Source organism: Kitasatospora sp. NPDC092039 (assembly GCF_044756065.1).
In the GTDB taxonomy this organism is placed as follows: Bacteria; Actinomycetota; Actinomycetes; order Streptomycetales; family Streptomycetaceae; genus Kitasatospora.
On record NZ_JBIVSD010000007.1, the window covers coordinates 276882 to 334552 of the forward strand.

Sequence of the window (57671 nt, forward strand, 5' to 3'; positions counted from 1 at the left end):
CGGGGGGGGGGGGGGGGGGGCCGGGGGGGCCCCGCCCCCCCGCCCCCGGGGGGGGGCGGGGGGCGGCCCCCCCCCCCCGCCGCCCCCCCCGGGGGGGGGGGCCCCCCCGCTCGGTGGGGGCCACCGTCAACCGCCGTCCGCCCCGGGGTCGTTCCGCAGGGCCCCGTCGTGGGCCTGCGGCCCGCTACTGGCGCGCCGCGCCCAGGACCACCGGCCGGGTCCGCAGCAGTGCCCGGACCGGCATCCCGGTCGCCGCGAGGCAGAGCAGCACGGCTCCGGCGGCCAGCGGCAGGGCGAGCATCGGCGGCACGTACGGGGCGGCGTTGGCCACGCCCCGGGCGACCGGCACCAGGGTGAGCCCGGCGATCACCGCGCCGACCGCAAGCCCGGTCGAGGCCACCAGCAGCGCCTCCCAGCGCATCATGCCGCGCACCTGGCCGCGGGTGGTGCCGGCCAGGCGCAGCAGCGCGACCTCGCGGCGCCGGTCCAGCACGGTCATCACCAGGGTGTTGGCGGCGCTGACGGCGGCGAACCCACCGAGCACCGCGGCCATCACGGTGTTGGCCCAGCCGCTGATCTCCAGGTCCTTGTCGGACCGGGCGACGAACCCGGCCCGGTCGGTCACGGCGGCCCCGGCCTGGGCGCCGAGTGCGGCGGCCACCGCCGCGGGGTCGGCGCCCGGCGCGTCGGCGACCAGCACCTGGCTGTCGAACCCGGCGGTGACGTGCGCGGCCACCGCGGCCCGGGGCAGCAGCGCCTGTGCGACGCCCAGGCCCCGGTCGTACACCGCGACCACGGCGGGGCGCGCCGCGGTGCCGTCGCCGAGCCAGAGCGGGACCCGGTCGCCGACCCGGGCGCCGAGCGCGTCGGCCAGGGTGGTGCTCAGGGCGATGGTGTCGGGGGCGCGGCCGAGGTCGGCGAGCGCGCCACCGCGCACGCCCAGGTCGAGCACCTTCGGCAGCCGGGCCGGGTCGCCGTCGACGCCTAGCACGGGGGCGGTGCCCAGCTGGCCGGCGGTCTCGTAGACGACGCCGGTGCGCAGCACGCCCACGGCGGTGTCCACGCCGGGCACCCGGGCGGCCCGTTCGGCCGTCCCGGCGGGCAGGCCGGGGCCGGTGGCGCCGATCACGTGGTCGGCGGTGACGCCGGCCCGGACGTTCTCGCCGCTGGTGTGGCGGATGGTGCTCTGGAGGACCAGCAGGGTGCCGCAGAACGCGGTGACCAGGACGATCGGGGTGATCGCGGAGGCCAGTCGGCGGGCGTTGGCGCGGGCGTTGTCGGCGGCCAGCGAGCCGGGCGCGCCGCCGGCCCGCAGCGGGACGCCGAGCACGGCGGCGGCGGCCCGGGCCAGCCAGGGGCCGAGCAGGGCGACGGCCAGCATGAAGCACATCACCACGCCCATCGCGATCTGGGCGGCCTTGGTGCCGTCCAGGGAGCTGGCGACGGCGGCGGCCGTGACGCCTCCGGCGGCGAAGACCAGCCCGAGGACGGTGCGGACCTTGCCCGGGCGGGGCGGTTCGACGGCGGCCTCGCCGAGCGCCTGGGCGGCCCGCATCCGGGACGGCCGGCGGGCGGCCAGGAAGCCGGCGGTCAGCGCGGCCAGGGTGCAGGCGAGGACGGCGGCGAGCATCGGCAGCGGGCCGACGTCCAGGCGGATGTCCGCGGGGACGGCGCCGCGCTCGACCAGCTGGCCGAACCACCAGCGGGCGAGGGCGAGTCCGGGCAGGATGCCGAGCGCCGCGGCGACCGGCGCGACCAGCATCGCCTCGGCGGCGATGGTGCGGCGGATCTGGCGCGGGGTGGCCCCGATGGCGCGCAGCAGGGCGAACTCGCGGGCGCGCTGGCCGGTGGCGAGGGCGACGGTGCTCATCACCACGAAGATCGCGGTCATGGTGGCGTAGCCGCCGAAGGTGCCGCCGAGGCCCATCAGGACGGTGCGGGCCTCGCCCAGGGCGGGGTGTTCGACGGTGGCCCGGCCGTCCCCGGTGTACGTCCTGGCGTCGTTGCCGACGGCCTGGCGGACCTGGGCGGCGAGCGCGGCGGTGCTGACGCCCTCGCGGGGCTGCACGGCGACGGCGTCGATCCGGCCGGGGTGGCCGGAGAGGCGGTCGGCGGTGGCATCGGCGAACCAGGCGGTGGGGCCGGTCCGCTGGGCGGCGGCCAGACCGGAGATCCGGTAGTCCGCGGTGCCGCCGGGCGCGGTGAGCTTGATGCTCGCGCCGGGCGCGAGACGGGCGGCGTGCGCCGTGTCGGCGTCCAGCACCACCTCGTTCGCCCCGGGGGCGCGGCCCTCGACCAGCTTGTCGCCCGGCCCCGCGATGCCGAGCGCGGCGAAGCCCCGGCCGGTCAGGGCCGGCGCCCGGTCGCCGGCCGGCAACGGGAAGGCGGTGTCCGGGCGGGCGGCCGCGACCCCGGGCAGCCCGGCCAGCCGGCCGACCAGCGCGGCGTCGGTCCGCGCCCGCTCCGGGGTGGCCTGCTCCTGGGTCTCGGTGTCGTCGGCGACCTTCTGCTCGATCTTCACCGCCTGCTCGGCCGCGACCACCACGGGGGCGTGGGCGTAGCGGGTGGGTTCGAGGCTCGCGGTCAGGCCGGTCTGCAGCAGCACGCCGCAGGCCACCACCACGGCGGCGCCCAGCAGCAGGGCGACCAGGGTGCCCACGAAGGACGCGGGCCGGAAGCGCACCGAGGAGCGCGCGAGTCCGTTCGTCATGCCGCCACTCCCACCGGGCGGGCGGTCAGCGCGACCATCCGGTCCGCGACGGTCTGCGGGGTCGGGTGCGGCAGGTCGTCCACGATCGCGCCGCCGGCCAGGAACAGCACCCGGTCGGCGAAGGAGGCCGCCACCGGGTCGTGGGTCACCATCACCACGGTCGCGCCGAGCGAGTCCACGGCGTGCCGCAGCAGGGCCAGCACCTCGTGCGCGGTCCGGGTGTCCAGCGCGCCGGTCGGCTCGTCGGCGAACACCACGTCCGGGCGGGTGATCAGCGCGCGGGCGATCGCCACCCGCTGCTGCTGGCCGCCGGAGAGCTGGCCGGGCCGCCGCTTGGCGTGCTCGCCGAGGCCCACCCGCTCCAGCAGCTCCCGGGCCCGGGCGCGGTCCTGGCGCTCCCCGGCGAGGCGCTGCGGGAGCAGCACGTTCTGCTCGACGGTCAGCGAGGGCAGCAGGTTGAAGGACTGGAAGACGAAGCCGATCCGGCTGCGGCGCAGCTTGGTCAGCCGGTTCTCGCTCAGCTGGGTGATGTCCTCGCCGCCGAGCCGGACCTGTCCGGAGTCCGGGCGGTCCAGGCCCGCCGCGCACTGGAGGAAGGTGGACTTGCCGGAGCCCGACGGGCCCATCACCGCGGTGAAGCTGCCGTGGGCGAGCGCCAGGTCGACCCCGCGCAGCGCCTGCACCTCCGCCTCGCCGCGCCCGTAGGTGCGGCGCACTCCGCGCAGCTCGATCGCGGGGGCCGGCTGCGGGGCGGCGGCGTACGGCGCGGCGGCGTACCCGTCGGTGCCGGGTGCGCCGGAGCCGTACGCCTCGGGGCCGTACGCCTCGGGGCCGTACGCGTCGGTCCTGCGGCGGTCTTGGCGGCGTGCCATGGGGGCCTTCCTTCGGTTCTGCGTCGCTCGTCGTCAACGTGTTCAAACCTAGGAAGGACGGGCTCCGCGGACCATGCAGGCCACCGGCGGACCGGGGGTGGGGTTATCCCCCCACCGCCTCGGCGGGGATCCCCCGGTAGGCGGCGCGCAGCTCGCCGAGCACCGGGTGCGCGGGGTCGAAGGCGGTGCCGTCCACGGCCGCCAGCGGGCGCACCCCGACGCCCGCGTTCACCGCGAAGGCGGCGGTGAAGCGGTCCAGGCCGTCGACGGGCAGCCGCTCGCGGGACTGCGGGCCCCGGTAGGCGCCGGACAGCAGGGCCTCGGTGACGCCGGGCAGGCTGGGGCCCTGTGGCCAGACCAGCGCGTCCCCGGCCAGGAAGCCGACGTTCCAGGTCGCGCCCTCGACCACCATACCGTCCTCGTCGACCAGCAACACGTCGTCGTAGTCGCTCAGTTGGGCCTGCCGACGGTGGTGCACCAGGCCGAACAGGCCGACGTGCTTCACCTCCGGCAGCTCCCGCCGGTACGCCGTGCTGCGGACCCGCAGCGGGGCGGGCGCGGCCGCCGCGGCCGGACGGGTGGTCACCAGCAGGGCGGGTGCGGCCGGGGCCGAGGGGCGTTCCAGGCCGAGCGCCGGGTCGTACACGGTGACCCGGACGGTCACCGGCGCGCCGTCGGCGGGCAGCACCGCGCCGATCCGCTCCCGCACCGCCGCCCGGTCCAACTCGGCGCCGAACAGCGCCCGGCAGTCCCGGACCAGCCGGTCCAGGTGCAGCGACAGGCCGCGCACCCGGCCCGCCTCGGCGCGCAGGGTGGTGAAGTGCCCGTAGTTGAGCAGACCCAGTGCGGCCAGCCGCGCCGGGTCGGCCGGGGCGCCGTCGATCTCGATCTCAGCCATCCCCCGAGTCTGCCAGCTGCGGGGACGCCGGCGGCGCGGGCTCCGGCCGGGCGGGCTCGGGCAGCGGGGACGACGGCGGCACGGGCAGCGCGGGAAGCGGGGACGACGACGCGGGCTCCGGCAGCATGGGCTCCGGCAGCGGCACCGGCCGGTACGGGCCGGCCATCCGCCGGCCCGCCGCCCGGGCCGCCCGCTCGAACTCCTCGATCCGGTACGCCAGGCCCTCCGGCTCGCCGGCCTCCGACCAGCGCCACGCCTCCGCCCACCACTGCGGCCCGCGCACCATCGGCCGGCCGGCCAGCGCCAGGCACAGCGCCAGGGTGGAACGGGCGTACTCGTGCACCCAGCCGTCGCAGCCCCGGTAGTCCGCCGTCTCGTCCAGCCGCAGCCAGCGGCCCTCCTGCCCGGCGGCCAGTATCGGCACCCAGCCGCGCAGCCGGTCGGCGACCAGCAGGAGCAGCCGCCCGTCCTCCTCCCGCACCCGGTGCACGGGGAGTTGGGGCATCCGGGCGAAGGACAGCGAGCGTTTCCAGCCCACCACCCACAGGCCCCGGCGCAGGTAGTAGCGGACCGCCGGCTGCCAGGTCCAGTGCGCCTCCAGCCGGAAGCCCGGCAGGCCCTCGGCGGTGGCCGCCGCGTACACCGCGTCCAGCGCGGCGGCGGCCAGGCCCCGCCCGCGCGCGGCCGGGGTCACGTAGAGGGAGGAGACGGCGAGCTGGCTCGGGCCCCTGGTCCAGTTGTCCACGGCGACGGTGCCCACCACGGCGCCGGCGTCGTCCTGGATCCAGTAGCGCCGCCGGTACAGCTCCCCGCCCGGCCACTCCCGCCCGCTCTCCCCCAGCCGCTCCCGCCAGCCGCGCTCCGCGTGCGGCGCCAGCCCGTCCGGGTCCACCCGCTCGCCCAGCTCGCCCTCCACCAGGGACGCCAAGTCCCAGAGCGCGAACCGCCGTTCCTCCCCCGGCCCGGCCGCCCGCAGCCGCGGCCCCGCCGCCAGCCGGTCCTGCGCCCGCTCCACCGCCGCATCCCACGACCTCACCACAGGGCGAGGATAGCGGGGAGGCCCGGACGATCAGTAATCCGCCGGACACCGAACGTCAGCGCGGACCCGGCGGGCCACGCGCCGCGGGCAGGGGCCGGGCGTAGGCCGCCGCGGGCCGGGCGAAGACCGTCACGGGCCGGGTGGAGGCCGCCGCGGGCCGGGCAGGGGCCGGGCGGGGGCCGCCGCGGGCCGGGCAGGGGCCGGGCGGGGGCCGCCGCGGGCCGGGCAGGGGCCGGGCGGAGGTAGGGAAAACCCGACCACAGGACTCGACTTGACCGTGATGCCCCCGCCGGCCTGCGCCGATGCAATGAAGGGGTGACGAAACGGGCGTGGTGGTGGTGCGGCGGATGGCTGGTCGCGGCGGGGTGGGCGGGGGCGTTCCCGGTGCTGTCCGGGCTGGGGCCGCACCGGAGTTGGGGGCTCTGGGCGGCCGGCGGGTACCTGCTCGCGGCGCCGGCCGCCGTGCTGGTGCGGCGGCGCGGACGTGAGCTGTCGGTGGCGGTCGCGGCCGTCGGCGCGGTGCTGGTGCCGCTGCTCCTCCTGGTGCTGGACGGGCAGGGGCAGAGCGAGGTCGGGGTGATCGAGCGCTCCGGGTCGCTGCTGCTGCACACCGGCTCCCCGTACCTGGCCGACCCCCGGTCCGTCGCGGAGTACACCCCGTACCTCCCCGGCATGGCCCTGCTGGGCCTGCCCCGCGCACTGCTGGGCGGTTCGCCGCTGGGCGACGCCCGGCTCTGGTGCGCGGCGGTGTTCCTGGTCTGCGTGCTCCGGACGGTGCCCGCCGGGCGCCGGCTCGGCGCCGCCGCGCTCACCGCCTCACCGGTGGTGGCGCTGCCGCTCTGCGTCAGCGGGGTCGACCTGCCGCTCACCGGACTGTGCTGGCTCGCCCTGGTCCGCGCCGCCCAACGGCGGCCGGTGGCAGCCGGGTTGGCGCTGGCCGCCGCCTGCTCGCTGAAGTGGACGGCCTGGCCGGCGCTCGCCGTGGTGACGGCCCTGCTGGCGGCCGCCGCCGGACGGCGCGCGGCGCTGCGCGGGGCGGCCGTCGCGGTGGGGGCGGCGGCGGTGGCGGTGCTGCCGGTGGCGCTGCGCGCGCCGGGGCCGCTGGTGGAGCAGGTGCTCGCCTTCCCCACCGGGCGCGGCCGGCTGCCGACCCCGGCCGCCAGCCCGCTGCCCGGGCGGCTGCTCGCCGACCTCGGCCCGCCCGGCTGGTACGCCGCCGTCGGCCTGCTGCTGCTCGCCGGGCTCACCGTCGGGGCCTCGCTGCTCACCCGTCCGCCCCGCACCGCGGCCGCGGCGGCGCACCGGCTGGCCATGGGGCTGGCGGCGGCCTTCCTGCTGGCGCCGGCCGGGCGGTTCGGCTACCTCGCGCTGCCGCTCGTCCTCGTCCTGCTCTCCTTCTCGTTCCCCGCGGACCCGCTCCCGGCGAACCCGCTCCCCGCGATCCCCGCGATCCCTGCACTCCCTTCGCGTCCTGTGCGTCCTGTGCGTCCTGCGCTCCACGCGAACCCGATTCCCACGAGCCCGCTCCCCGCGGACTCCGTTCCGAAAGGCCTGCCATGGGCACCACCCTCGTCGTCACCAACGACTTCCCGCCGCGCCAGGGCGGCATCGAAACCTTCGTCAAGGCCCTGGCCGACCGAGTCCCCGGCCACGACGTCGTCGTCTACACCTCGGCCGAACCGGGCGCGGAGCGCCACGACGCCACTCTCCCCTACCCGGTGATCCGCGACCGGGCCCGCACCCTGCTGCCGACCCCGCGGGCCACCCGCCGGGCCGCGGCGATAGCCCGGGCGCACGGCTGCGACCGGGTCTGGTTCGGCGCGGCCGCGCCGCTCGCCGCGATGGCGCCCGGCCTGCGGCGGCTGGCGCCCGGCATCCGCCGCACCGTGGCCACCACGCACGGCCACGAGATCTGGTGGGCCCGTACTCCGGGCGCCCGCGCCCTGCTGCGCCGGATCGGCCGCGGAACGGACGTGGTGACCTACCTGGGCGACTACACCCGCACCCGGATCGCCCCGGCGCTCGGGCCTGACGCCCGGCTGGCCCGGCTCGTCCCGGGGGTCGACCCGTCGGTCTTCCGGCCGGCCGGCGCCCCGGACCGGACCGGTCCGGGGACCGCCGGCACAGGGAACGCCGGTACGGGGAACGCGGGTGCGGGGACCGCCGGTACGGAGGTGCCGTCCGCCGCCCCGGTGGTCCTCTGCGTGGCGCGGCTGGTCCCGCGCAAGGGCCAGGACGTGCTGATCCGCGCGCTGCCCGCGATCCGCCGGGCCGTGCCCGGGACCACCCTGGTGCTGGTCGGCCGGGGCCCGGACGAGGACCGGCTGCGGGGCCTCGCCCGCCGGGTGACCGAGCCGGGCAGCGTGGTGTTCACCGGAGGCCTGGACCACGCCGGGACGGCCGTCCACTACGCCGGGGCGGACGTCTTCGCGATGCCGTGCCGCACCCGCCGGCTGGGGCTGGAGGCGGAGGGCCTCGGCATCGTCTTCCTGGAGGCTGCCGCGGCCGGCCTCCCGGTGGTGGCCGGCCGCTCGGGCGGCGCCCCGGACACCGTGCTCGACGGCGTCACCGGCACGGTCGTCGACGGGCGCTCCCCCGCCGAGGTGGCCGCCGCCCTGACCCGGATCCTGCTCGCCCCGCCCGCCGAGCGCGCCCGGATGGGGGCGGCGGGGCGGCGCTGGGCCGAGGAGCACTGGTCCTGGGAGGCCTCGGCGCGGCGGCTCACGGAGCTCCTCGACCCCGCCGTACCGCTGCCCGGCTCCACCGCGCCGGTCATGCCGAACGCCCAGGCCGCGCCGGTCATTCCGGCTGCCCCCGCAGGCGCCTGACCAGCCGGGCGATCGCGGGCGCGCCGCCGTTGGCGCGGACCGCCGTCACCCAGTTCCGCGCCTGGCCCGGCAGGTCGTCCCGGCCCGGGCAGGAGAAGCTGAACAGCCAGACGTGGGCGGACAGATCGCGCTCCGGCAGCGCCCGCCACTCCTCGCCCCCGGCCTCGGTCAGCACGTCCAGGCAGGACGCCAACGCCCGGTCGCCGTCCCCGCCCCACTCCTGCCGCAGCCAGAGCAGGAAGTTCGCCTGGGCCGTCGTGCTGTCGTCCTTGGTGGCCTCGCCCTTGAGCAGTCGGTTGACGATCGCGCTCTGCGGTTCCCGTGTCCTCGCCATGACGCCATCGCTCCGGCACCGCAACCGCCGTGACAAGGGGGTGACTTGCGACCCGCCCGACCGCGGAGTCACTCCCCCCGCAGGTGCGCCAGCACCGCGAGCACCCGCCGGTTGCCCTCCGTCGGGTCCAGGTCCAGCTTCATGAAGATGTTCCCGCAGTGCTTCACCACCGACGCCTCGGTGATGCTCAACCGGCCTGCCACGGCCTGGTTGTTGAGGCCCTCGGCCATCAGCGCGAGCACCTCGCGCTCACGCGGGGTGAGCCGGGCCAGCGGGCGGTCCGCGGACCGGCCGCGCAGCAGCACCCGGACCACCTCGGGGTCGATCACCGTCTCCCCGTCGGCGACCCGCCGCAGCGCGTCCAGGAAGTCCGCGACGTCGCCGACCCGGTCCTTCAACAGGTATCCCAGGCCGGCCGGTTGGGCGCCGGCGGCGGCGAGCAGCCGGGTGGCGTACGGGGTGGCCACGTACTGGGACAGGACCAGCACGGGCAGGCCCGGGTGGCGCTCGCGCAGGGCGAGGGCGGCGCGCAGGCCCTCGTCGCTGTGGTCGGGGGGCATCCGGACGTCGGTGACCACGATGTCCGGCCGGTCGGCGTCGACGGCCGCGGCCAGCGCCCCGGCGTCGCCGACGGCGGCGGTCACCCGGTGGCCGCCGAGGGCGAGGAGTTCGACCAGGCCGGCGCGCAGCAGCACCGCGTCCTCGGCGATCACGACCCGGAGCACGGGACCTCCAGCCGCAGCGTCGTCGGGCCGCCCGTCGGGCTCGTCACCATCAGCCGTCCTCTCAGCAGTGCCACCCGGTCGGCGAGTCCGGCCAGTCCGGCCCCGGCGGCCGGGTCCGCCCCGCCGCGGCCGTCGTCGGTCACCTGGACGACCAGCCGACCGCCCGCGACCCGCCCGTGGACGGTGATCGCGGTGGCCCCGCTGTGCTTGGCGGCGTTGGTGAGCGCCTCGGTGACGGTGAAGTACGCGGTGGTCTCCACGGGGGCGGGCAACCGCTCCGGGAGGTCGATGTCGGTGGTTACCGGGATCGGGTGGCGCTGCGCGACCTCGTCGACGGCGGCGGCGAGCCCGTGGTCGGTGAGCACCTGGGGGTGGATGCCGCGCACCAGCCCGCGCAGTTGCTCCAGCGCCTGCCGGGCCTCACCGCGCGCCCGGGTGACGAGCTCGGCCGCCCGGCCCTCCTGGCCGCGCAGCTCGTACTCGGCGAGGCCCAGCGTCATGCTGAGCGCGACCAGCTGCTGCTGCGCGCCGTCGTGCAGGTCGCGTTCGATCCGGCGCCGCTCGGCCTCGAAGGCGTCGGCCAACCGGGCCCGGGAGCGGGTGAGTTCGAGCACCTGGTGGCCGAGGTCGTCCTCCCGGGGCACGAGCAGGAAGCGGGCCAGCGCGACCTCGGCCGAGGCCAGCAGCGCCCCGGCGTACGCGCAGAGCAGCAGGCCGGCCAGCCCGGCGGCGGTGAACGGCAGGGCGGTGAGCGGCCCGGCGGCGGCGTGCCCGGGGATCAGCATCACGGTCTCCGGGGCGAGCGCCCAGACCACCAGCGGGGAGATCACGTAGAGGCCGGAGAACACCAGCAGCGCGGTGAAGCCGAGCGAGGCGGCGGCCAGCACCGTCGAGGTGAGCACGGCGTGGGCGAGTTCGCGCCAGGTGGCCCGCTCGCGCAGCCGGGTGCGGACGCGGGCCCGGCGGCCCGCCCCGGGCAGGCTGCGGTGCGGGTCGGGCAGCGGGATCGGCTCGACCAGCCGCAGCCGCCACCGGGCCACACCGGCGGCGGGGATGCCCGCGAGCGCCAGGGCCAGCAGCACCGGCAGCCCGACCCCGACCACCGACAGGCCCGCGCCGAGCACCAGCAGCACCACGAGGACCACCAGCAGTACCGGCCCGAGCAGGGCGCCGCTCAGCAGGTACGCCCAGCAGCGCGGCACCCAGCGGCTGAACGGGAAGCGCAGCGGGCCCGCCCGCAGCGCCTGGCGCACGGACGTCGGCTGCTGCTCCCGCTCGCGGCTCCCCTCGCTCATCCGGTCCACCCTAGCCGACCGGCTGACGGCCCTTCGGGGCCCCGCCCGAGGACCCGGGCGGGACCGTGTCCGGGACCGTGTCCGGGGCCCGGCGCGCAGTCGCGTCCGCCGGCCCGCGCGAAGCCGCGTCCGGAGCCGCGGCCCGGGACGGCCTCGTCAGGACGACGGCCGCGACCACCAGCGCGCCGCCGGCCAGCGCGTTCCAGCCCACCGGCTCGTGCAGGAAGGCCGCGCCGAGCGCCGTCGACCAGAGCGGCATCACGTACGTGACGGCGGAGGCGACCGTCGCCCCCGCGCCGCGGACCAGCGCCAGGTTGAGCAGGTACGCCAGGCCGGTGCCGACCGCGCCGAGCGCCAGCAGGGCGAGCGCCGGGCCGCCCCCGGGCCAGTGCGGGGCACCCGCGGCGAACGGCGCGACCAGCGCCAACTCGACGACGGCACAGGTGATCTGGAGTGCGGAGAGGGAGACCACCGACTCCGGGCGGCCGGACAGGAAGCGGCGCAGGTAGGCGAAGCCCGCGCCGTAGCAGCAGGCGGCCGCCAGGCAGGCCAGGGCACCGGCGGTCGCCCCGGCGCCGAGGCCGCGCCACACCCCGAGCACGGTCAGCACACCGAGGAAGCCGAGCCCGAGCCCGGCCAGCCGGCGGGCGCCCGGGCGGCGCTCCTCGGGGACGGTCAGCACCGAGAACAGCAGGGTGAACAGCGGGGTGGTCGCGTTCATCACGCCGGCGAGCACCGAGCTGACCCTGGTCTCGCCGAACGGGAAGAGGGTGAACGGCACGGCGTTGAGCAGCACCGCCACCACGGCCGAGTGGCCCCACAGCGCCCGGTCGCGCGGGGCCCGTTCGCCGCGCACCGCGAGGACCGCCCACAGCGTGGCCGCGCCCAGCAGGCAGCGCCACAGCGCCACCCAGAGCGGCGGCACCCCCGCGTCGACCGCCACCTTGATCAGGGCGAAGCTCGCGCCCCAGATCGCCGACAGGGCCACGAAGCCCGGCAGCCAGCGCCGCACTCCCACCACCTCCACGTCCGTGCCATCAGCTGGACAGAGCGTGGCCCGGCACCGGAGCATGAGTCCAACAAGTGACAGTTCACCTGTGATGAGGAAGTCTCATGGCCCCGGACGTCAACCTGGCCCAGCTCAGGGCGCTGGTCGCGGTCGCCGACACCGGCGGCTTCGGCGCGGCCGCCGACGAACTGGGCATCAGCCAGTCCGCGGTCTCGCACGCCGTCGCCGCGCTGGAGCGCACTCTCGGCGCGCCCGTGCTGCGGCGCGGCAGCCCGTGCCGCCCCACCCCGCTGGGCGAGCAGGTCCTGCCGCACGCCCGGACGGCCGTCGCCTCGGCCATCGCCGTCCGCGCGATCGCCGACCGGCACTCCGGCGGACCGAGCGGCACGGTACGGCTGGCGGCGCCGACCACCGTCTGCCAGGCGCTGCTGCCCGGGCTGCTGAAGGACTGGCGGGCGGCCTACCCGCAGGTGACCGTCCGGGTCTTCGAGGGTGAGGACGAGGAGCTGGCGACCTGGCTGGAGGCGGGCACGGTGGACGCCGCCGTCCTGGTGGACGCCGGGCCGCTGCCGCCCGGGGCGGTCCCGCTCGGCGCCGACTCGATGCACGCGCTGCTGCGCCGCGACCACCCGCTCGCCGGCCAACCGGCCGTCCACGTGGCCGAGTTGGAGGACGACGACTTCCTGCTCTCGGAGGGCGGCTGCGAGCGCCACATCCGCGAGGCCTACCGGCGGGCCGGTGCCCGCTTCATGCCCCGGCACCGCATCCGCGACCTGAACACCCTGATCGGCATGGTGCACGCGGGCGTGGGGGTCTCGGTGATGCCCGCGCTGGCGCTGACCATGCTCCCGGCCGACTGCGTGCTGGTCCCGATCCGCCCCGCCGTCCACCGGACGCTGACGCTTACCGGGCCGACCGGCCGCCCGTGGTCACCGGCGGTCAGCGGACTGCTGGCGGGAGTGGGCGCGGAGGTCCTCGGCCGGACGGCGGCCGGGCCTTCCGCCTGACCTTCGACGGGCCCTGCCGACAGAGCCTCCGCCGGTACGGGCGGGGGCGCGGGGGCGTTCCACCCCCGGGGGCCTGCCCGTAGCGGGGTGGGCCGCCGCCCGAACCGGGTGGGCGCGGCCCGCCCCCGGGGGCACCCACCCGCCACCGGCTGGGCGCGCCCCCGGGTCAGCGGGGCCCGGTGCGGCTCACTCCCCGGCGAACCGTTCCCGCAGCTCCGCCAGCACCTCCGCCGCCTCCGGCAGCCCCGCGGCCTCGCAGCGCGCGATGCCGGCGGTCAGCCGGGCCACCGCCGCCTCGGTGCGGCCGAGGTCGCTGCCCTCGATCAGCGCGGCCAGCCGGACGGACTCCGCCCGCGGCGACTCGGCCCGCTCACCGCCCGCCTCGTACTCCGGGATGGCCCGCTCGACCTCGGCCAGCGCCTCCTCGTGCCGCCCGGCGACGGCCAGCGAGCGCGCCCGCTCGTAGTGCGAACCACCGCGCAGGTACCAGGAGTTGTAGTCCGCCCCGGACCGCTCGGCCGCCTCGCCGACCTCGTCCGCCTCGGCGAGCCGGGCGAGCGCGGCGGCCAGCCCCTCCGCGCCCCGCGCCCGCATCGTCAGCCGGGCCAGCTCCCGCAGGGTGGCGGCCAGCTGGTCCACCTGCGGGGCCTTGCCGTGCGCCTCGCGGGCGCGGGCCAGCGCCGCCTCGGCGGCGTCCCAGCGGTCGGCCCGGGCGAGCGCCAGGGCGGCCTCGCAGGCGACCATGGTGTGGGTCTCCTGGTCCTCCCAGCCGGCCACCGCGTCGGCCAGTCGGAGGAACTCCTCGGCGGCGTCCCGGTACTCCTCCAGCTCGGCCAGGCCCCGGGCGAGGTCCAGCCGGGCCTGGGCGAGCATCCGGACGTCCAGCCGGGCCGCCGACGCGTCCAGCAGCACCGACTCCAGCACGGCCACCGCGTCCGCCGCGCGGCCGGTGTCCCGCAGCACGTCGGCCAGCTGCAGCCGCACCTGGGCGGCCTCCTCCACCGCCTCCGCGCCGTTGCGGTCGTAGCGGGCGGCCGCCTCCGACAGCGCGCGCACCGCGCCGCCGAGATCGCCCACCCGGAGGCAGGCGTGGCCGAGCATCATGTACGTCGGCGCGTACGGGTAGGAGTCGTCGCCCCAGCGCACGGACTCGGCCAGCGCCCGGTGGAACACCTCGACCGCCTGGCCCGGCTCGCCGCTCTGCAGCAGGACCTGGCCCAGCAGTCCGAGCACCCGCGGGGTGTGCCAGGGCAGCTCGGCGGCGTCCAACCGGGCGAGCGCCTCGCGCAGTTCGGCCTCCGCCTCGGCCATCCGGCCCTGCCGGGCGGCGGCGTCGGCGGTGTACTGCCGGGAGGTGGCGGCCCGCCGCTCGGAGCCGAGCTCCACGGCCGTCCGCCGGTAGGCGCCGACCGCCGCCTCGAAGCGCGCGGCCACCTCGGCGGCGGGCTCGGGCAGCGCCTCGACCAGGTCGTGGTGGGCGGCGTAGGCGCGGGTCTGCAGCACGATCAGGTAGTCGTCGTCGGTCAGTTCGCCGGCGGCGCGCAGCTCCTCGGCCCGGGCGAGCGCGGCGTCGAGCGCCGGCCAGTCGGCCTGTCGGCCGCCGCGGTCGGCGCGGTCGGCGCGGTCGGCGTGCTCGGCGTGCTCGGCGTGCTCTGCGTGCTCTGCGGCAGCCGAGCCGCCCGGGGAGCCCCCGTCGCCCTCGTCCAGGTCCGCGATCAGCGTCCGGGTGCGGCACATCAGCGCCGACCCGGCCAGCCCCGCCTGCTCGAACAGCTCGGCGGCGGCCAGCAGCCCGGCCTTGCCCTCGGCGTACGCGTCCCGCTGGAGCGCCTCGTGGGCGCGCTGCTCGGCGAGTTCGGCGCGCAGCCGCTCGGGGCCGCCCAGCTCGGCACTCTCCGGGTGGACGAAGTCCGCCGCCCCGGCCCGCTCGGCGACCCGCTGCCACAACCGGTCGGAGTCCGGGTGCCCGAGCACCTCCAGTTCGCGGGCCCGCAGCACCAGGGCCGTGAAGTCCTCCGGCTCCGGCTCGACCGTCCAACGGGGCGCGGGCGCGACGGCCGGGGCGGCGGACAGCTCGGGCGCGGCGGCGGCCCGCACGCCCAGTGCCAGCGGCTCGGCGAGCGGCGGCTCCACGGCCAGCCGGGCCCGCCGCGCGGCGCCGACCGCGTCGGTGCCGTTGCGGGCGTCGAAGCGGGCGGCCAGCGCGTCGGCCTCGGTACGCACGTGGGCGAGCAGGGAGCCGACCGTCCAGGCCGTTCCGGCCGGGCCGGTGACCGCGAGTTCGCCGTGCCCGGCCCGGGCGAGCCGGCCGACCAGCACCTCGACGCCGGTCAGGAAGGCCAGCCGGGAGGCGGGTTCGCCGGTGACCGCGAACAGGTCGCGGTTCTCGGCGAGCAGTTCCAGACCGCGCGGCTCGTTGCCGGAGAGCGCGCAGAACTCGATGTGCAGGCCGACGGCGTCCAGCATCGCCGCCTTGCCGCGGGCGTAGCGGTAGCCGGTGAGGTGGCCGGAGCGGGCCTCGTCCAGCCGGCCCTGGCGCAGCTGCGCCAGCAGCGCGGTGGCCTGGCTGAGGTACGGCTCCTGCTCGCAGCCGCTGCGCCCGTCCAGCACCGGGGCGAGCACCTCCAGCGCCCGGGCGTCGTCCCCGGCGGCGAGGAAGTGCTCGGCGCGGGCGCGGGTCTCGCAGGCGTGGCAGTCGCTCAGTTCGGAGCGCGGACGGGCCGCCCACAGCTCGTAGGCGTCCTGCACGTCGATGCCGGTCTGCGCGGCCAGGTGGTAGCGCTGGGCGTAGTACGGCTGGAGGTCGTGGCCGGCCGCGCGGTAGCGGTCGCGCAGCTCGGTGTGCCAGCGCCTGATCGCCGCGAGCGGGACGTCCGGGTTGTCCTTGAGCGCGTCGGCGACCCACTTGAAGCGCCAGAGCACCTGGTGCCGGGCCCAGTCCCCGAAGCCGTCCGGGTCGGTGTCCCAGAGCTTGAGGACGCGGGCGAAGACGACCGGGCTCTTGCTGCGCTCGCCGTCGTACTCGTAGGCCTCCATCAGCTCCAGCAGGGCCATCGCGCGGACCGCGGTGTCCTCGAACTGCTCGGCGGCGTCGACGAGTTCCTCGGCGGTGACGGTCCTGGTGCGGCCGTACGGGCGGGCGTCGTTCTCGCGCAGCGCGGCCATCACCGCGTCGGGGGTGTCCGGCATCACGCCTCCTTCGAAACGTCGTGGCCCGGGCCGGCCGCCTCGTGCCCGAGCATCGCGTGGTCGAGCAGGCTGATGAACGAGCGGTTGAGCAGGGCGGACTCGCTGGCCTTGAGCGGTCGGCGGGTCATCAGCACGGCCTGCCCGTAGAGCGCCTCGACGGCGGTCACGGCCAGCTCGCGGTCGGCGATCCCGGCGGCGCGCCGCACCAGCGGGTTGAGGTGGTTGAGCACCAGCTGGGCGCGGGGCACCTCGGCGCGCAGCGAGCCGAGGATGTCCGCCCACAACCCATCGGCCTCGTCGGCGAGTTGGGCCCGGGTGCGCTCATGCCGGGCCTCCCGGTTGTCGAGCAGCAGGGCGGGCGCGTTGGTCGGGTGGAAGCTGCGCAGCGCGACGTCGCAGTCGAACCGGCCGACCACCTCGCGGGCGATCGCCAGGAAGGCGTTGGCGGCCAGTTCGGCGGCCGGGTCGACGGTGTCCAGGTGCGCGGTGACGGTGCCCGGGTCGAGGTCGGAGACCGAGACGCCGGGGCGGATCTCGGGCAGCCGGTGCACCAGGTCGCGGTCGTAGGTGTAGCCGCCGTTGACCACGCCGAGCCCGGCGGCGCCGGCGATCGGGGCGACCTGGCGGAACTCCTCGACCGTCCGGGTCACCAGCACGACCGGGTGGCTGCGGGCGAACTCGTCCAGGGTGACGTTGCCGTCGGTGGTCTCGAACGGCAGCCAGGGCAGCATCATCCGCAGCAACTCGTCGTCGTAGCGGGCGAGTTCCTTGACGGCCAGGTGGTGGACGGACAGGAAGCGGTGCAGCAGCGCCGGGTCGCTCGCGGACAGGCCGGTCAGCCAGTCGCGGATCCGGACGCCGAGCGCGTCCCGGACGGCGGCCAGCGTCTCGTCGGCGTACAGGCCCTCGCGGGAGGCGGTGGGGCGCAGCCCGTCGGTGTCGACCACGCAGCGGACGAAGAACGCCCAGTCCGGCAGCAGTTCGTCGGCCTGGTCGGAGAGCAGCATGCCCTTGAGGTGCACCCGGTGGCCGTTGCGGCGCGACGGCGGGGCGGCGTCCGGCAGGACGTACGCGACGCCGCGCAGGCCGACCAGCGGCAGGTCCAGCTCGATGGTGTCGAGCGGGGTGAAGTCGAAGGCGGCGCGGCAGTACTCGGCGAGCGCGTCGCACCTGGCCAGCGGGGAGGCGTGGCGCTCGGCCCACGGCGGGGTGCGGTTGACCCGGTGCTCGGTGCCGCTCGCGTCGACCACGGTGACGTCGTGGCGCAGCAGGCTGCCGAAGTCCCGGGCGAGGGTGAGCACCCGGCCGGGGCCGGTCCACTCGGCGGCGTCGGCGCGCGGGGCCAGTGTGACGGTGGTGCCCGGCTCGGGCTTGGCCGAGGCGGGCAGGGTGCGGATGGTGTAGCTGCCGTCGGAGCTGCCGCGCCACTCGATCACCGGGGCGTCCGGGGTGGCGGCGGAGCGGGTGACCACGGTGATCTCGTCGGCGACCACGAAGCAGGCGAGCAGGCCGATGCCGAACTGGCCGATGAAGTCGCCGCGGGCCCGGGCCAGCCCGGCGCCGTCCAGCCGGCCGTCGGCGTCGCGCTTGGAACTGCGGCCGATGGTGGCGAGGAAGGTGTGGACGTCCTTCTCGGTCAGGCCGATGCCGGTGTCGGTGACGGACAGCTCGTCGCCGGCCCGGACGGTGATGGTGGCCGGCGCCCCGGGGTCGAGGCCGCGGCGGGCGGAGATCGCGTCCACGGCGTTCTGCAGCAGCTCGCGCAGGTAGACGCGCGGGCTGGAGTAGAGGTGGTGGGAGAGCAGGTCCACCAGGCCGCGCAGGTCCACCTGGAAGGTGTGCGCACTCGTCGGGTTGTCGGTAGGGGACACCGGAGGCTCTTTCGGTCGCGGGTGGATGGCGGTGGCGGGGGTTGTGCGCTGCCGGGCCGGTACGGCTCAGCGCCAGGGGTGGGCGCAGCGGTCGCGGTGGGAGCGGAAGGCCTTGACCGGGCCGCCCGCCAGGTAGTTCCAGGGCGCCTCGGTCACGAAGCCGTCCAACGCGTCGAAGAGCAGGCGGGCCGTCTTCGGCTGGTCGGCGAGGGAGAAGGCCATCGCGAAGGCGTTGAAGGAGTCCTGCCAGCCGCGCACCGGCGTGAAGTCCGGGTGCAGGACGGACCGGAAGGCCGCCTCCTGGAGCCCGCCCACCACGGCCGGGCTGGTCAGGTACGCGCGGTCCTCGCCGTCCGGGAGGGCCAGCCAGTGTTCCAGGTGCGCGACCGCGACCAGCTCGCCGAGGCGGCTGCCCTCCGGGGCGGCGAGCATCACCGAGCGGGCGAACGCGTGCATCTCCTCGTGCGAACCGCCCCACTTCGCGCTCAGCTGCTGCAGCCGGTCCCAGTGCGAGCCGGCGTTCCCGGGAGCCCGGCGCACCGCGGCCTCGAAGCGGCAGGTGGCGACGTCCGGGGCGAGCGAGGCCCCGCGGGCGCTGGTCTGCAGGAACCGCCAAGGGGCGTGCCAGGACGGCTCGCGCTCGGCCACCTCCAGCAGTTGTTCCTCGGCGACCTCCAGCCGCTCGTGGAACACCTTCCACCGCTCCTCGGTGACGTCCTTGGCCCGGGCGCCCGTCCTGGCCTCCCAGGCCCAGGCGACGTGCCGGGCGCCGGACAGCAACAGCAGCAGCGTGTCCTCCGGGGTGTCGGCCAGCGCCCGGGACGTCCACTGCTCGACCCGGGGCACGTGGGAGAGCGTCCCGACGAGGAAGGTCAGGTCCTCGCCCTCGGCCGCGGCCAGCGCGGGCCGCAGCGCGGCCCAGTCCCCGTCGGCGGCGTGCCGGAGCGCCAGGCGCACCGACTCGTCCCCGTACGCCGGGTCGAGCCGCGGCTCACCACCACCGGGAGCCGCGGGCGATCCGGTACCCCGCCGGCCGAAGCCGAACCCGAACCCGCGCCGCCCGGCCCGGTCCTGCTCGCCCTCCCCGCCGGAGCGGCGTCGGAACAGCGGCATGTCTGGCCCCCTCGAACGTCATCGGCATCTTCCGCATGGCCGCACGGCGGCCATGCGATAGGTACATATCACGGTCGACTGACATCCGTTTGCGCAGCCCAGCGCCCTGGGCGCCCGGGAAGGCGGCGGTGGCGGGGCGGCGAACCGGGCCGGCCCCGGTCGGCCCGGTTCGAACACCGGGGAGGAGGCCCGCCCCGCCGCCCGGCGCCCGGCGCTGGACCCTCAGGCCCCACCGTCCCGCCGATGGACCCTCAGCCCACGCCGCCCCGCCGCCGTCCGTCAGCCCACACCGAGCCCGGAGTCCGGCGTCTTGCCCGCCTGCGCCTGCTCGATCCGCTTGACCAGCATCACCGCGAACCTCCGCGCCGCCGGCAGGTCCACCGGGCCGCCCTCGCTGGTCACGCTCGCCACCACGGTGCCAGAGCGCACCACGATGCCGACGCCCTCCCCCTCGGCCAGCGGTCCCTGGAAGGCCTGGCTCTCGCTGCCCAGCGCCGGGATGTCGACCTTCTTGAACGGCCCGGCGGAGTACGAGGCGTAGCTCTCCTTCAGCCGCTGCGCCGCCGCGTCCCGGCTGGGCAGGGTGTCCACCAGGAAGCGGACGACCACGTCCCCCGAGGAGAACCGGACCGAGCCGCTGAGCGGCTTGCCGGCGCAGGAGGCAGCGGCGGCACCGGTGCAGGTGACCTTGTGGTCGGCCGTGTCGACCCGGCGCTTCTCCTCCTCCCACCCGGCCATGACCTTGGCGTCCGGCAGCACCTGCCCGACCACCTTGTCGTCCAGCAGCGCCGCCTCCAGGTCCCCGCGCGGCGCCTCCGCGGCGGCCGGGGCCGACGCCTGCGCGGGCGCGGAGCCGGTCGCCGCACCCGCCCCGGGGGCGTCGGCCGCCGCCGGGGCGGTCGCGGGGGCCGCGGCCGTCCCCGCGGCCGTCGGCGCCGCGGCCGCCGGACTCGCCGCGGACGAGGCGGGAGCAGCCGGCCCGCCGGCGTTCTTCGACCCCCCGGAGGAGCACCCGGCCAGCACGCCCGTCAGTACCCCGGCCGCCGCCACCGCGGCGAGCACCCGCCGACCACCCATCCCCGTCGCCTTCCCCAGTCCTGTCAGTGACCCCTCAAGATAGCCGCAGCTCCGCCCCCACCCACCGCCGGGCCCCGGGCCCCCGTCCAGTACCGTCCCCCGGGGGGCGAGGACCGCCGACGGGGGGCGACAGCGACATGACGGGCGCGGACGGACGAGGACCGGATCTGGGCGCGTTGGTCCGCGCCGCGCAGCGGGGCGACGCGCTGGCCCTGGACGAGGTGCTCGGTCTGCTGATGCCGTACGTCGGCCGCGTCTGCGCCCCGATCGCGCTGCAGGACGCACCCGACGCCGCCCAGGAGGCGATGATCGCGATCGTCCGGAACCTGCACCAGCTCCTCGCCCCCGAGGCCCTGTTCGGCTGGGCCCGGGCGATCGCCGCCCGCGAGGCCGTCCGGTTCGCCACCCGGCGGCGCCCCCGGCCGGAGGCCGTCGACGACCGGCCCGACGACCGCGACCCGGAGCTGGCGACCGACATCCGGGACGTGCTGGAGCGCCTCCCGCCCGGTCACCGCGCCGTCCTGACCCTGCGCCACGTCGAGGGTCTGGACGAGAGGTCCGTGGCCGAGATCCTCGACCTCCCGCTGGGGACCGTCCGTTCACGACTCTTCCGCGCCCGGCACGGCTTCCGCGCCGCCTGGGGCGCCGAGCCGCACTGAGCCGGGAAAGCCGAGCCGCACTGAGCCGGGAAAAAAGTCCGCCGCCCCGGGGATTGCGGGGCCCTCCCCCGCCCTCTCCTCTCCTGAGACCACGCCCAGGAGAGGACGACCCCGATGCCCCGCCCCCATCCCCACCCTCGCCCCCGCCCGCTGCCCGAGCTGCCCGGCGTGCGCCACCACCACGTCGACGCGGACGGCGTCCGCCTCCACCTCGCCGAGGCCGGCGCCCCGGACGGCGTCCCGCTGCTGCTCCTGCACGGCTTCCCCCAGCACTGGTACGCCTGGCGGCAGGTGATCCCGCTGCTCGACGGCGAGTACCGGCTGCTCTGCCTGGACCTGCCCGGCTTCGGCTGGTCCGAGGCGCCCCGCCGCGGCCACACCACCGACGACCGCGCCCGCCTGGTGCTCGCCGCCCTCGACCGGCTCGGCCTGCCGCGGGTGGGCCTGGTCGGCCACGACTGGGGCGCCTGGACGGCCTTCGAGCTGACCCTGCGCGCACCCGGGCGGTTCACCGGGCTCCTCGCGCTCAACATGACCCACCCCTGGCCGCGGCAGCGTGCCCTGATCGGTACGGCCTGGCGGTTCTGGTACACCGCCCTGCTGGAGTACCCGGGCATCGGCCGCCGCGTCGTCCGCCACCGACCCGGGCTGCTCGGCCACCTGCTGCGGCGCGCCACCACCGCCGAACACCCCTGGCCTGCCGAGGAGTTGGCCGAGTACGTGAGTGCCGGCAGCACCCCCGAGGCGGCCCGCGCCGCCGAGCGGCTGCACTGGGGGTTCGTCGTCCGGGACATCCCGCGCCTGGCACTCGGCCGGTACCGCGGCCGCCGCCTCACCGTCCCCACCCTGCTGCTCGGCGGCGACCGGGACCCGGTGATCCGCCCGTCCCTGCTCTCCCCGACCGGCGCCCCCGCCGACGACCTGCGCGCCGAGGTCCTGCCCGGCTGCGGCCACTACCTGCCGCACGAGCGGCCCGAGGCAGTCGCCGAAGCCGTACGGCGGCTACTGCCCCGCCCGTGACCGCTCCGCGACCCGCCGCTCCAGCCGGTCCAGTAGCACCTCGCCGCGCCGCTCGGCGAGCCCGCCGAGGAGGTGCTGCACCGACGCGGCACCGGGCACCCGCAGGCTGCCGAGCAGCGCGAAGCGCGTCCCGTCCCCGTCCCGCACGGCGGCCATCCCGCCCAGCAGCACCCGGCTCTGCATCAGGCACCAGCCGCTGCGCAGCACGATCTCGAACCGCTCCCGGTGACCGACCACGCTCACCGCGACCCCCGTCAGCCGGCCGTCCCGGCCGTGCGCACCGCCCTCGCCGTCCTCCTCCGTCGCCGGCCCGACCTCGAAGGAGCGCAACCCGCTGATCAGCCCGGGCAGTTCACCGGACAGGTCACCGGCGACCGACCACACCGCGTCGAACCCGGCCGCGAGCCGCCGCTCGGCGAACAGCGGACGCCCGGCCCCGGACGCCGCCAGCACCCGCAGCCGCCGCACCGGGTCCAGCTCGACCGTCGGCCACCCGTCCACCGCCCCACCCCTCCCACCGCGCGCTGCCCGCTCCGCGCATCCCGCTCGGCGCATCCCACTCGGCGCATCCCACCGCACGGTACCGCGCCCGGGAACCGTCGGAACCCGGGACGCCGACGGGGCGGTGACCAACCGGTCACCGCCCCGCCGTACTGCTCGATCGTCCCGCCCCCTCGGGCAGGCCCTACCGGTGGATCAGACCGCCGGGACCGGGAAGGTCGGGTACTCGACGCCCGAGATGTACTGGACGACCCGGATCACCTGGCACGAGTAGCCGAACTCGTTGTCGTACCACAGGTAGAGGATCGCGTTGTCGCCGTCGACCTTGGTCGCGCCGGCGTCCACGATCGAGGCGTGGCGCGAGCCGATGAAGTCGCTGGAGACGGCGTCGGGCGAGTCGATGAAGTCGATCTGGCGCTTCAGCGGCGAGGTCAGCGAGACGTTCCGCAGGTACTCCAGGACGTCCTCGCGGTTGGTCTCCCGCTTCAGCTGGAGGTTGAGGATCGCGATGGAGACGTCCGGCACCGGGACGCGGATCGAGCTGCCGGTGATCTTCGCCTCGAGGTCCGGCAGGGCCTTGGCGACGGCCGAGGCGGCACCGGTCTCGGTGATCACCATGTTCAGCGGCGCCGAGCGGCCGCGGCGGTCGGCCTTGTGGTAGTTGTCCAGCAGGTTCTGGTCGTTGGTGAACGAGTGGACGGTCTCCACGTGGCCGCGGATCACGCCGTACTCGTCCTCCATCGCCTTCAGCGGCGGGACGATGGCGTTGGTGGTGCAGGAGGCGCAGGACAGGATCTGCTCGTCCGGCTTGATCGTGTCGTGGTTCACACCGTGCACGATGTTCGGGACGTCGCCCTTGCCCGGCGCGGTCAGCACGACCTTGGCGATGCCGGGGCGCAGGTGCTTCGACAGGCCCTCGCGGTCGCGCCAGCGGCCGGTGTTGTCGATCAGGATCGCGTCCTTGATCCCGTACTCCGTGTAGTCGACCTTGGTCGGGTCGTCGGAGTAGATCACCTTGATCTCGTTGCCGTTGGCGATGATCTTGTTGTTCGCCTCGTCGACGGTGATCGTGCCCTGGAACTGGCCGTGGATGGAGTCACGGCGCAGCAGCGAGGCGCGCTTGACCAGGTCGTCGCCGCCGCTGTTGCGCACGACGATGGCCTTCAGCCGCAGGCCGTTGGCCGAGGCCTTCTCGACCAGCAGCCGGGCGACCAGCCGGCCGATGCGGCCGAACCCGTACAGCACGACGTCCTGCCCGGACCGGCGCTCCAGCTTGTTCTCGCCGGTGGCGCCGACGACGGCCTGGGCGGTGAACTCCGCCACCGACAGGCCGTGGTCGTCCGCCTTGTACGTCGCGGCGAGCATGCCGAGGTCGATCTGCGAGGGGCCGAGGTCCAGGGCGGTCAGGGCCTCCAGGAACGGCATCGTCTCGGTGACCGAGAGCTCCTCGCCGGCTATCTGCCGGGCGAAGCGGTGCGTCTTGAGGATGCTGACCACCGACTTGTTCACCAGGGAACGGCTGTGGCACAGGACGGTGACGTCCCGCTCCCGGTGCAGCCGCCCGATGATCGGGATCATCGACTCCGCGATCTCCTCGCGGTTCTTCCAGTCCGTGAACACGTCGTCGTTGACAGTCACAAGTCCATCTTTCGAGCTGAGGGTGTTGCCCACATGGTAGCTTCGCCCGCTCGCGCCCCGACCGCCGGTCCCTCCCCCGCCCTCCCCGCCCGAGCCCCCGACCTGCCCTTTCACCCCCGGCCCCGCCCCCGAAGGTGATCACCGCCACCCTCGGAAGCCGCCCGCGGGCCCCGCCACAGCAGCACGGGCCCGGGTCGGCAAACCGGGTGCCGCGGCCGCAGCCGCCGCAACAGGTCAGCCGTCCGCTCCCGACAACACGGCCAGGACCGCCCTCTTCTCGTGCTCGGGTGCCTTCTTGTCCCGAAGGTTGTTCGTGATGATCGTGGGAATCATCGACGTATCGAGCTCGAGCGACCTCAGGGTGTAGACATCGTTCCCACCCTCGCGGCCCGTGACGATGTCGAGACCCAACTCTCGGAGTTCGCGCGTCCGACGCTCGGTGTGGACGGAGTCCCTGGTCACCACGCGCAGGAAGGCCGCGCTTACGGGCTTCGTGAACCGCCCAAGGAGAATCGCGAACAGCTCCTCATGCGTGCGGCTGCCATAGGGCACCGTCAGGTAGCGCGCAGGAACCCGTTCCCCGTACTCCGCGGCCATGCGGTCGGCGAGCTGTGCGCGAAGGTCCGCGAAGGTGTCGCACTCCGCAGGCAGGTTGGTCCGCACGAGGGCTTGCATGGATTCCGCCAACAGGCGCTTCGCGTACAGGTAGGCGTCCAGGAGGTCCTGCGGATCGGCCTGGTCGTCCCTCAGTTGTTTGAGGACCTCCTCCACCGCGTATTCGGTGTCCGGCTTGAGCCGGTGCCAGTCGCTGACGGGGCTGGTGTCGTGGTCGGGCACAGTCTCACGTCCTATCGTTTCGCCGCAGCCGTGATCGAGCTGTCGGGTGGGTATCGGAGGATGTGCACATCCTCACCGGCGTCCTCGACCGCCTCGAGGTCGTCGAGCCATTCACGGAGGAACTGCTCGCCCTCCTGGTCCGCACGGTTGGCCCGCATGAACCTGACCTGGCTGCCAATCTTCACCCGCGGGTCGCGGGCGACGGCGCCCCGGTTAGCAAGCGAGTCCTGAAGGCTCAATCCAGCGGCGAAGCGACGGATGTCGGACACGAAGTCGAGTACGACCACCTTCTCCTTGCCCGCGGCCAGACGGAGTCCACGGCCGAGCTGCTGGACGAAGATCCGGCGGCTGTGGGTGACCCGTTGGAAAACGACGATGTTGACGTCCGGGACGTCCACACCCTCGTTCAGGACGTCCACGGCGCACAGGATGCCTGTACGGCCGTCCGCGAAGTCCCAGAGGATGCGGTTCCGGGTGGCTGCGTCCACGGCCTTGCCCTGCGCCGTCCGGGAGGCGATCACCTCGGCGCTGGTGAAACCGAGCGCGTTGATCCTCCCCGCCATCCGCTCGGCGTGGTCGATGGTTCCGCAGAAGACGATGCCTCGCGGGTTCTTCTGATCGCCCCAGGCCTCGGCGAGTCGGTCGACGACCGCGTCGTCCCACTCGTCGATGAAGACGGTGCGGTTGATCCCCCGGGGAGTAAGCGCGGGGGCGGTCTCGGCGAGCCCGGCTGCCAGCGCGTCCCAGTCGATGTTGTCGGTGAACATCCGGTAGTCGACGTTAGCGAGGTACCCCTCGCGGAGCCCGCGCACCATGTCGATGTCCACGACCGGGAAGTCGAACCACGTACCCAGGGACTTCCCGTCGGGCCGCCAGGGCGTCGCGGTCATCCCCAAGAGGAACGCTCCGCCGTCAGCGGCTGACAGCTCTCCGAGCACCGCATCGTAGGCCGTGGTCCCGAGATGGTGGCACTCGTCGACGACGACCAGGCCGAACTCGGGGAGTTCGCGCCCCGCCTTGACAGCGGTTGCGACACTGTCCACGCAGGCGAACACAACGTCCAGGTCGTTGAGCGCATCCTTGTCCGGACGCTCGTAGCCGTTCCACACCCCGGTGGCCGCCGATGCGGGGAGCAACGGCCAGAACGCGCGCTCGAGTTGGTAGACGAGCTCGTTTCGGTGCGCGAGGACCAGCGTCCTCGCCCGGGGACGCAGGGCCCGGGCGCGCCGGTGGAACTCAGCCGCCACGAAGGTCTTGCCGAGCCCCGTGGCGAGAACGATGAGTGCGCTTCGCGCACCGTTCACCAACTCGTCCATGAGTCCGTCGACGGCCCGCTCCTGGTACGGGCGGAGCTGGAACCGGTCCGGGTCCTGCAGCGCCGGCGGAGCCTCCAGAACACGCTCCGCCTGTTTCTGCAAGGTGCGCCGGTCCCACAGCTGCAGGGGGATGCCTCTAGCCGCGAGCTGTTCCTGCTGGGCTCTGACCGAAGCCTCGAATCCGTTCAAGCTGACGACGACCGGGATATCCGCGTCGTAGCGCCGACAGGCGTCGACGGTCTGCGCAATGACTTCGGGGCCGACGGGCGAGCGCCAGCGCTTCATCTGGAACAGCCAGCGCCGCCCGTTGAGGCTGCCGATTACGTCGGCTCCGCCGTCGCCGGAGGCCCCGGCGAGCTGGACGCCCGAATAGCCGCGGGCCATGATGAGGCGTTGCACAGTCCGTTCGAAGGACTGCCAGCCGGTCCCGGCGAGGTTGAGGTCGGTGACGATGCGCTGGGTCATGCGAGCTTTCCGACCAGGAAGTCGACGGCCGCCCGCGCGCGGACGACGATGAGCCGCTCCGGCTGGTCGTAGCGGAGGTATGAAGCACAGTCCTCAAGGCAGCGCAGGTACTTGACGCGGAGGTCCTCCTGCAGCTTCCGGGCGATCACCGGGCCGGCCACGCTCTCACTGGGCCACGGGTCCTCCCAGACCAGGCCGCCGAACCAGCCCTCAGCGTGCCGGGCGAAAAAGGCGGTGACCGTCTCGCGGTCACAGTAGCGGAGGTAGCCGCCGGTAGCCTTGAGCCGACCGAGCTCAGTGAGTTCAGCCCCGGACTTGATCATGGAATCAGCGAGCGCCAGCTGCTGGGAGTCGTCGAGCTCGTCATAGAAGCGGTCTGCGTGCGGTGCCAGGAGGATCCGCTCGGTGATCTGGTCGAACAGCGACTTGATGTCGCTCCTGACACTGTCAGCGCTGTCCGTCACCGCGTCACCCCACCCCTTCTTAAGGACCTCTGCCGTGAGCACGGCGGCAGTGTGCCCGGGACGGCTCTGGAGGTTGCGGTGGAGGGAGTGAAGGAACTGGGCCACCTCAGTCGCGATCAGGTACTCCGGCCGCAACCCCATCTCCGTGAACACCGCGTGGGTCGGGTCGATGTAGAGGGTGATCTGCCGGGTGTCCGCGCTGGTGACGAGCGGGACGGCAGCCTGTCCGAAAGCGGGGAGGATCGGACGGTGGGTGGTCCGCACCCGGACGTCCAACGGGCTGCTCGCCTTGCCATCCGCCAGCACGACGGCCAGCTGGTCCGCGCTGAGCTCCTCGGCATCCGCGGACGCTCCGGCCAGCGCCTCAGGGCTGGCGGGGTGGGGTGCGTCCTTGACGTGTCCGCACACCTCGCAGCGCTCCGCCCCTGCCTTGTTCTCCTGGGCACAGAAGGTGCACTTCCACGGCAGCTGCACCTTGAGCACCTGGGACGTGCCGCAGTGCGGGCACGCCGTCGCGGATCGAAGGATCTTCTTGCCACACCCGGCATCCAGGCACGGCTTGCCGTCGAGTACCTCGCCGCAGCCCCCGCACTCCTCAGCTGAGGGGGTGTTCTGGAAGCCGCACTCCGGGCATTCGGGAAGCACCTGGATCGGCGGCTCCCCGGCCGTTTCGACGAGCTCCCACCACCTCGCATCGTCGAAGTAGCCGGGCTCGCGGTTGAGGAAGCGCTGGTAGTAGTCCTCTTCGACGCTCCGGGGGATCCGGTCGGCCTTGCCCTTGGCCGGGTTGTACTTGCCCATGTACATGTCGCCACGACCAAAGTTTCGCACCTTGCGATAGCCCTGGAAGAGCAGCGATACAGGCGAGCTGTTCACCTCGCCGTCGGTCCAGTTGTTCGGTAGCAGCGAACCCCCGCGAAGGAACCGGATGGCCTCCTGCCACTCGTCTGAGGCCTGCTGGAAGTGCTGTTTCTGGAAGTCCACCGGAACCTGGTCGAGGTGGACCTCGCCGACGATGCGGCCGTACTGCTGGTCCACCGGGTACTCGCGCTCGGCACGCCCGGTGGTCTCGTCGGAGAACTCGAAGAACGCCGCCTTCTCCGCCTGGCGGATAGCCCGCCCATTGCGGATCAGGTCGATACCGAAGTCGTTCTGGTCGTCGTAGCGCTGGATGCCCACCCAGCCGTGCACCCGGTGGTTTATCTCCCGGCTCTCCGTCCCGCCGCACCGCGGGCAGGCGCCGTCCTCGCCGAAGTCGGTGCCGTCGTGAAGGCAGCGCCGCGCGCGGCTGATCACCTGGTCGAAGCCGATCCTCGCGGGAATCTTGCCGTGGGCCTTCCGCTCGACGAAGCGCTCCTGCGACCACACGCAGTGCTCGAAGGCCTGGCAGCGCTCGTTGTTCACAGTGATCACCACCGGATTGGCCGCATCCGGCCGCAGCAGAGTGGCATACCGTCGTCCGAGCCGACTGCGCAGCGTCTTCTTCGGCATTTTCGCGAGTTCCCGGATGAAGCCGCTGTTGGCGTCCCCATCGGGCCACCAGCCCCGGATCTCGACGACGGTCCCGTGGCGCAGGCCCTCCGGCTTCTCGATCTGCTCGGCTGCCGCAGAAAATTTCTGGGACTGCATGAGCTCGGGCAGGTCGAGAGTGACCTGGATCGCGTGGTCATCCTCTTCGCGCGCGGAGACCACCCGGGTGATACGGCCGAGCTTCCCAGTGGCGATGTTGAAGCCCATCCCGAACAGGCCGAGGGTGTCGAAATGGTTCTTCGACGTATAACCGGCCCGCATGGAGTCAGCGATCTGCTCCTCGGTAAGGCCCGGTCCGGTATCGCGGACACGGATCATCCCTTCGCCCCGGGCGACCTCGGCCGGCCCCGGGACTTCGATGATCACTTGGCGAACCGCTGAAGGGACGCCTGCGGTGGCTGCGGCCCGGAACGAGTCGATGGCGTTGTCGATGAGCTCGCTGAGCGCGTCGATCGGAAGGATCGGGGTGCGCGTGAGCGCCACGAGCACCTTGGGGTTGGGGGTGATGTCGAGCAGCTTGTGCGCCATCTTCTGGTCGGCTCCGTGTCCAAGTTCAAATGGTGGGCTCGCACCGTCAGCGTAGTGATCTGCAGCGGACGGTCCGGGCGGGTACGCGTGGTCAGGCCTTCGGCTGGACCTGGCGCGCAGCCAGCCGCTGCAGCGGGAGCCGGTCGGTCTCGCCGACGTCACGCACAAGCTGGATGAACCAGGGAGCGACCCAGGTGTCGCTCCGGAACGGCCACTCGCCCTGTGCCAGCGCCGTCCCCGGGTACCACTCCGGAGCGGGCCTGACCTCGGACCGGACCGCTGCGTAGAGGTCCACAGGGGGCTCGTCATCGGCAGGATCGCGGTAACCGAGTTCAGCGGTCACACCGATCAGCCACCACTGGAAGTGACGGCGCCGGTCCGACTCCGCGAGCTGCCGAGCCGTGCGCGTCGTGAGCCCGGCGGCCCGGTACGCCTCCAGGGCCAGGCCGTCCGGCGGCGTAACGATGTGGGCATTGTCATCCGTCACTGCGGGACGTTCCTCCGCACTCCGCTGCGCCACCGCCTCAGCCGCGCGGTCGATCTCGTCGTACGTGGCATTGCTGAGCTCCAGTTTCGGCGCAAGGAACTCCTCAATGCCCTGGAAGAACTGCCGCGGCTGCTCAATGAGCAGTTCCGCGCCCGTACGCTGGCGCAATTCGTCGAAGAGCTGCGGCCACGGCCGCTTGCCACCGTCGTCGAGCTTCTGGTACCAGTCGTCTTTCGTGTCAGCCGACACGAACAGGACCCGTTCCACCTCGGGCGCAGCTGCCTTTTCCAGGATCTCCGCCCAGATGAAGTAGTCGCCGACCTGGTCCAGCGGCGTCCCCTTTCCTTGGTCGGCGAATCCCGGCGGAATCCGGTTCGGGAAACGGAAGGAAAGCGCCTCGTCAAGCCACTGCTGCACCGTCCGGTATTCCGTGGGCGGAGCAATGCGGTCACCGAACAGGGCGGCTACCTTCGGCAGGACGGGATCGTCCGACTTGATGGCAGCCGGCTTGAGGTCATGACCGGACTTCAGCTGCTTGACGTGCTCCTTCAGCAGGTTCTGCCAGTCGCTCAGCAGGCCCTTCACCGCCGCCTCGTTGATCGCCTCGTCCAGGCCCGTCTGGGAGGCATCGTCGTTGGCGTACTTCATCAGCAGGCTCTTCACGTGCTCGCTGGCGTTGAGAACCGCCTGATAGGCCTGCTGGAGGTGGCGGTCGATGGCCGCAGACGCTCCGCTGAGCTCCTTTGCGCGCTCGACGATCACGCGGCGCCGGCCCCTGACGAACTCCTGCCCGACGCGGTACGGGAGCCAGAGGCGGTCGGAAATCTGTTCCAGTGCTGCAATGACCTGGTTCCGCACGCCAGGGTTGTACTCGTACAGGCTGAGCAGCACATTGGTGTCGAGCACGACAAGGGAATCCGAGAAGAAAGCCCTCCGGTCCGCTGTCCCCGAGCCGCTATCGGGGAGGATCCAGCACCTGAACTGCTCCACCATCGGTAGATCGGCCTGGCCCACGCTTCCTCATTCCCTCCCTGCTGCGGGCCCCCATCCTGTCGACGCCGACGGAAACCGTCAAGGCTCGATCACGCTCTGCAGTCTCCGTGATAGTTCCGGCCCGCACCGCCCGGGCTCGGACTCTGCTCACCGGCACGCTGACGAGCCCCCAAGCGTCGCCAGCACGCATCCGGTACGGCTCCCAGGCATGTCCCTCGATGCCCCAGCGCCACCCGAGTACGGCGTTTTGGGCTGTGTCAGTGGTGTCGCCTACGCTTCTGGTTCTGCTGGTGACATCCGTGCAGAGCGGCCTTCAAGCACAATGGATAGCTTCTGGCCCCTGTCGTCAGCAGTAGCAGCGGGTAGTCGGCTGCGAACGGCAGAGGAACACGTCGGCGTCCGCCCAGGTGCGGCGCCACCGAGAGGAGGTCTCATGGCACCTGAGCGCCTTGAGGTGGTCGAGATCTGCGCCGGCGCGGGCGGTCAGTCCCTGGGCCTGCACAACGCCGGATTCACGCACAAGCTCGCCCTCGAGCTCGACCAGAACGCTGCAACGACCCTCCGGCACAACCTCGCCCGGCTCCTCGTGGCCGAGGGCACCAGCCTTGAGGATGCCGATCAGGAGGCCGCATCCATCGTCAAGGTCGGCGACGTCGCCGACAAGGCGCTGTGGGACCCGTACGCGTACAAGGGTGTCGACCTCCTCGCAGGGGGTGTCCCCTGCCCGCCCTTCAGCATCGCCGGCAACCAGCTCGGGGCGACCGACGAGCGGGACCTGTTCGCCTGGGCTGTGCACCTGTGCAAGGACATCCAGCCGAAGGCGCTGCTCCTGGAGAACGTCAAGGGTCTGAGCGGCAACCGGTTCTCCGCCTACCGCCAGCACATCCTCGAGCTTCTCCACGACGCCGGTTACGTCGGCGAGTGGCGCTTGCTCGAGGCCCACCAGTTCGGCGTCTCCCAGCTGCGGCCTCGGTTCGTGCTGGTCGCTCTGCAGAAGGAGTACGCCGCGTACTTCCACTGGCCTGAGCCCTCTGAGGACGCGGCACCCACTGTTGGCGAGCTGCTCAAGGACCTCATGGGAGCCAACGGCTGGGCTCCCGAGCACGTGGCTGCCTGGGTCGAGAAAGCCTCCTCCATCGCGCCCACCATCGTCGGCGGCTCCAAGAAGCACGGCGGCGCCGACCTCGGCCCGACCCGGGCCAAGGCCGCCTGGCGGCAGCTGGGAGTCGACGCGATGGGCGTCGCCAACGCCGCTCCGGACGCCAGCATGGATGGGGACCACCTTCCGAAGCTGACCACCGCCATGGTCGCCCGCATCCAGGGCTGGTACGGCAAGGACTATCACTGGGAGTTCCAGGGCCGTAAGACCACCGTCTACCGCCAGATCGGCAACGCCTTTCCCCCACCCGTCGCCAAGGCCCTCGGCGAGGCGATCGCGAGCGCCCTGCGCAAGGAGGTGAAGCGCGCTGACTCGGTCGAGTCGACGCGCCCCGACCTCGACCCGGTGTACCTGCTGCTCCGCCACCATCCGGACAAGAAGCCCCTCACCGCTCAGAAGCTGGCCGACCTCATTGCGAAGTCCGGCGGCAAGAAGCTCCCCGTGCCGGAGATCGAACGGCGCATCGCCCACATCGAGCGCGATTTCCACGTGGAGAAGACCATCCGCAACAACGGCGAGCTGGCGTACGAACTCGGCGAGTTCAAGGCCTTCATCGGCCAGCAGGACCATGCCCGCCACGACTACTTCGCCCAGCACCGGGGGAAGGTCAGCTGACGGTACCGCCTGTGCGCCGCTGCCGGACGTTCGCGACCACCATCGGTGCACAGGTCTCAGCCGCCTCATGCTCCCAGAACCGCAGGACGAGCCAGCCCTCGGCGGCAAGCCGGGCATCGGTGTCCCGGTCCCGCTGGACGTTACGGCCGATCTTCTCCCGCCAGTAGTCCGGGTTCGTCTTGGGAGGGACGAAGTGCTCGGGGCACCCGTGCCAGAAGCAGCCATCGACAAAAACAGCGACCCTTGCAGGGCGGAACAGCAGGTCTGCGCTGCGCCTCATGCCCTGCAGCGGCTTCGCCGCCACCCGGTAGCGCAGCCCCGCAGCATGGACCAGCCGACGCAGCGCGAGTTCCGGCTGGGTGTCCCGGCTTCGGTTGCCCACCATGCTCCGGCGGTTGGCGGCCGATGACGCCCAGGACCCGGGCGGCGGGGCCCACTGCTGCGGCGGCTTTTCTGGTGTGCCACTGGCCAAGGTATCGGCTCCTGCTGCTCGGAGGACCAGGCGTAGGGCACCACCGCGATCCTCAACTGCTCCAACTATCAGGCGCTACCAGCCTAGTGCTCCCCCTCCCGGCCTCCGCTACCTCCTCGCGCGCCCTCGTTGTTCAGGCGCGGTCGGTCTGCCGGGATCCCAGGTGGATAGGCTGCCGCACGTGATGCTGCCGATGTTCGAGCTCGATGACCCCGCTGCGGACGCGGAGATCCAGGCGGTCAAAGCCGCCCTCTACGTCCTGGACCCAACCGGCCAGACGATGGGCCGCGTGATCCGCGAAACGATCGACCAGTTGCTCGACGGCCAGCGGATGGGCCGCTGGGACTACGAACAGTTGCACAAGACCGAGAAGACTCATCTGGGGACGCTCGTCGAGATCAACATCTACAAGGAGTTCAAACTCGCAGAAGGCAAGAAGGCGGATTACCTCATCTCCGGGATCGAAGTCGACTGCAAATACGCGAAGGGCATCGGCAAATGGGAGATCGGACCGGAGCTGGTGGGCTGCATCTGCCTGGTGATAACAGCCGACGACAAGGCCGGCACATGGCGGGCCGGGCTGGTACGGGCTTCTGAGGAGCACCTCAGGTCCACGGAGAACCGGGATAGGAAGCGACGGCTCAATACCGTCGGAGTTGCGGCTGTGTCCTGGCTCTGGGGAGGCGAGAACAGGCTCGCACCCAACCAGCTGCTACGGATGGACACGGAGAAGCGCACTCGGATCATGTCCGCGAAGAGCAAGGCCAAAGATCAGCACGGACAGGCCCGGATCAATCAGCTCTTCATAGAATGCCAGCGCGAAGTCATCCGCCGGGTGACCCTCGAGACCGTCGGCCACGGACTCAAGGATCCTCTGAAGCGCGCACGCAGCAACGGAGGAGCACGCGACTACCTCCGGCGCCTCGGGATCCTCGTCCTCGGCCACCAGGAGGGCGACCCAGTGGTAGCGCGGATGCTCGGTCTCGAAATACCGGACAAAGGCGAGTTCATCTCCGTACAGGTCATTCCTGCGCCCGAACCGCGTGACAAGCGGCCCGCAGCGCTGATCCAGGGCTCGTACTGGGTCGCCGCCGACGGCGACTACGAACCCGGCACGTGGGCCCCCGAGGTACGCCCGCGGAAGGCGCCGACCGGCGAGGCCTAGAAGTCGCCTTCAGTGCCGCCTCACCCGCGGGTCACACAACGACCGGCCACCCGGAGTCGACCGACGACATGTCCACCGACTGGCAACATCACCGAACGCTGCTTCAACCGGCTCAAACAATGGTGTGGCCTGGCCTCGGCTACGACAAGTCCCGCACGTCCAATCTGCCGCCTCGCCATCGCCTCGGCCCGGTCTGGGCCTGGCCTCTGAAGACACCTCTAGCAGCTAGCCCGGTGGAGTTGCCCGGGGCTCCGCGCGGTGGGGTAATGGGAGGCGGCCGGTGTTCGAGCGGGTGACGAGCAGCCCCGGGAGCTTGGGATGAGCGGTGGGCCGGAACCGATCAGTGCCGAGGGCCTGCGTGCGGTGCAGGAGGAGCTGGCGCAACTGCGGGCGGAGCGGGGGAAGGTGGCCGCGACGCTGCGCGGGGTGGAGCCGGTGGGGGACCGGGCGGATGCGGCGGACGAGTTGCAGCGGGCGTCGGAGGTGACCCGGCTGGACCGGCGGATCACCGAGCTGGAGGCCCGGCTGCGCGAGGCCGAGGTGGCCGGGGAGCCGTCCGCGCGGGTGGTCGGGGTGGGATCGACGGTGACCGTGCGGTTCGGCGACGGCACGGAGGAGACCGTGGAGATCTCGGAGTTGGCGGAGGAGCGGGACCTCACCCTGGTGACCTTCGACAGCCCGCTCGGGAAGGCGCTGCTCGGGCGGCACGCCGGGGAGACGGTGAACTACGAGACACCGGCCGGCGCCGCCAGCGCGATGGTGCTGTCGGTGGGCGGGACGGAATAGCCGAAGCGGAATCGCCGTAGCGGAATAGCCGGGACGGAATCGCGGGAACGGAACAAGCCGAGCGGAACAGCCGGATCGGTAGAGGCCGGAGCGGAATCCCCGATCGCGCTTTCCGAGACGAGCATCCCCCGGGAACACCGGGCCGGGCCATCTGCGGAATTCCCGGGACGGGAACGCTCCTCGGTCCGGCGCGACGGGCGGCCATAGGCGCCGCCTATCAGCTCACAGGAATCACCTCTTTGACGCCCCACCGCGGCGGACCGCACACTGGGACCGCGGAAATCCAGGAATGGCCGAAAAGGCCGGAGAACGGGGCAGGAAAGCGCATGGGCAGCACTGACGAAATGCCCGTGCCCCGCACCGCCCGCTGGCTCCCGGCGGCGGCCGCCGTCGCCGTCGCCGCCTGGGGCGCCAACCAGTTCACCGCGCTGGCCACCGTGTACCGGGCGCGCACCGACTGGTCGGCGCTCTCGTTGGCGGCGATGTTCTCGGTCTACCTGGTCGGCCTGGTGCCCGGTCTGCTGCTGGGCGGCCCCGCGGCCGACCGGTACGGCCGGCGGCGGACGGTGCGCGGCGCGCTGGGCCTGTCCGCCGCCGCCAGCGTCCTGCTGGCGCTGCCGGACGAGCCGTCGGTGTACGCCGCCCGGCTGGCCACCGGCTTCGCGGCCGGACTGGTCTTCCTGGCCGGGACGACCTGGCTGCGCGAGCTCTCCGGGCCCGCCGTCCCGCCCGAGCAGGCGGCCCGCCGGGCGGTGTACGCCACCGGGACGGGCTTCGCGGCGGGCGCGCTGGCCTCCGGGGTGATCGCCGAGTGGCTGCCCGGCCCGACGGTGCTGCCCGAGCTCGCCCACGCGCTGGGCTGCCTGCTGGTCCTACGGGCCACCCGGGGACTCCCGGAGACCGCCCGGAGCCGCCGCCACGCCCCGCCGCCGCACCGCACGGCGGCCGTCCGCCATCCCCGGTTCCGCTACGTCGTCCTGCCCGCCAGTCCGGCCGTGCTCGGCGCCGCCACCGTGGCGTACGTGGTGCTGCCGCCGCTGGTCGCCGACCGGGTGCCCGGCTACGCGCCGCTGTTCAGCGGCCTGGTCGCGGCGCTGACCCTGGCCACCGGTGTGGTCGCCCAGCCCTTCGCCGCCCGGCTGGACGACGCGGACAGCGCCCGGGCCACCCTCACCGCGATGGCCACCGTGATCGCCGGGCTGCTGCTCGGCGCGCTCGCCGCGGCCCGCGACTCGGTGGGCCTGGTGCTGCTGGCCGCCCTCGTCCTCGGCACCGGGTACGGGCTGACGCTCGGCGCGGGGCTGCACGAGGTGGAGCGGCTGACCCCGCGGTCGTCCGGGCCCACCTCCGCCTCGCTCTACCAGAGCACCACCTCCAGCGGCTTCCTCACCCCGCTGCTGCTCGCCGGCACCGCCGGCCACGCGTCCTACCCGGCGCTACTGGCGGGCATGGCGGCCGTCGGCCTGCTCTGCCTGGCGGTCACCGCCGCGCACAGCCGCCGCCACCTGCCCGCCGGAGGGCACGGGGAGGGAGGGACCATGGGGCGCAGGGAGCACGCCGGGAGCGCAGGGAGCCCGGGGAGCCCCGGACGCGCGAGGATGCATCCGTAGAGTCCACACCGACGGAATCCGCACCGACGGAGTCCGCACCGACGGAATCCGCACCGACCGGACCGACACCACCGAGGAGCCGACGACCATGGGCCGAGTGACCGTACCGCGCAGGGTGCTGCGTCTGCGCCAGGGCGCGCCCTCGTACCGTCCCGACACCCTGGCCGCCGAGGAGCCGATGGAGATCCGGGTCGGGGGGCGCCCGCTGACGGTGACCATGCGCACCCCCGGCAACGACTTCGACCTGGCGGCCGGCTTCCTGGTCAGCGAGGGCGTGGTGCACGCCGCCGGGCAGGTGGCCGGCATCCGCTACTGCGCCGGCGCCACCGCCGACGGCGGCAACACCTACAACGTGGTGGACGTGCTGCTCGCCCCCGGCGTGCCCGCCCCCGACGCCTCGCTGGAACGCAACTTCTACACCACCTCCTCCTGCGGCCTGTGCGGCAAGGCCAGCCTGGACGCGGTGCGCACCACCGCGCCGTGGAGCGTCGCCGAGGACGGGCTGCGCGTCACCCCGGCGCTGCTGTCCGCGCTGCCCGAACGGCTGCGCGCCGCCCAGAAGGTCTTCGACAGCACCGGCGGCCTGCACGCCGCCGGGCTGTTCGACGCCGACGGGCGGCTGCTCTGCCTGCGCGAGGACGTGGGCCGGCACAACGCCGTGGACAAGGTGGTCGGCCACGCGCTGCGCGAGGGCCTGCTGCCGGCCCGCGGCACGGTGCTGATGGTCAGCGGCCGGGCCTCCTTCGAGCTGGTGCAGAAGGCCGTGATGGCGGGCATCCCGGTGCTCGCGGCGGTCTCCGCGCCGTCCTCGCTGGCCGTGGACCTCGCCGAGGAGAGCGGACTGAGCCTGGTCGGCTTCCTGCGCGGCGACTCGATGAACGTCTACACCCGCACCGACCGCGTCGACACCACCGGCACCACCGGCACCACCGACATCGGTACCGGGACCGGTACCGACCGCGTCGGCACCGCCCGGGAAGACGGCTAGATGCTCTTCCGCCAGCTCGAGTACCTCGTCGCGCTCGCCCGCGAACGCCACTTCGCCCGCGCCGCCCAGGCCTGCCACGTCTCCCAGCCCGCCCTCTCCGAGGCCCTGCGCAAGCTGGAGGACGAACTGAAGGTGCTGCTGGTGCGGCGCGGCCGCAGCTACCAGGGGCTGACCGCCGAGGGCGAGCGGATCGTGCTCCGGGCGCAGCGGATCCTGGCCGACCGGGACGCCCTGCGGGACGAGGTGGACGCGCTGCGCACCGGCCTGAGCGGACGGCTGCGGATCGGCTCGGTGCCGACCGCCTCGGGCGCAGTCCCACTGCTCACCGGGCCGTTCTGCGCCGCCCACCCGCTGGCCGCCGTGGAACTCTCCACCGACCTGCGCTCCGACGAACTCCTGCGCCAGGTAAGGAACTTCGAGATCGACGCGGGCATCACCTACCTGTCCGGCCTGGGCACCGACGACCTGCGCGCGCTCCCGCTCTACGAGGAGCGGTACGTCCTGCTGACCGGCCCGGCCGACGAGCTGGCCCGCCACCCGCGGGCGACCTGGGAGGAGGCCTCCCGGCTGCCGCTGTGCCTGCTGCACCCGGGCATGCAGGGCCGCCGGGTGCTGGACGAGGTGTTCGCGGGCCTCGGGCTGGAGCCGACGCCCCGGGTCGAGACGGACTCGGTGGCCTCGCTCTTCGCCCACGTCCGCACCGGCCACTGGGCGAGCATCGTGCCGTACGCCTGGCTGCACGTGTTCGGCGTGCCGCACGGGATGCGGGCCGTCCCGCTGACGGAACCGGCGCACAGCGCGCCGATCGGACTGGTGATCGCCGCCCGGGAGCCGGGCTCGGTAATGGCCCGCGCGCTGCTGGAGGTCGCCCGGCGCACCGAGGTGGCCGCCCTCCTCGGCAGCCTGCCGGAGGCGTGAGCACCCGGCACAGGAGCCCCGGCCGCCCCGTGTCCGAACGCCCCGACCGCCCCACGTCCGAGAGCTCCGGCCGCCCGACGCGCGGGGCCCGACCACCCGGCGTAGCCTCGACCCCGACATACCGGGGTCAGGCCCCGTGCGACGGAAGGCGACCACCGTGACCACCTCCGACGACGCCCTCACCACTCCCCCGCCAGAGCCGACGGAGGACGTCGGCCCCTCCCCCGCCGGCCGGCCCCACGCCGAGCCGTACCACCACCCGGCCGCCGGCTGGGGCGCCGCCAGGAGCGTCACCCGCTTCCTGGTCCGCGAGGGCGCGTACCTGGACGGGCCGCGGGCGGTGATGCGGATGAACCACGAGGACGGCGGCTTCGACTGCCCCGGCTGCGCCTGGCCCGACGACACCAAGGGCCTGCACCTGGACATCTGCGAGAACGGCATCAAGCACGTCACCTGGGAGATGACCCGCAAGCGGGTCGGCCGGGAGTTCTTCGCCGCCCACACGGTGACCGAGCTGTCCGGGTGGAGCGACTTCGCGCTGGAGGACCAGGGCCGGCTCACCGAGCCGATGGTCTACGACCCGGCCACCGACCACTACGTCCCGATCAGCTGGAAGGACGCCTTCGAGCTGGTCGGCCACACCCTGCGCGGGCTGGACGATCCGAACCGGGCCGCGTTCTACACCTCCGGCCGGCTCGGCAACGAGGCGACCTTCCTCTACCAGCTGATGGCCCGCGAGCTGGGCACCAACAACCTGCCCGACTGCTCGAACATGTGCCACGAGGCCAGCGGCCGGGCCATGCAGGCCGCGCTCGGCACCGGGAAGGGGACGGTCGACCTCAAGGACTGGGAGGTCACCGACGCGCTGTTCATCCTGGGCGTCAACGCGGCCTCCAACGCGCCCCGGATGCTCACCTCGCTCGCCGAGGCGTACAAGCGCGGCGCACAGATCGTGCACGTCAACCCGCTGGTCGAGGCGGCGGCGACCCGGACGATCATCCCGCACGACTTCACCGACATGGCGCTGAACCGGTCCACCCGCACCAGCACCCTGAACCTCCAGCCGCGGATCGGCGGCGACATGGCGCTGCTGCGCGGCATGGCGAAGGCGGTCCTGGAGCAGTCCGCGACCGACGAGCGGGCGCTGGACCGGCTGTTCATCGACCGCCACACCTCCGGCTTCGAGGCCTACCGCGACGTCTGCGCGGCCACGCCCTGGGAGGAGATCGAGCGCCAGAGCGGGCTGGACCGGGCCGACATCCTCAAGGCGGCCCGGGTCTACCGGGAGGCCGACCGCTCGATCTTCAGCTGGTGCCTGGGCGTCACCCAGCACGAGCACGGCGTGGACACCGTCCGCGAGATCGTCAACCTCCTGCTGCTGCGCGGCAACCTGGGCCGCGAGGGGGCCGGCCCCTCCCCGGTGCGCGGACACAGCAACGTCCAGGGCAACCGCACCTGCGGCATCGACCACCGGCCCACCACCGGTTTCCTGGACCGGCTCGCCGAGGTGTGCGGGATCGAGCCGCCGCGCGAGCACGGGCTGGACACCGTCGGCACGATCGAGGCGATGCTGCGCGGCGACGTCACGGTGTTCGTCGGCCTGGGCGGCAACTTCGCGCTCGCCGCGCCCGACACCCCGTACACCCACCGGGCGCTGGAGTCCTGCGAGCTGACCGTCCAGGTGAGCACCAAGCTGAACCGCAGCCACCTGGTGCACGGGCGGCGGGCGCTGATCCTGCCGTGCCTGGGCCGGACCGAGAAGGACCACCAGCGGGCCGGGGTGCAGTCCACCTCGGTCGAGGACTCGATGAGCATGGTGCACCTGTCGGTCGGCATGAAGCGCCCGGCCTCGCCGCACCTGCTCTCCGAGCCCGCGATCATCGCCGGGATGGCCCGCGCGGCGCTGCCGGACAGCCCCACCCCGTGGGAGTGGTACGTCGAGGACTACGACCGCATCCGCGACACCATGGCCCAGGTGCTGGACGGCTTCGAGGACTTCAACCGCCGGGTGCGGCTGCCGCTGGGCTTCCGGATCAAGCAGCCGGCCCGCGAGCTGGTCTTCGGGACCCCCTCCGGCAAGGCCGAGTTCTCCACTGCCCCGCTGCCCGACGTCGTCCCCGAGCCGGGCACCCTGGCGCTGGGCACGATGCGCTCGCACGACCAGTGGAACACCACCATCTACTCGGACGACGACCGCTACCGGGGCGTCCGGAACCTGCGCACCCTGGTGTTCATGAACCGGGACGACATGCGCGAGCGCGGCCTGGCCGAGTTCGACCGGGTGGACGTCACCAGCACCGCCCGGGACGGCAGCACCCGCTCGGTGCACGGCTTCCTGGCCGTTCCGTACGACATCCCGCGCGGCTGCGCGGCCGGGTACATGCCGGAGCTGAACGTGCTGTGCGCGATCGGCGACTACAGCACCCAGAGCGACCAGCCGATCATGAAGCACCTGAAGGTGACCGTCACGAAGGCCTAGGTCCGCGTCAGTCGGACGGCTGGGGCGTCCAGCGGTGCAGGCCCTTGCGGTCGTAGTAGCGGGTCATCCCGAAGCCGAAGAGCAGGGCCAGCACCGCGCCGACGCCGATCATGATCCAGCCCCGGGTCAGCCCGGCGTCGGCCCGGGCGTCGAAGAAGAGGATCGCCCGGATGCCGTCGCTGAGCTGGCGCATCGGCTCGAAGACGCTCAGGAAGCGGTAGAAACCGGGCACCGCCTGGAGCGGGATGGTGGCGCCGGAGGAGGGCAGCGCCAGCGCGATGAAGACGAACATCGACACCAGCTGCCCGATCCCGCCGAACGCGGCGTTGATCGCCTGCACCCCGAGGCCGACGGCGAGGCTCGCGCAGTAGGAGAAGATCCAGAGCAACGCCTGGTGCGGGGCGTCCATGTCCAGGACGCCGACCGAGCAGAGCAGCACCAGCGAGCTGGTGAGCAGCGTGATCCCGGCGGTCATGACCATCTTGAGCAGCAGGGTCTGGGTGCGGCTGATCGGGACGGTCGGGCGGCGGGTGTGCCAGGGGCCGATCTCGCTGTCGCTGTAGCCGAGCGCGCCGTCGACGCCGTTGTGGATGATGTTGCCGCCGATGAAGCCGGTCAGCACGGCCAGCAGGGTGTAGTAGAAGGCGCTCAGGCCGAGCCCGCTGTGGCCGCCGATCGGGTGGCCGACCTGGGTGGTGACGGCGATCGGGTCGGCGAGCAGCAGCCGGGCGGTGGCACCGGTGTCGGGGCCCGGGGCGCCGGAGGCGGGCACGGCCGCGAGCAGCTGCTTGCCGGCCGCCAGTGAGGCCTGGTGGGCGGCGTTCTGGGCGATCTGCGCGGCGATCGAGGCGCCGAGGCTGCCCATGCCGGGGTTGGTCAGCACCGTCACGGCCGGCCGTTCGGTGGCGCCGCCGGCGGCCAGCGCGGTGACGTCGGCGCTGAAGCCCTTCGGGACGACCAGCGCGCCGTAGACCTTGCCGGAGGCGAGCTGCTCGCGCAGTCCGGCCGCGTCCACCCGGCGCCAGTCGACGGTGCTGCCGGGCGTGCCGGCCACCACCGCGGCGGCCAGCCGGGCGCCGAGCGGCTCCGGCTGGCCGGGTGGCGGCGGGCCCTGGTCCTCGTTCACCAGGGCGATCGGCAGCCGGTGCAGATGGCCGCTCGGGTTGATGATGCCGCCCATGTAGAGCAGCGAGAGGAGGACGGCCAGCAGACCGCACAGGATGCTCGGGAAGAGCCACAGCTTCGGGTGCCGGGCGAGCGTCAGCGCCCGCGCCTGCCGGGGAGACCCCTGGGAGTCTGCGGTCGCCATGCCACCCCTCGGGTTCGGGCACAACCTGGTGCCGCTGCGGGTACGGCGGGAAGTCCTTCCGTGGCGGACGGACGGCCAAACCCGCGTCACCCGGGTGGCGGCCGCGCGGGTCCGCACGGAGGTCCGGCGGCGGACGGCGGGACGGCTCGGCCGGACGACAGGCCGACGGCAGGGACGGTGGCAGGTTGGCCGCAGGGGCGGCGGCAGGTTGGCGGCAGGGGCGGGGAAGCCGCCGGAACGTTCCCGAGGACCGTTCCAGGGAGGCACGAATCCGCAGGTCAGAGGGGGTGGAACCGTTCCAGCGTCCCGACTCGGCCGGGAAGCCTGGCGGACCGGGGGGACGGCCGAGCAGAGTTCAGCCCAGCGGTCGGCGCCGATGGCCCGCCGCCCGGTCCACTCCTTCATCCGCATCCGTTACGGGGGAACCTCCATGTCCGCTCGCCGTGCCGTGTCCGCTCGCCGCGCCCTGTTCGTCCCGGCCGCCCTCGCCCTGGGCGCCGCCCTCACCCTGACCGCCTGCCAGTCCGGCGGCGACGGCGGCGAGGCGAAGCCCGCCCAGTCCGCCGCGTCCGGCGCCCCGGCCAGCACCGGCACCAGCACCGGCGCCGCGCCGGACGGCACGGCCGGTGCCGGTGCCGCACCCGCCGCCCAGCCGGCCGCCGGCGCTCCCGCCCCGGCCGCCGGTGCCCCCTCCGCCGCGGCGCCCGCCGCCGGCACCTCGGCCCGCCCCAAGAACCCCGCCGCCTCCGCCCCGGGCAGCGGGGGCGGGGCCGGTGGCGCTGGCGCTGGCGCTGGCGCCGGCGGTGAGGCCTACGCCTACTCCCACCCCTGCGAGGCCAGGAGCCTGACCGTCAAGGTGACGGCCCGGGCCGAGGCGCCCACCCAGCGGGTGATCGAGGTGCGCAACCAGGGCACCACCGCCTGCGGCCTGAGCTACTACCCGCTCGTCAGCCTCGGCGACTCGAAGGCCGCCGACCACGGCAAGGACGTCACGCCGCTGGTGCCGAGCGGGCTGGGCGGCGCCCCGGCCTACGCGGTGGCGCCCGGTCAGACGGCGTACGCCGTGCTGGACCTCAACCCCGGCGGCGGCGGGGCGGCCGGCGTGGACCAGCTGAACGTCCTGCCCGACGGCGAGCACATGCCCACCGCCGAGACCCGGAACTTCCCGCTGGGCGCCGGCGCGAAGGCGGGCAGGCCGAAGCTCGGCCTGTACGGCGCCACCGTCGCCGAGGCGGCCGCCTCCGCCGCCACCGCCGACCGGCAGGCCTGACCTGGCCCGCTGCGCTCCCCCTGGGCCGGGCCTGCGCCCCGGGTACGGGTACCGTGATCCGCGGATCAACGGCATCCCGGGCCGGGCCGGGGTGGGGGAAGGGCGGCACATGAGTGTGGAGACCGAGGAGTTCGCGGCGATGCTGCGCGAGCTCAAGGAGCGTTCGGGCCGCAGCTACGGCGCCCTGGCCACCCGGCTGCACGTCAGCACCTCCACGCTGCACCGCTACTGCAACGGCGCCGCGGTGCCGACCGAGTACGCGCCGGTGGAGCGGCTGGCCCGGGTCTGCGGGGCGGGCGGCGAGGAACTGGTCGAGCTGCACCGCCGGTGGATCCTGGCCGACGCGGCCCGCCGCCGGGAGGCTTCCCCGGCGAGCGCTCCGGCGGCCGCAACGGCGCGGCCCGCACCGACCGCCGAGCCCGCCCCCGCACCGCAGCCGGCCTCGGCCGCGGCTCCGCCGGCCCCAGCGGCTCCGGCCCCCGCGGCCCCGCCCGAGCCGGGCGCCGCCGCCGCACCGGAGGAGGAGGTGACGACCGTGCGGCCCGTGGCCCCGACCGCCGAACCGCGCCGCCGCGCCCGCAGGCGGGTGCTGCTGAGCGCCACCGCCGTGGCCGCGCTGGCCACCGTGGTCTCGGTCCTCGTCCTGCGCCACACCGGTGACACGTCGGACCGCTCGGCGACGGGCGTGTCCGGGCCGGCCCTCGCCGCCACGGCCGCGCCCACCGGCACCCCGGCCGCGACCGTCCCCACGCCGACCGTCCCCACGCCGACCGACCCGGCCGCGACCGGGCCCGCCACGGCCGTCCCGCCCGCGGCCGCCTCGACGCCCGCCGAGGGGCATGCGCCCGCCCCCTTCCGCGTCACCGTCCTCACCGACAACTGGGGCAGCCCCTGCGGCCAGTGGTTCCTGTCCTCCCGCACCCCCGCCCAGGTGGGCCCGCCCCCGGACAGCACCGCCGGGATCGAGCGCTGGGCGGCCGCCCAGCACGCCGTCCCGGCCGGCCACCTGCGCCTCCAGCTGACCGCCCAGGGTTCGAGCACCACGCCCGTCGTGCTGCTCGGGGCGAACGTGCGGGTGGTCAGCACCCAGCCCGCCCCCAAGTGGAACGCCTACACCCCGGGGGCCGGCTGCGGCGGCGAGCTCACTCCGGCCTCCTTCTCGGTGGACCTCGACGCGGCGCAGCCCCGTGCCCTCCCCGCCCCGGGCCGGGAGGGCACCCGGAAGACCCCGCCGACCGACTTCCCGTACCGGGTCTCGAACAGCGACCCGCAGGTGATCGAGGTGGACGCCACCACCCGCGCCTCGGACGTCAGCTGGTACCTCGACCTGGTGTGGAGCAGCGGCGGGCAGCAGGACACCCTGACGGTGGACGACCACGGCCGTCCGTTCCGTACGGCGGGCCTGCAGGGCGCGCCCGGCTACTTCCACGACGGCAGGGCCTGGGCGCCGACCCCGACCGACGGCTGAGCCCGGCTCGGCCGCCCCCTGGCCCATGTCAACGGTGTTGGCATAACCTCGCCGGATGACCGACCGCGTAGTCCCCGAACCGCAACGGCGTCGGCGCCGCCCCACCCGGCAGGGCGTGGTGCTGTCCGCCGGGCTGATCGTCGACACCGCGATCCGGCTGATCGGCGGGCACGGCGCCGAGGCCCTGACGGTGCGGCGGCTCGGCGCCGCGCTCGGCGCCGACCCGAGCGCGGTCTACCGCTACTTCCACAGCACCGACGACCTGCTGCTGGCCGTGGCGGACGAGCTGATCGGCCGCGCCCAGCAGGGCTGGCGGCCCACCGGCGACTGGCGCGCCGACCTGCGCGCCATCGGCCTGCGCATCCACGCCAGCTACCAGGCCCATCCGCAGGCGGCCATCCTCGCCGCCCACCGCACCACCGGCCGCACCCACGAGATCGCCGCCGTCGAGGCGATCCTCGGCGTGCTGCGCACGGCGGGCTTCCCGGACCCGGAGGCCGTCCGGATCTACCACGCCTTCGTCGACCAGAGCCTCGGCTTCGCCGCCCTGGACGCCGCCACGCTCGCCCTCCCGGCCGCCGCCCAGAACGCCGACCTCCAGGTGTGGCAGGCCTCCTACGCCCGGCTCGACGCCGCCGACCACCCCCACATCGCGGCCACCGCCCACCTGCTCACCGCCGACATGCGCCGCAGCGGGTACCCGTACGCCCTGGACCTGCTGCTGGAGGCCGCCGAGGCCCGGCTGCGGGCCTTCGGCGGCTGAGGAGGGCGGCGGGGCGAGGCGCCGGGGTCCCGCCCGGCCCACCGGCACGACACGGCACGGCACGACGGACCCGGGTACGCGCGGGCCGCCGGTGGCGGGCCCCCGTGCGCCCACCACCGGCGGACCGTCGCCGCCCTCGCCGACCGGTTCAGTCCGCCGCGTGCACCAGCTCCCCGCCGACGTAGGTGCGCAGCACCCGGGCGCTCGCGATCTCCTCCGGCGGCCCGGTGAGGATGTCCCGGTCGAGCACCACCAGGTCGGCGAGCCGCCCGGCCGCCAGCACCCCGGCGTCGTCGTGCCCGTTCACGTGGGCGCTGCCGGCCGTGTACGCGGCGATGGCGGAGGCCAGGTCGAGCCGCTGCTCGGGCAGGAAGACCCGGCCGTCGGTGGCGCCCGGCTCCATCCGGTTGACCGCCACGTGCAGCCCCTCCAGCGGGTCCGGGCTGCTGACCGGCCAGTCGCTGCCCGCCGCCAGGGTGGCGCCGGCCCGCTGGAGAGCGCCGAACGGGTACTGCCAGGCGGCCCGTTCCGGCCCGAGGAAGGGGATGGTCAGCTCGTCCATCTGCGGTTCGTGCGCGGCCCACAGCGGCTGGATGTTGGCGACGGCGCCGAGCCGGGCGAAGCGCGGGAGGTCGTCCGGGTGGACGACCTGGAGGTGGGCGAGGTGGTGCCGGGTGCCGCGCCGGCCGTTGGCGGTGCGGGCGGCCTCGACGGCGTCCAGCGCCTCGCGCACGGCCCGGTCGCCGAGAGCGTGGAAGTGCACCTGGAAGTCGAGCGCGTCGAGTTCGGTGACGTACCCGCGCAGCGCCGCCGGGTCGACGAAGCTGAGGCCGGAGTTGGCGGTGGCGCAGCCGCAGCCGTCCAGGTACGGGGTGGTCATCGCGGCGGTGAAGTTCTCCGCGATGCCGTCCTGCATGATCTTCACCGAGCCGGCCCGGAACCGCCCGTGGCTCAACTCCTCGCGTCGCCGGACGAGTTCGGGGATCTGTTCGGCGCCCCGGTCGCGGTCCCACCAGAGCGCGCCGGTGACCCGGGCGGTCAGCGCGCCGGAGCGGGCGGCGGCCAGGTAGGCGGTGGACGGGTCCGCCATGCCGTTGAACTCGCCGAGCAGCGCGTCCTGCCAGCCGGTGATGCCGAGCGAGTGCAGCAGCCGCTGGGCGCGCAGCAGCCCGTCGAGGCGGTCGGCTTCGGTGGTGGGCGGCAGCAGCCGGGCGACCAGGGCGGTGGCCCCCTCCTGGAGCGTGCCGCTCGGGGTGCCGTCGGCGTCGCGCTCGATCCGTCCGTCGGCCGGGTCGGGGGTGTCGGCGGTGAGGCCGGCGAGTTCCAGCGCCCGGGTGTTGGCCCAGGCGCCGTGGTGGTCCCGGTTGGTCAGGTAGACCGGCCGGTCGGGGACGACGGAGTCGAGCAGTTGCCGGGTCGGCAGGCCGCCCTCGAAGCTCTCCATCGACCAGCCGCTGCCGGTGATCCACTCCAGCTCGGGGTTGGCCTCGGCGTACGCCCGCACGCGCGCCAGGTAGTCGGCGACGCCGACCGTCCCGGTGAGGTCGCAGGACGCCAGCTCCGCGCCGCCGCCCACCGCGTGGATGTGCGCGTCCTGGAAGCCGGGCAGCAGCAGCTTGCCGGTGAGGTCGACGACCTCCGTCCCCGGCCCGATCAGCTCCCGGACCTCGTCGTGCCCGACGGCGGCGATCCGCTCGCCGACGACCGCCAGGCCGCTCGCCCGGGTGCGGGCCGCGTCGCCGGTGTGGACGGGGCCGTGGGTGAAGACCAGATCGGCCTGGGTCATGGGTGGTGCTCCGTTCTCGCGTGGTGGTGCCCGGTGTTGCGTCGTACGGGTGTCACTCGGCCGCCGCGCCCTCCCGCAGGAAGTACGGCGAGCGCCGCCGCCAGCGGGCCCAGGCCGCCGCCGGCAGCCCGCTGACGATCATCATGATCACCACGGACAGCTCGAACCAACCGTTGTCGGCGGCGAGTTCGAAGTGGTCCGTGGAGTCGTAGAAGGTCCAGGCGAGGTAGCCGCCGACGGCCAGCAGCGCCGCCGCGCCCAGCAGCGGCCCGACCACCGCGCGCAACCCCTCCAGCAGGCCGGTGCGCAGCAGGTGACGGAACCGGACGGCGGCGGCGACGGCGGTCAGCGCGTAGTAGAGGGCGACGACGATGCCGATCGCGTTGACCGCGGCCGAGATCAGGTCGTTGACGGTCGGGATGGCGATCGAGGCCAGCGCCAGGGCGACAGCGACGCCGGTGATCAGCAGGGTGCCGACGGCGGGCGTGGCGTGCCGGGGGTGCAGCCGGGTCCAGACCGGGCCGAGCACCCGGTCGCGCCCCATCGCGTACATCCCGCGCGCGGTCGGGATCACCGAGGACTGCAGCGACGCCACGGCGGAGAACATCAGCGCGATCAACGGCAGTGCGGCCAGGGGCTGTTCGGCGAGCTTGGTGCCGAAGTAGGTCAGCCCGTGGGCGCCGTTGTCGGCCAACTCGTTGATCGGCAGCACCCGTTGGAAGGCGGTGCCGGCGAGCAGGAACAGCGCCAGCATCACCACCAGGGCCAGCAGGCCGCCGCGGGAGGCGTCCCGCGGGTCGCGCACCTCCTCGCCGACGCTGAACACCGACTCGAAGCCCCAGTAGCAGAACACCGCCAGCACCATGCCCTGCGCGACCGCGTCGAAGGAGGGGATGTCGAAGGGGTTGTACCACTGGAGCGAGAACGGCTGGTCGCCGGCGAACAGCCCGTAGCCGCAGAAGCCGAGCAGCACGACGTACTCGAAGACCAGCAGCGACTTCTGCAGCCGCGCCGCCAGGTCCAGCCCGCGCACCGCGACCACCGCGGCGCCCACCAGCACCACCAGGCCCAGCAGGGTGCACTGGACGGTCGAGTCGGCGTCCAGCCGCAGCCCGGCGACGCTGCGCACGTGGGCCTGGTCGAGCAGCTGGATGACCGAGGAGCCGGTGACGGTCGTGGTGTACGCCATGAAGACCACGGTCCCCACGGTGTTCACCCACCCGGTCAGGAAGCCCAGCCAGGGGCTGAGGGTGCGCCCGACCCACCGGTAGCTGCTGCCCGCGTCCGGCTCGACGGCGTTCAGCCGCCCGTACCCGCCGGCGATGGCGAGCACCGGCAGGAAGGCCAGCAGCATGATCGCCGGGAGGTGCAGGCCGACCACCCCGGCCATCAGGCCCAGGCCGATCCCGATGCTGCTGGTGGCGGCCGTACTGGAGGCGGCGATCGCCGCTCCGTCCAGCAGGCCGAGCGACTTGCGCATCGCGACGTGGGAGCCTCGCGCATCGCTTCTCGGGCCGCCGCCCGTGTCCTTCACCGTCGATGCCAACGGATCACCGCCTTGGTCGTGGGGTGCGCGTGTGGGGGAACGCCCGCACCGGTCGCAGGGGGTGACGCGGGCGGGAAGTGCAGCCATGAAACCGGCGGTGCCGCAACACGTCAATGCCGTTGTCATAAGCACGAACACCTGGAGCCGCCCGGAACCACCCGGAACCCCGAGGGGCCCGCCGGTCGTCCGGCGGGCCCCTCTTCGTGCGTCCGGCCGAGGGCCTTAGCCCTCCGTGCCCTCCAGCCACCGGTCGGTCGCGGCCCAGGCCGCGCGCAGCGCCTCCGGCTGGGCCAGCTCGTGGTGCCGGCACGGCAGGGTCGTCTGCACGACCTCACCGGTGGCGTACGGCGCCCAGCGGGCCCCGAGCGCCGTGCCGGCCGGCTTGTCCAGCAGCGCCGCCACGTGGACCAGGTCGCCCCGGAACGTGCCGGGGACGTGCGCCGTCGCGATCTCCACGTTGTTCGCCCGGACGCCCTCGGCCACGGCCAGCTCCTCCTCGGAGAGGTCGAGCCCGAAGCGCTCGCCGACCCGCAGGACGGCGTCGGTCCAGTCGACCTCCTCGATCCCGGGCTCGTCCACGCCCTGCTCCACGTGGACCGACGGGTAGCCGTCGAGCACCACCAGCGCGCCGACCTCCTCGCCGACGGCCTGCAGCTGCACCGCCATCTCCTGCGCGACCACGCCGCCCAGCGACCAGCCCAGCAGGTGGTACGGGCCGCTCGGCTGCACCGCGCGGATCTGCTCGACGTAGTCCGCCGCCATCTCCTTGACGGAGCCCGGCAGCGCGCCCGGCTCGCTCAGACCGCGCGCCTGGAGGCCGTACAGCGGCCACTCCTCGGGCATGATCCCGGTCAGCGGCGCGTAGCACCAGCTGAGGCCGCCGGCCGGGTGCACCGCGAAGAACGGCGGGCGCTCGCCACCCGCGCGCAACGGGAGCAGGACCTTGAGCCCCTCCACGCCCGCCGGCCGGCTCAGCCCCCGGACCAGGGACTCGACCGTCGGGCCCTCGAAGAGGTTCCGGACCCCGACCACGACCCCGAGCGTCGACCGCAGCCGGTCGACCAGCGTCACCGCCAGCAGCGAATGGCCGCCCAGCTCGAAGAAGTTGTCGTCGATGCCGACCCGCTCCAGCCCGAGGACCTCGGCGAACACCTCGCAGACCACCCGCTCGTCCGCGGTGCGCGGCGCCCGGTAGGACGCCTCCAGCAACTCCGACCGGTCCGGCGCCGGAAGCGCCCGGCGGTCCAGCTTGCCGTTGACGGTCAGCGGCAGCGCCGCCAGCACCGTGATCGCGGACGGGACCATGTACTCCGGCAGCACCGCGCCCAGCCCCGCCCGGACCTCGGCGGTGTCCACCCGCGCACCGGCGGCGGGCACCACGTAGGCGGCGATGCGGCGGTCCCCCGGAACGTCCTCACGGACGATCGCGGTGGCCTGGGCGATCCCGGACCGGCCGAGCAGGGCCTCCTCGATCTCGCCCAGCTCGATCCGGTGGCCGCGGATCTTCACCTGGTCGTCGGTGCGGCCCAGGTAGTCCAGCGTCCCGTCCGCACGCCAGCGCGCCAGGTCGCCGGTGCGGTACATCCGCTCCCCCGGAGCACCGAACGGGCAGGCCACGAACCGCTCCGCCGTCAGGCCCCGGCGGCCCAGGTAGCCCCGGGCCAGACCGGCACCCGCCACGTACATCTCACCGGGCACCCCGACCGGAACCGGTGCGAGGAACTCGTCCAGCACGAACACCCGGGTGTCGACCACCGGCGAACCGATCGACACCTCGCCCGCCGACGGGTCGCACGGCCACATCGTGGCGTCCACCGTCGTCTCGGTCGGACCGTACGAGTTGAACACCCGGTGGTCCCGCATCCAGCGGGCCATCACGTCCGGCGGACAGGCCTCACCGGCGGTCACCAGGACGACGTCGTCGGCGATCGACCGCTCGTCCAGGGTCGCCAGCACGGCCGGCGGCAGCGTCACGTGGGTGACCCGCTGCTCCGCCAGGAAGTGCGGCAGGGCCTCGCCCAGCCGGCGGTCCTGCGGGATCACCACCAGGGCCGCACCGGTCAGCAGGGCCATGAACCACTCCCAGCCGAAGGTGTCGAAGCCCGCCGAGGCGAACTGCCCGACCCTCGAACCGGAGCCGACCCCCAGGTAGCGCACCTGGCCGGCCACCAGGCTCGCCACACCGGCGTGGGACACCAGCACGCCCTTGGGGCGGCCGGTCGACCCGGAGGTGTAGATCACGTACGCCGCGTCCGCGGTCCGCACCACGCGGCCCACCAGCGCGCCGCCGTCCAGACCGGCCAGCTCCGCCACCGTCTCCGGCGCGTCCAGGACCAGCGTGCCGGAACCGGGCAGCACCGACGCCGTGGCCGACGAGGCCAGCACCGTCACCGGCGCCGCGTCCTCCAGCATGTAGCCGATGCGGTCCGCCGGGTACGCCGGGTCGATCGGCATGTACGCCCCGCCCGCCTTGACGATCGCCAGCAGCGCGACCATCAGCTCGACCCCGCGCTCCAGGCAGACGCCGACCACCGACTCCGCGCCCACGCCCCGCGACACCAGCAGGTGCGCCAGCCGGTTCGCCCGGACGTCCAGCTCCTGGTAGGACACCTCGACCCCGTCGGCGGCCACCGCGACCGCCTCCGGCATCCGCGCCACCTGCGCCTCGAAGAGCGCCCCGACCGTCGCAGCCGGGACCTCGGAGGCGGTGTCGTTCCACGCGGTCAGCAGCAGGTCGCGCTGCCGGCCGTCGAGGACCGGGACCCGCCGCAGCGGCGTACGGGCGTCCTGCTCCAGCGCGTCGACCATGTTCTCGACCGCCGTGTGCAGCAGGCCGCACACGACGTCCGGGTCGATCGGCGAACCCGCCTGCACGGAGAGCCGGAAGCCGGCACCGGTGTCGTCCACCGAGGCGGTGAGCGGGTAGTTGGTCCGCTCGTGCCCGTACAGCACCCGGATCCCGGCGAGGCCGGTCCCCTCACCCGACGCACTCGGGCTGTGGCGGTAGTTGAGCAGCGAGGTGAACAGCGGGCTCTGGGCAGGCAGGCCGGTGGCCTGCTGCGCGAGGGTCAGCGGGGCGTGCTCGTGCCGCAGCAGCTCGCCCAACTGGACCTGGACGGCGCGCAGTCCGGCGTCCAGCGGGCGGGTGGCGTCGATCCGGATCGGCAGGGTGTTGATGTACAGGCCCGGCGTCCGGTGCGCGGTGCCGCCGGCGTCCATCCGGCCGAGGAACACGGTGCCGAAGACGGGGTGGGTCTGGCCGGTGGTGGCCGCGGCGACGCGCGCCCAGGCGAGGTGGAAGAACGCGGCCGCGCTGACGCCGTGGCGGCGGGCCTGCTCGCGGACGCGCTCCGCCAGCTCGTCCGACATCTCGACGACGGCCTCGCCGGTGTCGCTGCCGTCGCCGTGGGTGTCCAGCACGCCGTAGGGCGCGGTGGGCTCCTCGACGTCGCCCAGGGCGCGCTCGAAGTAGGCGCGGTGCTGCTCCGGGGTGACGGCCAGGCGGGCGTGGGCGACGAAGTCGCGGTACGGCGCCGGCTCGGGCAGGCGGTCCTCCTCGTGCTCCAGGTGTGCGCGCACCTCGTCGAACAGGATCTCCAGGGCCTGGTGGTCACGGGTGAGGTGGTGGCTGCGCAGGGCCATCAACCAGCCGCCATCAGCCGCATCCTGAGTGATCGTCACATCGACCATGGGTGCGCGGCGGATGTCCATCGACGGCGGGCACGCCGCCAGCAGCCGGGCCACCGCGTCGCCGCCGGAGTCGCCGGCGCTACCGGTCAGGGTGACCTCGTGGACGGGCAAATCGGCCTGTCGCAGCACGACCTGGAGCGGCTGGGGCAGGTTCTCCCACAGCACGGCCGTCCGCAGGATGTCATGCCGATCGACAACCGCCTGGAGTGCGGTCACGAACGCGTCGACCCGCTCGCGGGAGTCGAAGCCCAGGACCACCGGGACGATGTAGACGTCGCGGCCCTGGTCGGCGTCCAGCAGGTGGTGGAAGAAGATCCCCTCCTGCAGCGGCGCCAGCGGGTAGACGTCGGCGACGTTCGCCGCACCGCCCGGGACCGCCGCGCTGATCCGGTCGAGGTCCGTGGGGCTCAGCTCGGCGAGGGTGACCATGTCCGGAGTGAGTGCGGTCGCGCCGTCCGGGATCCGGTTCTCCGGGACCACGAACGCCTGGCCGGTCTCGGCAGCCGCCAGCCCGGCGGGCGTCGGCACCTGGAACAGTCCGCGCACCGACACCTGCAGGCCCCGTGAGCGCAGTCGCTCGACCAGGGTGACCGCCAGCAGGGAGTGGCCGCCGAGCTCGAAGAAGTTGTCGTCGATGCCGACCCGGGGCAGACCGAGAACGTCGGCGAACACCTCGCAGACCACCTGCTCGTCCACCGTACGCGGTGCGCGGTAGGCCTCCTGGATCGCGGTGACCTCGGGGGCCGGCAGAGCGCGGCGGTCGAGCTTTCCGTTGACCGTCAGCGGGAGCTCGTCCAGCGTCATGATCGCGGACGGCACCATGTACTCCGGCAGTACGGCACCCAGCCCGGCCCGGACTTCGGCGGTGTCGATCTCGGCACCGGCGGCGGGGACGACGTAGGCGGCGATGCGCTTGTCGCCGGGGACGTCCTCGCGGACGATCACGGCCGCCTGCGCGACACCGGGCCGGCCGAGGACGGCCGCCTCGATCTCGCCCAGCTCGATGCGGTAGCCACGCACCTTCACCTGGTCGTCGGTGCGACCGAGATAGTCGAGGGTGCCGTCGGCCCGCCAGCGGGCGAGGTCGCCGGTGCGGTACATCCGCTCCCCCGGCGCGCCGAACGGGCACGCCACGAAACGCTCCGCCGACAGGCCCGGACGGTTCAGGTAGCCACGCGCCAACTGCACACCGGCGAGGTACAACTCGCCTGCCACACCGACCGGAACGGGCTGCAGAGCCGCGTCCAGCACGTACACCTGGGTGTTGCCCACGGGCCCGCCGATCGGCACCGTCGCCGTACCCGGCACGCACTCCCACGCCGTGACGTCGATCGACGCCTCCGTCGGCCCGTACAGGTTGTGCAGCGGAACACCCAGATCCCGCAGGAACGCGTCCCGCAGCTCCGGCGACAACGCCTCACCACTGGCGAACACCGCGCGCAGCGAGGTGCAGGTGCGGGCGGCCGGCTCCAGCAGGAAGACCTGCATCATCGACGGGATGAAGTGCGCGACCGTCACACCCTCCGCCCGGATCACCTCCGCCAGGTAGGCCGGGTCGCGGTGCCCGTCCGGACGCGCCACCACCAGCGTCGCACCGGTGGTCAGCGGCCAGAAGAACTCCCACACGGAGACGTCGAACCCGACCGGCGTCTTCTGCAGCACCCGGTCCGACGCGGTGAGCCGGTAGTCGTCCTGCATCCACGCCAGGCGGTTCACCACACCGTCGTGCGCGACCACCACACCCTTCGGACGCCCCGTCGACCCGGAGGTGTAGATGACGTACGCCGGGCTCTGCGGGCCGTGACCCGCACGCACCGGATCCGAAACCGGCTGCACGGCAAGAGCGTTGACCGTCTCAGCCGCGTCCAGGTCGATCCGACGGACACCCGCCGACAGCGCCCCGTCCATCGTCACACTGTCGGTGACCAGCACCGTCGGACGCCCGTCCTCCAGAGTGGAGGCCAGACGCTCCGCCGGATAGTCCGGGTCCAGCGGCAGGTACGCCGCCCCCGCCTTCTCAATCGCCAGCAACGACACGACCAGATCCACCGAGCGCGGCAGGCACACCGCCACCAGATGCTCCGGACCAACGCCCTCCGCCACCAGCAGGTGCGCCAGACGGTTCGCCCGCTCGTTCAACTCCGCGTACGACACCACCTCACGCGCCGCACCACTGCCGAACACCACGGCCGTGGCGTCCGGCGTCCGCGCCACCTGCGCCTCGAACAACCCCGGCAGCGTCCCCGCCGCCACCTCACGCACAGTGTCGTTCCACCCCCGCAGCACCAACTCCCGCTGCGCGCCGTCCAGGACCGAGACCCGGTCCAGCGTCAGATCGGGCTCACGCTCCAGCCCGTCGGCGAGTCGCTCCACCAGGGCCTCGAACAGGTCGCAGACCACGTCCGAGTCCATCGGCGCGCACGCCTGCACCGTCAGCCGGAACCCGACACCGGTGTCGTCGACCGACACCGTCAGCGGGTAGTTCGTCCGCTCCTGCCCGAACAGCGGGGTGACGCCCGCGAGGACGGTCTGGTGCGTGGCGGCCGTGCGGCTGTGGCGGTAGTTGAGGAGCGAGGTGAACAGCGGGCTCTGCGCCGGAACGCCGGTCGCCTGCTGGGCCAAGGTCAGCGGGGCGTGCTCGTGTCGCAGCAGCTCGCCCAGCTGCTGCTGGGTGACCTTCAGCCCCGCCAGCAGCGACTGGGTCGCGTCGATGCGGATCGGCAGGGTGTTGATGTACAGGCCCGGAGTGCGGCTCGCCGTGTCCCCGGCGTCCATCCGGCCGAACAGCACGGTGCCGAACACCGGGTGCGTCTGCCCCGTCGTCGCCGCGGCCACCCGCGCCCACGCCAGGTGGAAGAACGCCGCCGCGCTCACACCGTGGCGGCGCGCCAACTCCCGGACCCGGTCGGCCAGCTCGCCCGAGAGGTCGACCACGGCCTCGCCGGTCTCGCTGCCGTCGCCGTGGGTGTCCAGCACCCCGTACGGCGCGGTCGGCTCCTCCACCTCGCCCAGAGCGCGCTCGAAGAACGCGCGGTGCTGGTCGGCCGTGACCGCCAGGCGGGCGTGCGCCACGAAGTCGCGGTACGGCGCCGGCTCCGGCAGGCGGTCCTGCTCCTGCTCCAGGTGCGCGCGCACCTCGTCGAACAGGATCTCCAGGGCCTGGTGGTCCCGGATCAGGTGGTGGCTTTGCAGGGCCATCAGCCAGCGGTCCTGGCCCGGGTCCCGCGCGACGACGAGCTGCATCATCGGGGCGCGGCGGATGTCCATCGACGGCGGGCACGCCGCCAGCAGCTCGGCCACCACGTCGGCGCCGGTCTTCCCGGTGAGGACGACCTCCTCGACCGCCACCGGGGCCTGCCGCAGGACGACCTGGAGCGGCTGGGGCAGGTTCTCCCACAGCACGGCCGTCCGCAGGATGTCGTGCCGGTCGACGACGTGCTGGAGCGCGGTGACGAAGGCGTCGACCCGCTCGCGGGAGTCGAAGCCCAGGACCACCGGGACGATGTAGACGTCGCGGCCCTGGTCGGCGTCCAGCAGGTGGTGGAAGAAGATGCCTTCCTGCAGCGGGGCGAGCGGGTAGACGTCGGCGATGTTCGCCGCGCCACCGGGGACCTGCTCCACGAGACGGTCGAGGTCCGCGGGGCTCAGCTCGGCGAGGGTGATCATGTCCGGAGTGAGCGTCGTCGCGTCCTTCGGGATCCGATTCTCCGGCACCACGAAGGACTGACCCGCGTCGACGGCGGCCAGCGCCGCCGGCGTCGGGGCCTGGAACAGGGCCTTCACCGACACCGGCAGACCGCTCGCCCGCAGCCGCTCGACCAGCGTCACCGCCAGCAGCGAGTGGCCGCCCAGCTCGAAGAAGTTGTCGTCGATGCCGACCCGCTCCAGCCCGAGCACTTCGGCGAACACCTCGCTGAGCAGCTGCTCGTCCGCGGTGCGCGGCGCCCGGTAGGACGACTCCAGCAGCTCCGTCCGGTCGGGCACCGGCAGGGCGCGGCGGTCGAGCTTGCCGTTGACGGTCAGCGGCAGGGCGTCCAACACCATGACCGCGGACGGGACCATGTACTCGGGCAGTACGGCGCCCAGGCCCGCCCGGATCTCGGCGGTGTCCACCTCCGTACCGGCGGCGGGCACCACGTAGGCGGCGATGCGCTTGTCGCCGGGGACGTCCTCGCGGACGATCACGGCCGCCTGGGCGACACCCGCCTGGCCGAGCAGACCGGCTTCGATCTCGCCCAGCTCGATGCGGTAGCCACGCACCTTCACCTGGTCGTCGGTACGGCCCAGGTAGTCGATCGTGCCGTCCTCGCGCCAGCGGGCGAGGTCACCGGTGCGGTACATCCGCTCCCCCGCCTCCCCGAACGGGCAGGCCACGAAGCGCTCCGCCGTCAGACCCGGGCGGTTGAGGTACCCGCGCGCCAGCTGCACACCGGCGATGTACAGCTCGCCCGCCACTCCGGCCGGCACCGGACGCAGCGCGGCGTCCAGCACGTACGCACGGGTGTTGCCGACCGGACCGCCGATCGGGACGGTCGCCGTACCCGGCACGCACTCCCAGGCGGTGACCTCGATGGACACCTCGGTGGGCCCGTACAGGTTGTGCAGCGGGATGCCCAGGTCCCGCAGGAACGCGTCCCGCAGCTCCGGCGAGAGCGCCTCACCGCTCGCGAACACCGCGCGCAGCGAGGTGCAGGTGCGGGCGGCCGGCTCCAGCAGGAAGACCTGCATCATCGACGGGATGAAGTGCGCGACGGTCACGCCCTCCGCGCGGATCACCTCCGCCAGGTAGGCCGGGTCGCGGTGCCCGTCCGGACGCGCCACCACCAGGGTCGCGCCCGTGATCAGCGGCCAGAAGAACTCCCACACGGAGACGTCGAACCCGACCGGCGTCTTCTGCAGCACCCGGTCCGACGGCGTCAGCCGGTAGTCCTGCTGACCCCAGGAGAGGCGGTTGACGATCCCCTGGTGGGAGATCACCACGCCCTTGGGGCGGCCGGTGGAACCGGAGGTGTAGATGACGTACGCCGGACTCTCCGGGCGGTGGCCCGGGCGCTCCGGATTCGCACCCGACTGCGCGGCCAGCGCGTCGGCGGTCCCCGCGGCGTCCAGGTCGATCCGCCGGACGCCCGACTCCGCCACCAGGGCCCCGTCCATCGTCACGCTGTCGGTGACCAGGGCGGTCGGACGGCCGTCCTCCAGGGTGGAGGCGAGGCGGTCGGCCGGGTAGTCCGGGTCCAGCGGC

General features: G+C 73.9%; 38 protein-coding genes (1 of these 38 only partly in view). 15 read left to right on the forward strand and 23 right to left on the reverse strand.

Annotation, left to right across the window (positions count from 1 at the left end; genetic code table 11):
- Nucleotides 1-184: 184 nt before the first annotated feature.
- From ACIQI7_RS17030 to ACIQI7_RS17045, 4 genes are all read right to left on the reverse strand, one after another.
- Nucleotides 185-2710, reverse strand: coding sequence for an ABC transporter permease (locus ACIQI7_RS17030; RefSeq protein ID WP_401110292.1), 2526 nt, complete (start codon nt 2708-2710; stop codon nt 185-187).
- Nucleotides 2707-3582, reverse strand: a complete 876-nt coding sequence (locus ACIQI7_RS17035; RefSeq protein WP_401110295.1) for an ABC transporter ATP-binding protein — start codon at nt 3580-3582, stop codon at nt 2707-2709. Before ACIQI7_RS17035 ends, ACIQI7_RS17030 begins: the two co-directional genes overlap by 4 nt.
- Before the next feature lie 103 nt (nt 3583-3685).
- A complete protein-coding gene (locus tag ACIQI7_RS17040) occupies nt 3686-4480 on the reverse strand; it encodes an aminotransferase class IV (protein WP_401110298.1) in 795 nt (264 codons plus the stop codon).
- A complete protein-coding gene (locus ACIQI7_RS17045; protein ID WP_401110301.1) occupies nt 4473-5519 on the reverse strand; it encodes a GNAT family N-acetyltransferase in 1047 nt (348 codons plus the stop codon). The genes ACIQI7_RS17040 and ACIQI7_RS17045 overlap by 8 nt, the downstream gene beginning before the upstream one ends.
- Nucleotides 5520-5834: 315 nt before the next feature.
- On the opposite strand from ACIQI7_RS17045, the gene ACIQI7_RS17050 reads away from it, so the two are divergent.
- Nucleotides 5835-7241 (forward strand): glycosyltransferase 87 family protein, encoded by a 1407-nt coding sequence (locus ACIQI7_RS17050; protein WP_401110303.1) that lies wholly within the window; start codon nt 5835-5837, stop codon nt 7239-7241.
- Entirely contained in the window at nt 7148-8347 is a 1200-nt protein-coding gene (locus ACIQI7_RS17055) for a glycosyltransferase family 4 protein (protein WP_401110501.1), read from the forward strand. Before ACIQI7_RS17050 ends, ACIQI7_RS17055 begins: the two co-directional genes overlap by 94 nt.
- On the opposite strand, the gene ACIQI7_RS17060 is transcribed toward ACIQI7_RS17055, so the two are convergent.
- From ACIQI7_RS17060 to ACIQI7_RS17075, 4 genes are all read right to left on the reverse strand, one after another.
- Nucleotides 8319-8681: a hypothetical protein gene (locus tag ACIQI7_RS17060; RefSeq protein ID WP_401110306.1), complete on the reverse strand. Its 363-nt coding sequence runs from the start codon at nt 8679-8681 to the stop codon at nt 8319-8321. The genes ACIQI7_RS17055 and ACIQI7_RS17060 overlap by 29 nt on opposite strands.
- Nucleotides 8682-8749: 68 nt before the next feature.
- Nucleotides 8750-9406 (reverse strand): response regulator, encoded by a 657-nt coding sequence (locus tag ACIQI7_RS17065; protein ID WP_401110309.1) that lies wholly within the window; start codon nt 9404-9406, stop codon nt 8750-8752.
- On the reverse strand, nt 9391-10701 hold the full coding sequence (locus ACIQI7_RS17070) for a sensor domain-containing protein (protein ID WP_401110312.1): 1311 nt from the start codon (nt 10699-10701) through the stop codon (nt 9391-9393). Before ACIQI7_RS17070 ends, ACIQI7_RS17065 begins: the two co-directional genes overlap by 16 nt.
- 10 nt (nt 10702-10711) lie before the next feature.
- Nucleotides 10712-11713: a DMT family transporter gene (locus ACIQI7_RS17075; protein ID WP_401110315.1), complete on the reverse strand. Its 1002-nt coding sequence runs from the start codon at nt 11711-11713 to the stop codon at nt 10712-10714.
- A gap of 101 nt (nt 11714-11814) precedes the next feature.
- On the opposite strand from ACIQI7_RS17075, the gene ACIQI7_RS17080 reads away from it, so the two are divergent.
- A complete protein-coding gene (locus tag ACIQI7_RS17080; protein WP_401110318.1) occupies nt 11815-12717 on the forward strand; it encodes a LysR family transcriptional regulator in 903 nt (300 codons plus the stop codon).
- Between the two features lie 186 nt (nt 12718-12903).
- Here the strand turns inward: ACIQI7_RS17080 and ACIQI7_RS17085 are convergent, their stop codons facing one another.
- The 4 genes from ACIQI7_RS17085 to ACIQI7_RS17100 all read right to left on the reverse strand — a co-directional run bounded on the left by ACIQI7_RS17085 (nt 12904) and on the right by ACIQI7_RS17100 (nt 19967).
- Nucleotides 12904-15906 (reverse strand): hypothetical protein, encoded by a 3003-nt coding sequence (locus ACIQI7_RS17085; protein WP_401110321.1) that lies wholly within the window; start codon nt 15904-15906, stop codon nt 12904-12906.
- Complete coding sequence (locus ACIQI7_RS17090) at nt 15906-17777, reverse strand: HSP90 family protein (protein ID WP_401110324.1); 1872 nt, start codon at nt 17775-17777, stop codon at nt 15906-15908. Before ACIQI7_RS17090 ends, ACIQI7_RS17085 begins: the two co-directional genes overlap by 1 nt.
- Nucleotides 17778-17843: 66 nt before the next feature.
- Nucleotides 17844-18890 carry a hypothetical protein gene (locus ACIQI7_RS17095; protein WP_401110326.1) on the reverse strand — a complete coding sequence of 349 codons (1047 nt, stop codon included), beginning with the start codon at nt 18888-18890 and terminating at the stop codon, nt 17844-17846.
- Between the two features lie 279 nt (nt 18891-19169).
- On the reverse strand, nt 19170-19967 hold the full coding sequence (locus ACIQI7_RS17100; protein WP_401110328.1) for a hypothetical protein: 798 nt from the start codon (nt 19965-19967) through the stop codon (nt 19170-19172).
- A 137-nt stretch (nt 19968-20104) separates the two neighbouring features.
- Here ACIQI7_RS17100 and ACIQI7_RS17105 point away from each other — a divergent pair, with 137 nt between their 5' ends.
- Nucleotides 20105-20626 (forward strand): RNA polymerase sigma factor, encoded by a 522-nt coding sequence (locus tag ACIQI7_RS17105; protein ID WP_401110331.1) that lies wholly within the window; start codon nt 20105-20107, stop codon nt 20624-20626.
- Nucleotides 20627-20740: 114 nt separating this feature from the next.
- The gene (locus ACIQI7_RS17110; protein WP_401110334.1) at nt 20741-21646 is read left to right on the forward strand and encodes an alpha/beta fold hydrolase; all 906 of its coding nucleotides are present in this window, start codon (nt 20741-20743) and stop codon (nt 21644-21646) included.
- On the opposite strand, the gene ACIQI7_RS17115 is transcribed toward ACIQI7_RS17110, so the two are convergent.
- The 6 genes from ACIQI7_RS17115 to ACIQI7_RS17140 form a co-directional block, all read right to left on the reverse strand.
- Complete coding sequence (locus tag ACIQI7_RS17115; RefSeq protein WP_401110337.1) at nt 21629-22147, reverse strand: hypothetical protein; 519 nt, start codon at nt 22145-22147, stop codon at nt 21629-21631. The genes ACIQI7_RS17110 and ACIQI7_RS17115 overlap by 18 nt on opposite strands.
- A gap of 195 nt (nt 22148-22342) precedes the next feature.
- Nucleotides 22343-23785 (reverse strand): glyceraldehyde-3-phosphate dehydrogenase, encoded by a 1443-nt coding sequence (locus ACIQI7_RS17120; protein ID WP_401110339.1) that lies wholly within the window; start codon nt 23783-23785, stop codon nt 22343-22345.
- A 234-nt stretch (nt 23786-24019) separates the two neighbouring features.
- Complete coding sequence (locus ACIQI7_RS17125; protein ID WP_401110342.1) at nt 24020-24622, reverse strand: hypothetical protein; 603 nt, start codon at nt 24620-24622, stop codon at nt 24020-24022.
- 11 nt (nt 24623-24633) lie between these two features.
- Nucleotides 24634-26403, reverse strand: a complete 1770-nt coding sequence (locus ACIQI7_RS17130) for a DEAD/DEAH box helicase family protein (protein ID WP_401110344.1) — start codon at nt 26401-26403, stop codon at nt 24634-24636.
- Nucleotides 26400-28925, reverse strand: coding sequence for an ATP-binding protein (locus ACIQI7_RS17135; RefSeq protein WP_401110346.1), 2526 nt, complete (start codon nt 28923-28925; stop codon nt 26400-26402). Before ACIQI7_RS17135 ends, ACIQI7_RS17130 begins: the two co-directional genes overlap by 4 nt.
- A 91-nt stretch (nt 28926-29016) precedes the next feature.
- On the reverse strand, nt 29017-30426 hold the full coding sequence (locus ACIQI7_RS17140; RefSeq protein ID WP_401110349.1) for a PIN-like domain-containing protein: 1410 nt from the start codon (nt 30424-30426) through the stop codon (nt 29017-29019).
- 412 nt (nt 30427-30838) lie between these two features.
- Here ACIQI7_RS17140 and ACIQI7_RS17145 point away from each other — a divergent pair, with 412 nt between their 5' ends.
- The gene (locus ACIQI7_RS17145) at nt 30839-32179 is read left to right on the forward strand and encodes a DNA cytosine methyltransferase (RefSeq protein ID WP_401110352.1); all 1341 of its coding nucleotides are present in this window, start codon (nt 30839-30841) and stop codon (nt 32177-32179) included.
- On the opposite strand, the gene ACIQI7_RS17150 is transcribed toward ACIQI7_RS17145, so the two are convergent.
- The gene (locus ACIQI7_RS17150) at nt 32172-32651 is read right to left on the reverse strand and encodes a very short patch repair endonuclease (protein ID WP_401110354.1); all 480 of its coding nucleotides are present in this window, start codon (nt 32649-32651) and stop codon (nt 32172-32174) included. The genes ACIQI7_RS17145 and ACIQI7_RS17150 overlap by 8 nt on opposite strands.
- 184 nt (nt 32652-32835) lie before the next feature.
- On the opposite strand from ACIQI7_RS17150, the gene ACIQI7_RS17155 reads away from it, so the two are divergent.
- The 6 genes from ACIQI7_RS17155 to ACIQI7_RS17180 all read left to right on the forward strand — a co-directional run bounded on the left by ACIQI7_RS17155 (nt 32836) and on the right by ACIQI7_RS17180 (nt 40597).
- Entirely contained in the window at nt 32836-33816 is a 981-nt protein-coding gene (locus ACIQI7_RS17155) for a NaeI family type II restriction endonuclease (protein ID WP_401110504.1), read from the forward strand.
- A 318-nt stretch (nt 33817-34134) separates the two neighbouring features.
- A complete protein-coding gene (locus ACIQI7_RS17160) occupies nt 34135-34602 on the forward strand; it encodes a GreA/GreB family elongation factor (RefSeq protein WP_387758666.1) in 468 nt (155 codons plus the stop codon).
- 326 nt (nt 34603-34928) lie between these two features.
- Nucleotides 34929-36212, forward strand: a complete 1284-nt coding sequence (locus tag ACIQI7_RS17165; RefSeq protein WP_401110357.1) for an MFS transporter — start codon at nt 34929-34931, stop codon at nt 36210-36212.
- An 88-nt stretch (nt 36213-36300) separates the two neighbouring features.
- Nucleotides 36301-37200 carry a formate dehydrogenase accessory sulfurtransferase FdhD gene (gene fdhD, locus ACIQI7_RS17170; RefSeq protein WP_401110360.1) on the forward strand — a complete coding sequence of 300 codons (900 nt, stop codon included), beginning with the start codon at nt 36301-36303 and terminating at the stop codon, nt 37198-37200.
- Nucleotides 37201-38118, forward strand: coding sequence for a LysR family transcriptional regulator (locus tag ACIQI7_RS17175; RefSeq protein ID WP_401110363.1), 918 nt, complete (start codon nt 37201-37203; stop codon nt 38116-38118).
- Between the two features lie 157 nt (nt 38119-38275).
- The gene (locus ACIQI7_RS17180; protein ID WP_401110366.1) at nt 38276-40597 is read left to right on the forward strand and encodes an FdhF/YdeP family oxidoreductase; all 2322 of its coding nucleotides are present in this window, start codon (nt 38276-38278) and stop codon (nt 40595-40597) included.
- 7 nt (nt 40598-40604) lie between these two features.
- Here ACIQI7_RS17180 and ACIQI7_RS17185 read toward each other — a convergent pair whose 3' ends face one another.
- Nucleotides 40605-41906 (reverse strand): YhgE/Pip domain-containing protein, encoded by a 1302-nt coding sequence (locus tag ACIQI7_RS17185; protein WP_401110369.1) that lies wholly within the window; start codon nt 41904-41906, stop codon nt 40605-40607.
- A gap of 430 nt (nt 41907-42336) precedes the next feature.
- Here ACIQI7_RS17185 and ACIQI7_RS17190 point away from each other — a divergent pair, with 430 nt between their 5' ends.
- From ACIQI7_RS17190 to ACIQI7_RS17200, 3 genes are all read left to right on the forward strand, one after another.
- Nucleotides 42337-43176 carry a DUF4232 domain-containing protein gene (locus tag ACIQI7_RS17190; protein ID WP_401110372.1) on the forward strand — a complete coding sequence of 280 codons (840 nt, stop codon included), beginning with the start codon at nt 42337-42339 and terminating at the stop codon, nt 43174-43176.
- Between the two features lie 109 nt (nt 43177-43285).
- A complete protein-coding gene (locus ACIQI7_RS17195; protein WP_401110375.1) occupies nt 43286-44644 on the forward strand; it encodes a helix-turn-helix domain-containing protein in 1359 nt (452 codons plus the stop codon).
- A gap of 55 nt (nt 44645-44699) precedes the next feature.
- Nucleotides 44700-45407, forward strand: a complete 708-nt coding sequence (locus tag ACIQI7_RS17200; protein WP_401110378.1) for a TetR/AcrR family transcriptional regulator — start codon at nt 44700-44702, stop codon at nt 45405-45407.
- Nucleotides 45408-45555: 148 nt separating this feature from the next.
- On the opposite strand, the gene ACIQI7_RS17205 is transcribed toward ACIQI7_RS17200, so the two are convergent.
- From ACIQI7_RS17205 to ACIQI7_RS17215, 3 genes are all read right to left on the reverse strand, one after another.
- The gene (locus ACIQI7_RS17205) at nt 45556-47193 is read right to left on the reverse strand and encodes an amidohydrolase (RefSeq protein ID WP_401110381.1); all 1638 of its coding nucleotides are present in this window, start codon (nt 47191-47193) and stop codon (nt 45556-45558) included.
- Nucleotides 47194-47245: 52 nt separating this feature from the next.
- Entirely contained in the window at nt 47246-48673 is a 1428-nt protein-coding gene (locus ACIQI7_RS17210) for an APC family permease (RefSeq protein ID WP_401110384.1), read from the reverse strand.
- Between the two features lie 288 nt (nt 48674-48961).
- Nucleotides 48962-57671, reverse strand: partial view of a non-ribosomal peptide synthase/polyketide synthase gene (locus ACIQI7_RS17215; RefSeq protein WP_401110387.1) — the 3' portion only. The gene runs 11432 nt beyond the window's last position; the window shows 8710 of its 20142 coding nt (coding positions 11433-20142); its start codon lies beyond the right edge, outside the window; its stop codon occupies nt 48962-48964.

Bases quoted from the DNA above. Each gene is read 5' to 3' on its own strand.
- ACIQI7_RS17030 (WP_401110292.1), bottom strand. From the start codon at position 2,710: ATGACGAACGGACTCGCGCGCTCCTCGGTGCGCTTCCGGCCCGCGTCC.
- ACIQI7_RS17035 (WP_401110295.1), bottom strand. From the start codon at position 3,582: ATGGCACGCCGCCAAGACCGCCGCAGGACCGACGCGTACGGCCCCGAG.
- ACIQI7_RS17040 (WP_401110298.1), bottom strand. From the start codon at position 4,480: ATGGCTGAGATCGAGATCGACGGCGCCCCGGCCGACCCGGCGCGGCTG.
- ACIQI7_RS17060 (WP_401110306.1), bottom strand. From the start codon at position 8,681: ATGGCGAGGACACGGGAACCGCAGAGCGCGATCGTCAACCGACTGCTC.
- ACIQI7_RS17070 (WP_401110312.1), bottom strand. From the start codon at position 10,701: ATGAGCGAGGGGAGCCGCGAGCGGGAGCAGCAGCCGACGTCCGTGCGC.
- ACIQI7_RS17080 (WP_401110318.1), top strand. From the start codon at position 11,815: ATGGCCCCGGACGTCAACCTGGCCCAGCTCAGGGCGCTGGTCGCGGTC.
- ACIQI7_RS17085 (WP_401110321.1), bottom strand. From the start codon at position 15,906: ATGCCGGACACCCCCGACGCGGTGATGGCCGCGCTGCGCGAGAACGAC.
- ACIQI7_RS17095 (WP_401110326.1), bottom strand. From the start codon at position 18,890: ATGCCGCTGTTCCGACGCCGCTCCGGCGGGGAGGGCGAGCAGGACCGG.
- ACIQI7_RS17100 (WP_401110328.1), bottom strand. From the start codon at position 19,967: ATGGGTGGTCGGCGGGTGCTCGCCGCGGTGGCGGCGGCCGGGGTACTG.
- ACIQI7_RS17105 (WP_401110331.1), top strand. From the start codon at position 20,105: ATGACGGGCGCGGACGGACGAGGACCGGATCTGGGCGCGTTGGTCCGC.
- ACIQI7_RS17110 (WP_401110334.1), top strand. From the start codon at position 20,741: ATGCCCCGCCCCCATCCCCACCCTCGCCCCCGCCCGCTGCCCGAGCTG.
- ACIQI7_RS17130 (WP_401110344.1), bottom strand. From the start codon at position 26,403: ATGACCCAGCGCATCGTCACCGACCTCAACCTCGCCGGGACCGGCTGG.
- ACIQI7_RS17135 (WP_401110346.1), bottom strand. From the start codon at position 28,925: ATGGCGCACAAGCTGCTCGACATCACCCCCAACCCCAAGGTGCTCGTG.
- ACIQI7_RS17145 (WP_401110352.1), top strand. From the start codon at position 30,839: ATGGCACCTGAGCGCCTTGAGGTGGTCGAGATCTGCGCCGGCGCGGGC.
- ACIQI7_RS17155 (WP_401110504.1), top strand. From the start codon at position 32,836: ATGCTGCCGATGTTCGAGCTCGATGACCCCGCTGCGGACGCGGAGATC.
- ACIQI7_RS17160 (WP_387758666.1), top strand. From the start codon at position 34,135: ATGAGCGGTGGGCCGGAACCGATCAGTGCCGAGGGCCTGCGTGCGGTG.
- ACIQI7_RS17165 (WP_401110357.1), top strand. From the start codon at position 34,929: ATGGGCAGCACTGACGAAATGCCCGTGCCCCGCACCGCCCGCTGGCTC.
- fdhD (WP_401110360.1), top strand. From the start codon at position 36,301: ATGGGCCGAGTGACCGTACCGCGCAGGGTGCTGCGTCTGCGCCAGGGC.
- ACIQI7_RS17175 (WP_401110363.1), top strand. From the start codon at position 37,201: ATGCTCTTCCGCCAGCTCGAGTACCTCGTCGCGCTCGCCCGCGAACGC.
- ACIQI7_RS17185 (WP_401110369.1), bottom strand. From the start codon at position 41,906: ATGGCGACCGCAGACTCCCAGGGGTCTCCCCGGCAGGCGCGGGCGCTG.
- ACIQI7_RS17190 (WP_401110372.1), top strand. From the start codon at position 42,337: ATGTCCGCTCGCCGTGCCGTGTCCGCTCGCCGCGCCCTGTTCGTCCCG.
- ACIQI7_RS17195 (WP_401110375.1), top strand. From the start codon at position 43,286: ATGAGTGTGGAGACCGAGGAGTTCGCGGCGATGCTGCGCGAGCTCAAG.
- ACIQI7_RS17200 (WP_401110378.1), top strand. From the start codon at position 44,700: ATGACCGACCGCGTAGTCCCCGAACCGCAACGGCGTCGGCGCCGCCCC.
- ACIQI7_RS17205 (WP_401110381.1), bottom strand. From the start codon at position 47,193: ATGACCCAGGCCGATCTGGTCTTCACCCACGGCCCCGTCCACACCGGC.
- ACIQI7_RS17210 (WP_401110384.1), bottom strand. From the start codon at position 48,673: ATGCGCAAGTCGCTCGGCCTGCTGGACGGAGCGGCGATCGCCGCCTCC.